This window comes from Pedobacter sp. KBW06 (assembly GCF_003852525.1).
Classification (GTDB): Bacteria; Bacteroidota; Bacteroidia; order Sphingobacteriales; family Sphingobacteriaceae; genus Pedobacter.
In genome coordinates this window covers 560,222-617,892 of sequence record NZ_QAJL01000005.1, presented here as the reverse complement: position 1 = coordinate 617,892, position 57,671 = coordinate 560,222, and the positions used below count along the sequence as shown (strand labels likewise).

The 57,671-nt window shown below is 44.2% G+C and carries 46 protein-coding genes (2 of these 46 running past the window's edge); 28 read left to right on the top strand and 18 right to left on the bottom strand.

Features of this window, described 5'->3' with window-relative positions:
- On the bottom strand, positions 1-1,306 hold the 5' portion of the coding sequence (locus DBR43_RS28720; RefSeq protein WP_124586764.1) for a 7TM diverse intracellular signaling domain-containing protein. Its footprint begins 53 nt before the window's first position; 1,306 of the gene's 1,359 nt are visible here — the first part of the coding sequence; the start codon lies at positions 1,304-1,306; its stop codon lies off the left edge, out of view.
- 386 nt (positions 1,307-1,692) lie between these two features.
- Between DBR43_RS28720 and DBR43_RS28715 the strand changes: the two genes are divergently transcribed.
- The gene (locus DBR43_RS28715; protein ID WP_062548794.1) at positions 1,693-2,001 is read left to right on the top strand and encodes an RNA recognition motif domain-containing protein; all 309 of its coding nucleotides are present in this window, start codon (positions 1,693-1,695) and stop codon (positions 1,999-2,001) included.
- A gap of 107 nt (positions 2,002-2,108) precedes the next feature.
- Here DBR43_RS28715 and DBR43_RS28710 read toward each other — a convergent pair whose 3' ends face one another.
- Positions 2,109-2,708 (bottom strand): hypothetical protein, encoded by a 600-nt coding sequence (locus DBR43_RS28710; protein WP_124586763.1) that lies wholly within the window; start codon positions 2,706-2,708, stop codon positions 2,109-2,111.
- 97 nt (positions 2,709-2,805) lie between these two features.
- Here DBR43_RS28710 and DBR43_RS28705 point away from each other — a divergent pair, with 97 nt between their 5' ends.
- Together DBR43_RS28705 and DBR43_RS28700 are read left to right on the top strand one after the other, a co-directional pair.
- A complete protein-coding gene (locus DBR43_RS28705) occupies positions 2,806-4,032 on the top strand; it encodes a sterol desaturase family protein (RefSeq protein WP_124586762.1) in 1,227 nt (408 codons plus the stop codon).
- A complete protein-coding gene (locus tag DBR43_RS28700; RefSeq protein ID WP_124586761.1) occupies positions 4,007-4,696 on the top strand; it encodes a lysoplasmalogenase in 690 nt (229 codons plus the stop codon). The genes DBR43_RS28705 and DBR43_RS28700 overlap by 26 nt, the downstream gene beginning before the upstream one ends.
- On the opposite strand, the gene pbpC is transcribed toward DBR43_RS28700, so the two are convergent.
- From pbpC to tatA, 6 genes are all read right to left on the bottom strand, one after another.
- A complete protein-coding gene (gene pbpC, locus DBR43_RS28695; RefSeq protein ID WP_124586760.1) occupies positions 4,693-7,089 on the bottom strand; it encodes a penicillin-binding protein 1C in 2,397 nt (798 codons plus the stop codon). The genes DBR43_RS28700 and pbpC overlap by 4 nt on opposite strands.
- 1 nt (position 7,090) lies before the next feature.
- Positions 7,091-12,685, bottom strand: coding sequence for an alpha-2-macroglobulin family protein (locus DBR43_RS28690; protein ID WP_124586759.1), 5,595 nt, complete (start codon positions 12,683-12,685; stop codon positions 7,091-7,093).
- Positions 12,686-12,758: 73 nt separating this feature from the next.
- Entirely contained in the window at positions 12,759-13,163 is a 405-nt protein-coding gene (locus tag DBR43_RS28685; RefSeq protein ID WP_124586758.1) for a hypothetical protein, read from the bottom strand.
- A gap of 22 nt (positions 13,164-13,185) precedes the next feature.
- Positions 13,186-15,750 carry a type I DNA topoisomerase gene (topA, locus tag DBR43_RS28680; RefSeq protein WP_124586757.1) on the bottom strand — a complete coding sequence of 855 codons (2,565 nt, stop codon included), beginning with the start codon at positions 15,748-15,750 and terminating at the stop codon, positions 13,186-13,188.
- 580 nt (positions 15,751-16,330) lie between these two features.
- On the bottom strand, positions 16,331-16,492 hold the full coding sequence (locus DBR43_RS28675; RefSeq protein ID WP_074612669.1) for a twin-arginine translocase TatA/TatE family subunit: 162 nt from the start codon (positions 16,490-16,492) through the stop codon (positions 16,331-16,333).
- Between the two features lie 7 nt (positions 16,493-16,499).
- Positions 16,500-16,745 (bottom strand): twin-arginine translocase TatA/TatE family subunit, encoded by a 246-nt coding sequence (gene tatA / locus DBR43_RS28670; protein ID WP_124586756.1) that lies wholly within the window; start codon positions 16,743-16,745, stop codon positions 16,500-16,502.
- A gap of 135 nt (positions 16,746-16,880) precedes the next feature.
- Here tatA and DBR43_RS28665 point away from each other — a divergent pair, with 135 nt between their 5' ends.
- From DBR43_RS28665 to DBR43_RS28620, 10 genes are all read left to right on the top strand, one after another.
- A complete protein-coding gene (locus DBR43_RS28665) occupies positions 16,881-18,668 on the top strand; it encodes a DUF885 domain-containing protein (RefSeq protein WP_124586755.1) in 1,788 nt (595 codons plus the stop codon).
- Positions 18,655-19,446, top strand: coding sequence for a hypothetical protein (locus DBR43_RS28660; RefSeq protein WP_124586754.1), 792 nt, complete (start codon positions 18,655-18,657; stop codon positions 19,444-19,446). Before DBR43_RS28665 ends, DBR43_RS28660 begins: the two co-directional genes overlap by 14 nt.
- A 329-nt stretch (positions 19,447-19,775) precedes the next feature.
- Entirely contained in the window at positions 19,776-20,183 is a 408-nt protein-coding gene (locus tag DBR43_RS28655) for a GNAT family N-acetyltransferase (protein WP_158622622.1), read from the top strand.
- 29 nt (positions 20,184-20,212) lie between these two features.
- On the top strand, positions 20,213-20,941 hold the full coding sequence (locus tag DBR43_RS28650) for a sterol desaturase family protein (RefSeq protein WP_124586752.1): 729 nt from the start codon (positions 20,213-20,215) through the stop codon (positions 20,939-20,941).
- Entirely contained in the window at positions 20,938-22,815 is a 1,878-nt protein-coding gene (locus DBR43_RS28645; RefSeq protein WP_124586751.1) for a beta-ketoacyl-ACP synthase III, read from the top strand. The genes DBR43_RS28650 and DBR43_RS28645 overlap by 4 nt, the downstream gene beginning before the upstream one ends.
- A 14-nt stretch (positions 22,816-22,829) precedes the next feature.
- Positions 22,830-23,711: a DUF6999 family protein gene (locus tag DBR43_RS28640; protein WP_124586750.1), complete on the top strand. Its 882-nt coding sequence runs from the start codon at positions 22,830-22,832 to the stop codon at positions 23,709-23,711.
- The gene (locus DBR43_RS28635; RefSeq protein WP_124586749.1) at positions 23,708-25,183 is read left to right on the top strand and encodes an FAD-binding oxidoreductase; all 1,476 of its coding nucleotides are present in this window, start codon (positions 23,708-23,710) and stop codon (positions 25,181-25,183) included. Before DBR43_RS28640 ends, DBR43_RS28635 begins: the two co-directional genes overlap by 4 nt.
- 101 nt (positions 25,184-25,284) lie before the next feature.
- Positions 25,285-26,337, top strand: coding sequence for a bifunctional transcriptional activator/DNA repair enzyme AdaA (locus DBR43_RS28630; RefSeq protein WP_199757154.1), 1,053 nt, complete (start codon positions 25,285-25,287; stop codon positions 26,335-26,337).
- A gap of 69 nt (positions 26,338-26,406) precedes the next feature.
- Positions 26,407-27,237, top strand: coding sequence for a helix-turn-helix transcriptional regulator (locus DBR43_RS28625; protein ID WP_124586748.1), 831 nt, complete (start codon positions 26,407-26,409; stop codon positions 27,235-27,237).
- An 85-nt stretch (positions 27,238-27,322) separates the two neighbouring features.
- Positions 27,323-27,874, top strand: a complete 552-nt coding sequence (locus DBR43_RS28620) for a YbhB/YbcL family Raf kinase inhibitor-like protein (protein ID WP_124586747.1) — start codon at positions 27,323-27,325, stop codon at positions 27,872-27,874.
- A 496-nt stretch (positions 27,875-28,370) separates the two neighbouring features.
- On the opposite strand, the gene DBR43_RS28615 is transcribed toward DBR43_RS28620, so the two are convergent.
- Entirely contained in the window at positions 28,371-29,555 is a 1,185-nt protein-coding gene (locus DBR43_RS28615; RefSeq protein WP_124586746.1) for an MFS transporter, read from the bottom strand.
- A gap of 84 nt (positions 29,556-29,639) precedes the next feature.
- Positions 29,640-30,545 (bottom strand): helix-turn-helix domain-containing protein, encoded by a 906-nt coding sequence (locus tag DBR43_RS28610; protein WP_158622621.1) that lies wholly within the window; start codon positions 30,543-30,545, stop codon positions 29,640-29,642.
- Between the two features lie 151 nt (positions 30,546-30,696).
- On the opposite strand from DBR43_RS28610, the gene DBR43_RS28605 reads away from it, so the two are divergent.
- The 3 genes from DBR43_RS28605 (at position 30,697) to DBR43_RS28595 (ending at position 36,492) form a co-directional block, all read left to right on the top strand.
- Complete coding sequence (locus DBR43_RS28605; protein WP_124586744.1) at positions 30,697-31,107, top strand: VOC family protein; 411 nt, start codon at positions 30,697-30,699, stop codon at positions 31,105-31,107.
- A 91-nt stretch (positions 31,108-31,198) separates the two neighbouring features.
- Entirely contained in the window at positions 31,199-33,940 is a 2,742-nt protein-coding gene (locus DBR43_RS28600) for a M14 metallopeptidase family protein (RefSeq protein WP_124586743.1), read from the top strand.
- A gap of 110 nt (positions 33,941-34,050) precedes the next feature.
- Positions 34,051-36,492: a S9 family peptidase gene (locus DBR43_RS28595; RefSeq protein ID WP_233603254.1), complete on the top strand. Its 2,442-nt coding sequence runs from the start codon at positions 34,051-34,053 to the stop codon at positions 36,490-36,492.
- 36 nt (positions 36,493-36,528) lie between these two features.
- Here DBR43_RS28595 and DBR43_RS28590 read toward each other — a convergent pair whose 3' ends face one another.
- The 5 genes from DBR43_RS28590 to DBR43_RS28570 all read right to left on the bottom strand — a co-directional run bounded on the left by DBR43_RS28590 (position 36,529) and on the right by DBR43_RS28570 (position 43,851).
- Positions 36,529-40,293 (bottom strand): gliding motility-associated C-terminal domain-containing protein, encoded by a 3,765-nt coding sequence (locus DBR43_RS28590; protein ID WP_124586742.1) that lies wholly within the window; start codon positions 40,291-40,293, stop codon positions 36,529-36,531.
- A 589-nt stretch (positions 40,294-40,882) separates the two neighbouring features.
- Complete coding sequence (locus tag DBR43_RS28585) at positions 40,883-41,134, bottom strand: hypothetical protein (protein ID WP_124586741.1); 252 nt, start codon at positions 41,132-41,134, stop codon at positions 40,883-40,885.
- A gap of 261 nt (positions 41,135-41,395) precedes the next feature.
- The gene (locus DBR43_RS28580; RefSeq protein WP_124586740.1) at positions 41,396-41,638 is read right to left on the bottom strand and encodes a hypothetical protein; all 243 of its coding nucleotides are present in this window, start codon (positions 41,636-41,638) and stop codon (positions 41,396-41,398) included.
- Positions 41,639-41,717: 79 nt separating this feature from the next.
- A complete protein-coding gene (locus DBR43_RS28575) occupies positions 41,718-42,500 on the bottom strand; it encodes a CPBP family intramembrane glutamic endopeptidase (protein ID WP_124586739.1) in 783 nt (260 codons plus the stop codon).
- 160 nt (positions 42,501-42,660) lie between these two features.
- Positions 42,661-43,851 (bottom strand): MFS transporter, encoded by a 1,191-nt coding sequence (locus DBR43_RS28570; RefSeq protein WP_124586738.1) that lies wholly within the window; start codon positions 43,849-43,851, stop codon positions 42,661-42,663.
- 113 nt (positions 43,852-43,964) lie between these two features.
- On the opposite strand from DBR43_RS28570, the gene DBR43_RS28565 reads away from it, so the two are divergent.
- Positions 43,965-44,810 (top strand): AraC family transcriptional regulator, encoded by an 846-nt coding sequence (locus DBR43_RS28565; protein WP_199757153.1) that lies wholly within the window; start codon positions 43,965-43,967, stop codon positions 44,808-44,810.
- A 107-nt stretch (positions 44,811-44,917) separates the two neighbouring features.
- On the opposite strand, the gene DBR43_RS28560 is transcribed toward DBR43_RS28565, so the two are convergent.
- Positions 44,918-46,507, bottom strand: coding sequence for a M20/M25/M40 family metallo-hydrolase (locus DBR43_RS28560; RefSeq protein WP_199757152.1), 1,590 nt, complete (start codon positions 46,505-46,507; stop codon positions 44,918-44,920).
- A gap of 139 nt (positions 46,508-46,646) precedes the next feature.
- Here DBR43_RS28560 and DBR43_RS28555 point away from each other — a divergent pair, with 139 nt between their 5' ends.
- The 5 genes from DBR43_RS28555 to DBR43_RS28535 all read left to right on the top strand — a co-directional run bounded on the left by DBR43_RS28555 (position 46,647) and on the right by DBR43_RS28535 (position 51,158).
- Positions 46,647-47,330, top strand: coding sequence for a pseudouridine synthase (locus tag DBR43_RS28555; protein ID WP_124586737.1), 684 nt, complete (start codon positions 46,647-46,649; stop codon positions 47,328-47,330).
- Positions 47,331-47,362: 32 nt separating this feature from the next.
- Positions 47,363-47,824, top strand: coding sequence for a DUF4268 domain-containing protein (locus DBR43_RS28550; protein WP_124586736.1), 462 nt, complete (start codon positions 47,363-47,365; stop codon positions 47,822-47,824).
- A gap of 91 nt (positions 47,825-47,915) precedes the next feature.
- Positions 47,916-49,904, top strand: coding sequence for a sensor histidine kinase (locus DBR43_RS28545; protein WP_124586735.1), 1,989 nt, complete (start codon positions 47,916-47,918; stop codon positions 49,902-49,904).
- A 95-nt stretch (positions 49,905-49,999) separates the two neighbouring features.
- Positions 50,000-50,797, top strand: coding sequence for a HipA family kinase (locus DBR43_RS28540; protein WP_124586734.1), 798 nt, complete (start codon positions 50,000-50,002; stop codon positions 50,795-50,797).
- On the top strand, positions 50,775-51,158 hold the full coding sequence (locus tag DBR43_RS28535; protein ID WP_124586733.1) for a DUF3037 domain-containing protein: 384 nt from the start codon (positions 50,775-50,777) through the stop codon (positions 51,156-51,158). The genes DBR43_RS28540 and DBR43_RS28535 overlap by 23 nt, the downstream gene beginning before the upstream one ends.
- 3 nt (positions 51,159-51,161) lie before the next feature.
- Here the strand turns inward: DBR43_RS28535 and DBR43_RS33085 are convergent, their stop codons facing one another.
- Positions 51,162-51,299, bottom strand: a complete 138-nt coding sequence (locus DBR43_RS33085) for a hypothetical protein (RefSeq protein WP_158622620.1) — start codon at positions 51,297-51,299, stop codon at positions 51,162-51,164.
- Positions 51,300-51,490: 191 nt separating this feature from the next.
- Between DBR43_RS33085 and DBR43_RS28530 the strand changes: the two genes are divergently transcribed.
- Both DBR43_RS28530 and DBR43_RS28525 read left to right on the top strand, forming a co-directional pair.
- On the top strand, positions 51,491-52,072 hold the full coding sequence (locus DBR43_RS28530) for a Crp/Fnr family transcriptional regulator (protein ID WP_124586732.1): 582 nt from the start codon (positions 51,491-51,493) through the stop codon (positions 52,070-52,072).
- Between the two features lie 58 nt (positions 52,073-52,130).
- Positions 52,131-52,589: a hypothetical protein gene (locus tag DBR43_RS28525; RefSeq protein WP_124586731.1), complete on the top strand. Its 459-nt coding sequence runs from the start codon at positions 52,131-52,133 to the stop codon at positions 52,587-52,589.
- Here DBR43_RS28525 and DBR43_RS28520 read toward each other — a convergent pair.
- Positions 52,586-53,215, bottom strand: a complete 630-nt coding sequence (locus DBR43_RS28520; RefSeq protein ID WP_124586730.1) for a DUF4159 domain-containing protein — start codon at positions 53,213-53,215, stop codon at positions 52,586-52,588. The genes DBR43_RS28525 and DBR43_RS28520 overlap by 4 nt on opposite strands.
- A gap of 151 nt (positions 53,216-53,366) precedes the next feature.
- Between DBR43_RS28520 and DBR43_RS28515 the strand changes: the two genes are divergently transcribed.
- The 4 genes in view from DBR43_RS28515 to DBR43_RS28500 are tightly spaced (at most 2 nt apart) and all read left to right on the top strand, a layout consistent with a single transcriptional unit that may run on beyond the window.
- Positions 53,367-54,365 carry an AAA family ATPase gene (locus DBR43_RS28515; protein WP_124586729.1) on the top strand — a complete coding sequence of 333 codons (999 nt, stop codon included), beginning with the start codon at positions 53,367-53,369 and terminating at the stop codon, positions 54,363-54,365.
- Entirely contained in the window at positions 54,365-55,252 is an 888-nt protein-coding gene (locus DBR43_RS28510) for a DUF58 domain-containing protein (protein WP_233603252.1), read from the top strand. The genes DBR43_RS28515 and DBR43_RS28510 overlap by 1 nt, the downstream gene beginning before the upstream one ends.
- A 2-nt stretch (positions 55,253-55,254) precedes the next feature.
- A complete protein-coding gene (locus tag DBR43_RS28505; protein ID WP_158622619.1) occupies positions 55,255-56,673 on the top strand; it encodes a BatA domain-containing protein in 1,419 nt (472 codons plus the stop codon).
- Positions 56,666-57,671, top strand: partial view of a hypothetical protein gene (locus DBR43_RS28500; protein ID WP_124586727.1) — the 5' end (the start) only. The gene runs 1,214 nt beyond the window's last position; 1,006 of the gene's 2,220 nt are visible here — the first part of the coding sequence; the start codon lies at positions 56,666-56,668; its stop codon lies beyond the right edge, outside the window. The genes DBR43_RS28505 and DBR43_RS28500 overlap by 8 nt, the downstream gene beginning before the upstream one ends.

Here is a 57,671-nt window from a genome sequence, read left to right as displayed (position 1 = left end):
CCGGTTTCTTCCGGATCTCCATGTTTCCTTTGAAATAGGCGATCCTGGAACGGATGCTTTCCAGTCCGATTCCCGCTGAGCCCGGGGAAGAGGGAAATTCAATCCCCTTGCCATTGTCTTCCACAATGATGTTGACATGGTCGCTGTGTTCGACCACTTCCAGGTAAGCATTGTTCGCAGAGGCATGCCTGACAATATTGGTGAGCAGCTCCTGAATGATCCGGTAAAGGTCGTTCAGAAAAGGAATGGGATAACGTCCACAGGATTCAAATCCAATGATGGCGTATTCTAATGCTGTTTTTTCTGAAATATTGATTTGATAGGCCAGGTCTGTCAATACTTTATTCATGCCGTATTTTTGAATGCCCCATGGACTCAGGGTATGCCCTAAGGTCCGGATGGACTGGGCAACATGCTTCAATACCTCTTCTGCTTCTTCCAGTTTTTCTTTCGCGCTTTCCTTTACATATCCTTCAGCAGTCAGCACCGAAGAGATTTGCCAGCTGGCGATGGAAAGCATGCTGCCGACATCATCGTGCAGCTGATCTGAAATCCTGCGCCGCTCCAGTTCCTGGGTATCGATAAAGCCCGACGTTATTTCCTGCTGTTTGATGTTGATGGCCTGCAGAAGTGCTTCCCGCTCCAGGCGGTAGCTGTTAAATTGCTGAGCAAGGTAAAAAGTTAAAATGATGACTTCCAGGATCAGTCCGGTTTGCATCCCAAAGGCAGAAAGGTAAGCATTGCCGGTTTCTGTTGAGCCGGCATGAATCCATACCTCTGCCAGTCCGAAGAAAACCAGGGGAAATGTGGCAGCGAGGTAAAACCAGGTTTGTCTGTTTTGGGCTTTGATTTTGAGGCTTACACTGGCGAGGATGAGGATGCAGGCAAAAACTGCGGGCACTGGCATTAGTTCCGGGGAGTTCAGGTTGTGGTCATCTTTATCCATGAGGATCCAGAAACAGATCAGCAATACATATAGAATATAGTAGAGGTATAAACGGTCCTTTATGCTGATGAAAAGAAACAGGCAGAAAAGCAGAAGCACGATCACTGCACCGGAAAGAATGCCATTGATCAGCTGGTGGTCTGGTTTTGTAAATGCGCTCTGGTATTCATCCGCTTTCTGCGCCCGGAAATCCTCAGCAGGGGATGGGGTATCAGCCCCCTTTGTCCCGGGATGAATGTTCCGGTCTCCTGACATAAAAATGCCTGTGGCCTTAGCCGGAATTACAGGATGTGCTACCGGATAAGCAGAATTTCCGCCTAAAAAAAGAAAAAGAAGGAGGGCGCCAGCGCAAAATTTCATATATTTTTCTTGAAATCAGCAACAATTCAAGGGTAAGATTAACCAAAGATTTTAACATTTAAAAGAAATATCCCTGATTTATATCCTTTAAACTGCAAAGGCTTCCGATAAATCCCCCTGGCATCAGTCCCTGGCTTGCAGTCAGATAATGAGCAGGTTGAGCGAAAGGAACAAGCCTTTAGAAGGAGGGAAGGAAAACAAAGGAATGAATTAAAACAGCGCGCTGATTTAAGCCTGATCTTTTTTTCAAAAAAAAATATCGTAACTAAAACAAAAAAGGCCTGGGGCTTGTTTAAAAGATTAAATTGAGAATTATACTTATAACTGACACTAGCATTGGAATTTAAGCTAAAAATGCTTAACTTTGTGCAAATTTTTAAACATTAATGAAGATATTTATTACAGGCCTTCCGTTAGAAGTAGGGGAAGATGAATTAACAGCCGTATTTGGTGATTTCGGTCAAGTAAAATCACTTAGGATTATCAAAGATCGCGAGACTGGTCAAAGTCGTGGTTTTGGTTTTGTGGAAATGCCGGTAGAAGAAGAGGCAAAAGAAGCAATCAAACGCATGAACGGTGGCGATTATAACGGTAATCGAATTAAAGTTGCTGAAGCTCAGGAAAAACCAGGTACTGGTGGCGCCGGAGGCGGTGGTGGCTTTAAACGCAACAACCGTACAGAGAAAAGCTATTAATAGCTTTTTTCTTATTACAGTTTAAGATTCTATTTTTATAGATCAATCCATATAGGGCAGCAAATATGACTTATATCGTATTTGCTGCTTTTTTATCTGGATAAAAATCAATTCTGGTTTACCAATGCTGTAACCAGGCTTTTCCATTGCGGATAAGAGAATCCAATCTTAGCACTCCATCCAACCAATACATTTCTGACGTTATTGATCAATACAGCACTGTCTGAATTGGGAACTTCATTGCGTCCATGAACTTCTGCATGCACTTCCAGTCCTTTTCTGTAAACTTTAAAGGTGGAGGTGGCTTTGTCTTTAAGAAAATGTGCCGTTTCAGAATCGGGGTGTAAAGGATTGGCGGTGGGTCTTGCCCGCATCACCAGCGACTGTCCCTCTGCGGTTTGCTCTTCCCTGATCAGTTCCACCAGCACCCAGTCGAAACCATCGCCAACCGTAGTCCCCGGACCTGGTATATTGATTCTAAAATGATCGCCTTCCATGGCCTCACGCCTGACTTCCTTACCGGCAGCATCCATCAGTGTAAACGTTGCCGAGGCAAAGCCGCAAAGCTCATCCCAATTGAAAACTTCCAGTAAGCGCTTTTTCGCCAATACATAAAATGCCTTTGCTGCCGCTTCGTCTTTAAATGTTGTTTTTTCAAAAACATCCATTTCTGATCCTTCTTCCTGTTTTGGGATATCGTTGTTCATTTGCGCTTTTTTCCTAACAACAGCATTGTCCTGATTTTGTTTCCTTTGGCCCGTTTTATCCAGGCATATTTACCATCATTTTTATTAAATTAGTAAAATGAAAGTAGATTACATTGCTTTATCCGTCCCTGTATTTTTCATCCTCATAGGGATAGAACTGGCCTGGAACTTCTACAAGAAGCTAAACTATTACCGCTTCAACGATTCTATCGCGAACCTGAGCCAGGGAATCGGGCAGCAGCTCACGGGCATTTTCATGAAAACGGCTTTATTCTTTGGCTATAAATACATCTTTGAAAACTGGCGGTTATTCGACCTGCCACAATCCATCTGGATCTGGATCATCCTGTTTATCGGGGTTGATTTTTTCTATTACTGGTTCCACCGGATGAGCCATCAGGTAAATGCTTTATGGGCAGCACACATTGTACACCATCAATCCGAAGAATATAACCTGACGGTGGCTTTGAGGCAATCCTGGTTTCAGGGCTGGTTTTCCTGGGTATTTTACCTGCCGCTGGCATTGGTGGGCTTCGACCCGATCATGTTTCTCACCCTGAGCTCTTTTAATACCTTATATCAGTTCTGGATTCATACCCGCGCCATTAAAAGTATGGGGCCACTGGAATGGATTTTAAATACGCCTTCCCATCACCGGGTCCATCATGGCTCCAATCCAAAATATATTGACCGGAACCATGCCGGAACGCTGATCATCTGGGACCGCATTTTCGGGACTTTCCAGAAGGAAGAAGAAGAGGTGTATTATGGAATTACCACACCACTGGCGAGCTGGAACCCAATCTGGGCCAATGTCCATTACTGGGACGAACTTTTAAAAACGGCCAGACAAAGTCCCCGCTGGATGGACAAGATCAATGTCTTCCTTAAACCACCGGGATGGTTTCCCGCGCATTTGGGCGGATTTAAATCTGCTCCGGAAATCGATCCCCTGGTGTACAAAAAATATGATCCGCAATACCACCAGCAGCTGACGGGTTATGTCCTTGTTCAGTTTGTAATAGGGCTCATTGCCGGTTCAGCCATCCTTTTTTTACACAGCAGCCTTCCCTCTGCGGCTTTAATCAGCGGGGCAACTTTCGTGATCTTAACCTTGCTGACCTGCGGCGCCCTGCTGGAGGAAAAGAAATGGAAGGTTAAATTCGAATATGCACGTTTGGTATTGGGGATTTTAATAGTTTTGCTGCTGGATTTCCCGATCGGTTATCAGGTCATATTTTCTGGCCTGAACATCTGCTCGGCAGTCTGGTTTTATAACCTTCAAAAAAAGAATGTAGATGCTGAAGAAATACCTGAAGTTTAACCTGTTATTTGCGCTGATTTTTATCCTGCAGGTCTATGCAGAATTTAACGAATTGAGTACCCTGAGGTATGTGATCAAACCTTGTATTGTGCTTTCGCTGTTGCTGATGCTCTATACCCGGACCGGGCTGAAGGGCAGGTTTCATAAACGCCTGTTTACCGGACTGATCTTTGCCCTTGCTGGCGATGTGCTGCTGATGCTGGCCTGGCAGGACCCTTCGTATTTCATGTATGGCCTGGTTGCTTTTTTAACCTGTCATATTTTTTACATCAGCGCTTTTTACCTGGACTTCCGCTCTGCTCAGGAACTGGATAAGAAAGGAGCGAGGATTGCGATCATCTTATGCGCGCTCTTCAGCATTACTTTTTACTTCTATTTAAGGCCACACCTGGGTGGAATGAAGCTGCCTGTAATGGTCTATACCTTCGTGATCAGCATGATGATGATGATGGCGGCATTCAGAAACCAGCGTGTGAATTCCCTTAGTTTTAACCTGATTCTTTTTGGTGCCCTGTGTTTCCTCTTATCGGATTCTATCCTTGCCTACAACAAATTTGTGAAGGGTTTCGACTTCGCAGGGGTGCTGATCATGGCGAGTTATATGGCCGCACAATACCTGATTACGATGGGTGGAGTGGAAAGAAAGCTGCTGAAAAATGATTAATGCTTTCCTTTCTCTTTATCCAGCACCGTAAAAGTCTGCATTAGCCGTTCCCCGTTTTCGTCGACGAGTGTCAGGGTATGTTTCCCTGCCGGAGGGCTCACTGCCAGCTGGTGATAGGTTTTGGTCGTGGCCACATACTCATTGTCAATATGCCAGTAGATCTTTGCATTGCTGTTGCGGTGTGTCGCATTTAAGACCACCTTTCCTCTGCTTCCGTCAAATTCTACCGGAATGTAAACGCTGGCATTGTTCTTTGGATAGATCATTTCCATCACATAATTGCTACCGGCATCCGTACAACCCGCTTTAAAAGGAGGCAGCATTTTATAATCGCTGTTTTTGATCTTATAGTAGTATTCCATTGCGGGCGGAAGCACAAACCAGGGCTGATGTACCATCATTGCCGTGGGTTCACATTGATCAGTGACCCTGTAACTGGCAGTACGGTCCAGGTGGATGAGCTTATGATATGGACAAAGGCCTGTTTTTTCTCCCGAAGGGGATACCAGTTCTTCCAGGGTTTCCCGGCAATATTCCCCGGCCTTATAACCACTCTGTTTGCAAACTTTCATTTTGCGGAGCTGGTGTTTAGGCGTCTGAAACCATTTGCCGTTTGGCAGCTGACGGAAGATGTCGAAGAGCACCGGAGCGGCAACATCAACACCTGTTAAACCGGGACGTCCTTCACCATCGGCATTGCCCACCCATACACAGACGACATATTGTGCCGTCAGTCCAACCGCCCAGGCATCGCGGAAACCAAAGCTTGTTCCGGTTTTCCAGGCCACCCTTTGCGAAGAGGAAAACTGTTCCCAAAGGCCTTCTTCGCCCGGCCTCATGAGTTCTTCCATGGCATTAAATGTATTCCAGATCGAACCATAGTCAATCGTAGAGGTCAGCTGTGTTTCATACCTGTCAAAACGCTCATCACGTTTTGCTTTCACATAAACAGGGGCATCGTAATCATGTGGGTTATATTTTCCTTCATAGCCGTTAAAATGATTCAGTGTCCTTGCCATGCCCATATAGGTTTTGGCGAGGTCCCACATCGTTACCTCACTGCCGCCCAGGATCAGCGAGAGGCCATAATGATCCGCCGGCTGGTTCAGGGTACTGATGCCCATTTTTTTGAGCTTATCATAAAAGCGCTGGTATTTGTAGCTCTGCAGCATCTTCACTGCCGGAATGTTCAGGGAACGGCTTAATGCACGGTCTGCAGGAATCGCGCCATCATAACCCAGATCGTAATTCTGAGGGGAATACCCATTGATCTGCGTAGGCACATCGGGAATCAGGGTTTTCGGCAGGATAAAGCCATCGTTCAGCATACTTGCATAGAGCAGGGGTTTTAAGGTGCTGCCCGGACTTCTGGGGGCCCTGATCATGTCTACATGACTTTCCAGTTCTTTGTTTTCAGGTTGATAAATGTTGCCCACATAGCTCAGCACGGTTCCGTTTCTGACATCCAGTACCAATGCGGCGATGTTATTGATGTCGTTGGCCCGGTACCGGTTGTTATAGCGTTTCAGTAAAGCATTCAGCTTCAGCTGAAGGTCGAAATTCAGGGTAGACCTCAGACTTGTGCTGTTGCTTTTTAAAGCCTTTTGCTCTGTTTTAAAGCGGTTGAGCAGGTGAGGGGCATTTTGGGGCAGCTGCTGAGGCTTGCCGGGAATGGGTTCCAGCTTGGAAAGGTTGGCGGTTTCCTGGTCTATCATTTTTAATCCGGCAATTTTATCCAGCAGGTCGTTCCTCTTTTTGATCAGCTTTGCCGAATTTTTTCCCGGATGAACCAGGGAGGGGCTGTTCGGAAGTACCGCCAGGGTGGCCATTTCCCCCCAGGATAAGCTTCCGGCGCTGCGCCCGAAGTACCGCCAGGAAGCGGCTTCCAGGCCAACCACATTGCTGCCAAATGGTGCGTTCGCGGCATATAACTTCAGGATCTCTGTTTTGGAATGTGTGAGTTCCAGCCGAAAGGCAAGGATCACTTCAATCAGCTTCTGCCAAATGGTACGGCTTTCCCTTCGCGACAGGCGGATGACCTGCATCGTTAAGGTACTGCCACCACTCACCACGCTTTTGGCCTTCAGATTTTGGCGCATTGCCCTTGCCATCGCCAGGAAATCTATCCCCGGATGGCTCAAGAAACGTTTGTCCTCAAAGGCAACAATACACTGCTGAAACTTCTGAGGAATGGTATCGGCCACAGGGAAGCGCCATTGCCCGTCTCTTGCGATGGCAGCGCTCAGCAACTCCCCATTGGATGCTTCTACCACATAAGAGGTAGGACTTAAAAATAACTTTGATGGCAAAAGGAACCAAAACCAGCACAACAATAAGACGCAAATCACATCGCTGAACACCAGTTTTGGTTCGTAACTGAACTTTTTAAACATGCTACTTAATTACCTGCACCCATTTCCCTGCCGTAGTTGCACTAATATTGTTGTTATACATCGCTTCACACTGTACTGCTGAAAGGTAATAGCGGCCGATATAAGAGGCGTTTAACAGCACTTTATAAATTACAGTCTCATTCTCCCTCAGGTTGAAATAAGTGAACACACGGTCGTCCCTGATGTCTCTGTACGTATATGGCGAAGAAGCAACAGCACTCTCGCTGTCGTTGATCCTGTTATTGATGATCTCCCAGCCGGAAGGGAAGATCTGTGTCAATGCCATTTGCTCGTAATAGCCCATTCTTCCAGGGTTTTTGATCGTCACCTCTGCATAGAAATCTGTTCCTTGTTTTAAGGTAGACGGATCCAGCGATTTTCCGTTTAACAATTTATAATCGATGTTCATTTCCAAAGCTTCTGCATTGTTCGGCAGGAAGGTGTTTTGTCCGGCCGAAGGTTGTCCCTGAAGGATCAGACGTCCAAACAGTACGCGGTCGCCGGTATTGCTGATGGATACACTGTTTCCTCCTTTAAAAGTCAGATCTGTGACATTCATGAACTGAGTGGAATTTGTTGTTCCGCTTTTTCCATCGATCTTATAATTGTATTTCAGCGTGTTTGATGCCGTATTTGCGCCACAGAATTTCGCAATTGCGAGTAGGCTGTAAGCAGTGGTTTGCGTACTGTACCAATCGTCCCTGCCCAGTTTTGCGGCCAGCGGCTGGATCAGTTGTGCTGCTGCTGCTTTGCGGCCAAGAAGGGTTAAGGTTTCCAGGATCATCGCCTGATCACGCACATCAGAACCATAGGTTCCACCCATTTGGTTGTATGGCTTCACTTCTGTAGCCAGTCCTTTGATCAGCCCATTCGCCGCATCGGCCTGTCCGGCTAGTTTATAAGCCGCTGCCAGTCGCCATTTAGCGGTTTCCGACAAGTACTGGAAGGCTTTCAGCCTGTTCATAGCCGCCATTTCCGGTCTTTTAGCGAGTGCAAGCACATACAAACGGTAAGACTGAGACAGATCACCACCATAGAAATTGGTGCTGTTTGGCGCCCAGTTTGCGGCTTTACCTTTCAGGTAGCGCAACAATTCGTCCAGCATGCCAACCGGAAGGGTATAACCTGCGTTTTGTGCTTCTACCAGGAAGTGCCCTGCATAGTTACTTCCCCATTCGTCGGAAGTTCCTGCGCCCGGCCAGTAGCCTAAACCACCGTCTCCGGTCTGGAAGCCGCGTAATTTATTGATTCCCGCTTTCAGGTTTCTTTCTGTCGTTACTTTCTGCTGTTCTGTAAGCGGCGTTAGCTTACTCAGGAACAACTGAGGGAATACCCCTGAGGTGGTCTGTTCTACGCAGCCATGCGGATATTGCATCAGGTAGGTCAGTCGTTTTTTAAGGTTGATCGGAGGGATGGCAGAGAGTTCCAGACTTCCGGTATTGGTTCCAGCCATTCCTACAGGCTGGTAAGCAGTGCCCCAGTTTTTACCCGGTTCAATCACGATAGGAACCACATTGGTCACATAAGGATTGGGGTTTCTGATGTCCAGTTCCACATCGTAGGCCGTTTTCTCGGAGCCACTTTGTGCAACAAGTTTTACTTTGGCAATCCCCGTCATTTCCGGAACTTTGATCTCAAAGTAAGCCATTTGCTCTCCCGGTTGTTTGAAAGTCAGCTGTTGTGTTCTGCTGCCGGTCACTTCCAGATTCGCAGATTGCAATTGTAAGGTTACATTTTTAAGGTTCTTTTCTGTCGCAAATACAGTTGCAGGCAGGGTGAAGCTTTCTCCCGGGCCGATTACCCTTGGCAAAGTAGCCAGTAACATCAGCGGTTTTTTCACCTGTACACTTTTCTCTGCGAAACCATAAGCGCCGTCCTGACCGGCCACAACCATCGCCCTTACCGCACCAATATATTGGGGCAGTTTAAATTTATGCGTATTGCTTGCGCCTTTGGAAAGGGCAAAAGGGCCCAGGTATTTAACTACAGGCACAAACCTGTTTGCTTTTGCAGGACTGAGGTTCTTGTTGATGCTTCCATCACCACCGATGCTCAGGATCCTTTCCAGGTTTCCGCCCCAGGCACCAAGTACATAATCAAATAAATCCCATGTTTTTACGCCCAGACCTTCACGGGCATAAAAAATACCATGAGGATCAGGGGTTTTAAACCTGGTCAGGTCGAGCAAACCTTCATCTACAATGGCAATGGTATAGGTCATCGCTTTTCCGTTTTGCTCGGTTACGGTGATGTTGCTTTCCGTTTCCGGTTTCAGCTTATCTGCCATTTTGATCACTGGCTTTAAGATCGTTTCCGGATCTTCAATGAGCAAAGGAATGGCACCATACATACGGATAGGGAGGTCATTCAGCGTTTGCGCATGTGGTTGTAATAAGGTCACATTGGCGAAGACATTCGGCGCCATGTTCTTTTCTGCTTTAAACTTAAATTGTGTTTGTCCGGCTTTGGTATCGGTCCAGAAAGTCTTTAACACCTTACTGCCGTTTTCAATGGAAATCAATGCCCTTCCATCTTTTCCCGAAGGGATGGTCAGCACAATTTCTTCACCTACTTTAAATTTGGTTTTATTGGCGGTGAAAGAAAGCATGGATGCTTCTGTAGGATTGCTGTTTTGCTCACGTTGTGCCCATCCCGGCCAGTCGATATAGACCGATTTACCGGAAACATGGCCTCCGTTATGGTCCCTTACCAGGATCATATAACGGCCCCATTCCGGTTCTTCGACCCTCAGGTTCCAGCTGGCTTTACCACCGCTGATCTGAACGGTTTCTTTTTTGATCAGTTTATTATAGGAGTTCTGCGTGAAATTGGCAAAGGAGTTCTCATTGTCCTGTTCCCACCACCAGCGCCATTGTACTTTATACAGTTCTACCTCTACAGATTTGGATCCGCCCAGCAGCTTTCCATCTCTGTTGACATTGACAATGTCTATTTTATGGTCCTGACCAGTAAGCAGCATGCCGCTTAAGCGGTCGCCTTCCGGGGCTTTAATTCCGTAATAGTCTGAATATACATGGTAGGGGATGCTGAAATTGTCGATACTGAAATTACCGCCGGCTTCGAATACTTTAATCGCAAAATTCGCTTTCAGCATTCCCGGGGCAGTATTGTTCTCGCTTAAATTCGTGCTCACTGCAGCGGTTCCGTTTTCATTTAAGGTGCCTTCGAAAATCGTTTTTACCTGCGACTGGAACGAAACAGTCGGGTTGTCAAAACTGTAATTTTCAAAACCCTTAAAGGTCGTCTGCATGGTATTCAGGCTCACATCGACCTTTGCTTTCAGGTTCTTGCCCGGTGCGCCAAATAACCATGTGGCAGTAAGGGAAGCTGCAGCTCCGTTTCCAACACCGAGATAAGGACGGTTGCCATAGTCGAAATTGATCTTCAAACGGTTTGGCATCACCGTTTCAATCTTAATGGTTTTAGAGAAGGTCGCCCCACCGGCTTTCACTTTTGCCAGCCAGTTTCCTGTCGGCGCTGTGCTTTCTGTAGCCGTTCTGAAGGCGTAGAAACCATTTAAAGGTTTTCCATTGATTGCCCTCTTAACAAGCTGCCCCTGTGGGTTATAAAACTCGAAAGTGACAGGGTAACCGCCAGGTAATTTTTTTAGTTTATCTTCCAGAATGAAAGAAAGGAACACCGAATCTCCGGGACGCCAAACGCCACGTTCTCCATAGATGAACCCTTTTAAACCGTTCTGCACCACATCTCCGCCCACGTCAAACCTGCTCAATGGAAGAGAACTTCCATCGTCCAGTTTCAGGTATCCCCGTTCATCGCCATTTTTGGCAATCAATAGGAAAGGTTTCTTTTTGAGGTCAAATGAGGCCATTCCATCACCATCCGTTTTTACGGTATGGATCACCTGTTTCTGGTAATCCAGCAATTCTAAGGTAACGCCACTCAATGTTTTTGCCGTTAACAGGTCTGTCGCAATGATCATCATGCTGTTGTCATTGCCACGTTTGGCAATCAGGCCAATATTGGAAGCGATCAGGTTCCTGCTTGCCCAGCGTTCACTGGTATAATAGGAGGGCGTACAAGGATTATCCCGGTCTTCCCAACGGTAATTGCTGGGGTAATTGTTGTTGTACCGGCTCCAGAAATCATCATCTTCATCGATCTTCTCTCCGTAACCATTATATTCACTATCACCTTCTTCAGAAACATCGCCGTTTTCTGCGTTGGCTTCCACGCATTTAAAGACGTTATATTCTCTTCTGAAACCAACGGTAACACGATACATCGCACCTGGTTCTGTCCTTATGATCTTATCCAGATCAAGGGTGAAACGGTTTTTCTTATGCAGGTCCAGTGCTTTATCTTCATCCAGGCGGATGGTTTTCTGCACGATAGGTTTTCCTACACGGCGAAGTTCCTGTCCGTCTTTGTAATTGTTGGTCTGGAAAAACTGCGGAATATTGTTCTCATAGATCTTGATCACCGTTACATCCACCGCTTTTAAGTTGACTGCTTCAAAGGGCAGGACCAGTTTCCCGGAGGTAGGCAGGATGCTTCCGCTTCCGGCAATGGTTACCGAAGGCAGCTTGTTCTCAAAAACAATGTTTGCCGTTTTAGCGGCTGATAATTTAACGCTGTTGATGTTTTCGACGCCTTCATTTACCGTTAAGGCATAATTCCCTTCCAGGGTCTCTGCAGAATAAACCTTCACCTGACTGGCATCTATGGTAAACCTCAGATCGGTCAGTTGGGCAAGGGAGATCAATCCGTTCAGGTCCTGTGCTACGTTGACCGGTTCAGAGAACTGAACAAGTGCGAAATCTTCCAGGTCCTGGATGGCTTTCATATTCAGGATTTTGAAAACACCCTGCGCAGGAACTTCCAGTACTTCTTCTCCTTTTCCCGGTGCATCGATGGGATCACCAGACCAGATGAGTTTTAGCGGGTTTTCAGATTTTGTTTTCTTAATGCTGTCTACGGTAAAAGTAGAAGTGTTTTTTGCAGGGTTATGCTGCCATTTCACCTTTAATGACTGCGGGAAATCTATTTTTAATGCTTTTTCAATTTGTTTCGGATCTTCCTGATCAGAGGTCAGCACTTCTCCGCTTAATTTCATATAATCAAGGGAAGTATTGTTCTGAGAAACGAGTCCATTCTGACTGAGGCTTAGCCCCGGACTGATGACCCTGAAGTTGAATTCAAATTCTTCCAGGCCCTTTTCCGTTTCCGTAACTTTGTTCAGGTTAAAGGTCGCTTCGTAATCTTCTCCGGGTTTCAAAGGTTCATCGGGTCTGAATTCCAGTGTTTGGGAATCGATCCAATAGGTTTTTCCTTTTACAGAAGGGGAGAAGCTGAACAGGTCCCGGGAATCGGCCACGCCAATGTCACTCATGGTTTTCACCTGACTGGCCAAATGAAGCCTGACATAACTTTTTTTGGAAACGGTTCCCGAGGTATAGGCTTCTATGTATTTGGAATAAGCCTGATTGTAGTCTTTTGGTCTTTCTTTTTTGAAAAAGAAGAGCGAGGCAAGGCCGATGATAATGACCGCTACCGAGCCGATAATAATTCCTTTTTTATTCTTTTGAATAAATGGAGATGACGTAAATTTCATACACTTTTATGGTAAAGTTGGAGATGTGCATGAAAATTAGCAAAAAGGATTGGTATCGGAAACTAAACCGAAATTATTTTATCATCACACCCGGCATATTTACCAAAGGAATCCGAATTAAATTATCATCAACGATACTTTCAGGAAGGAAAATGAATTTTTTATCATAGATCACATCGTCCAGGTAATAGCTTAACCAATATTCATTGGTTAAGCCAAAAACTTCAGGATCTATCGCTTCAACGCCTGCAAAAGAGTGGGCCTGAAGGTCTCCCAATGAATGTCTGAGTACAGAGGTCTGCACCATTCTGCCATCTTTTTCTCCGTAACCTTTAGAGCTGATCAACACATTTTTCAATGGTTTATCTTTCAGGTTAACCAGATAAACAGTCCAGTTTTTTACTTCCGGACTTTCGCTCTTCAGCACTACTGCAACCGCAATGTCTTGTACTATATTTTCAGGGAGATCTTTCTTCATATCTGCATTAAGCAGGCCAGGCCTACTTTTTCTTTGCTACCGGTTTCTTTTTTGCTGGAGACTTGGCGGCTGCCTTTTTCTTGGCAACTTTAGGTTCAAAAGCATTAGGCACCTGTTCTACAATTAGTTTTTTTACTTCTTCAAGGGATACGCCCGCAAGGTCTTCAGGAGTATATTTCTCTCCTGTAGCCGGGTTTTTACCCAGTTTCAACATGTCTTTACCGAAACGGATGAAGGGGCCCCATCTGCCGTTTTCGATCGCAATTTTCTCTGCAGTCCACTGCTGGATAAACCTGTTCGCTTCTTTCTCTACCTTTTTACCGATCAGCTCTTCGATGTCTTTCTGCGTCAGGAAGTCGAAGTTATAAGCTTTAGGCACATTGATAAATAAGTCGTTCCATTTGATGAAAGGACCGAAGCGGCCTTTGCCTTTCGTTACCGGTAAACTTTCGTAATGTGCCACCGGTGCATCAGCCGTAATTTTCTCTCCGATAATTTCAATGGCGCGGTCTCTGTCTACAGACAGCGGATCTTCGTTTTTAGGAATGGAAATGTAGGCATCTCCCCATTTCACGTATGGGCCAAAACGGCCTACACCTACGGAAACTTCTTTACCTTCGTAATCTTCCAGCTGGAAAGGCAGTTTGAATTGCTCCAGGGCATCCTCAAGCGTTACTGTTCCCACCGACTGAGATTTGGACAAGCTCGCATAACGTGGTTTTTCCTCGTCGTCATTTTGTCCGATCTGCACCAATGGCCCAAATTTACCCACTTTAGCATATACATTTTTTCCGGAAGCTGGATCGATTCCCAATAAACGCTCTCCGTTGGCACGGTCGGCATTTTCAAGGGTCGTTTCTACTTCAAGGTGGAATGGCGTGTAGAAGGAGTGGAGCATTTTTGTCCATTCCTGCAATCCCTGAGCAATCTCATCGAATTCCTTTTCTACGTTGGCGGTAAAGTTAAAGTCGACAATCCCTTTGAAATGTTCTACCAGGAAGTCGTTTACCACTTCACCTATATCTGTCGGGAAGAGCTTTGATTTCTCTGCCCCTGTGATTTCTGTTTTAATTTGTTTGCTTACTACTCCGTTAGCCAATACAATCGAACTAAAGGAACGCTGACGACCATCACGGTCTTCTTTAACCACATATCCACGGTTCTGAATCGTAGAGATGGTTGGCGCATAAGTGGAAGGTCGGCCGATGCCCAGTTCTTCCAGTTTCTTGATCATGCTGGCCTCTGTATACCTTGCAGGCGGACGTGAAAAACGTTCCGTAGCATTCATTTCCCTTAAGATCAGTTCCTGACCTTTGGCCAATGGAGGAAGCATATTGCTGTCTTCCGAATCTTCCAGGTCTTCTTCATCACTTGATTCCAGGTAAACCTTCAGGAAACCATCAAATTTGAGGACTTCACCTTCGGCAACGAGGTGTTCTTTACGGGTACTGATGGCGATCTGAGCAGTTGTTTTTTCAAACAAAGCTTCACTCATCTGAGAAGCAATGGCACGCTTCCAGATCAATTCATATAAACGTTGTTCTGAGCTGTCGCCGGGTACGGTATGGTGGTTGAAATAAGTAGGGCGGATGGCTTCGTGAGCTTCCTGTGCACCTGCTGTTTTCGTTTTATACGTTCTGATCTGATGGTATTTATCGCCCCATGCGGATTTGATCTCTGCTGATGCTGCCTGTAATGCAGTTTCAGAAAGGTTTACCGAATCGGTACGCATATAGGTGATCCTTCCACTTTCATACAGGCGTTGTGCAACCTGCATCGTCCTTGACACAGAATATCCCAGTTTACGGGAAGCTTCCTGCTGTAAGGTAGAAGTGGTAAATGGAGGCGCAGGGTTTCTTTTCGCAGGTCTGGTTTCCAGACTGTCTACGCTAAATCCTGCTTTAATACAGTCGTTTAAGAATTTTTCTGCATCCGCTTCCAGCTCAAAGCGCTGAGGCAATTCTGCTTTAACCACTTCTTTGCCTTTTCCGGTGCTGAACTGTGCAGAAACCTTAAATGCTGCTGTGGCATTAAATTTATTGACTTCCCTTTCTCTGTCTACAATCAGACGAACAGCCACAGACTGTACGCGTCCTGCAGATAAGGAAGGTTTTATTTTTTTCCATAAAACAGGGGAGAGCTCAAAACCTACCAGCCTGTCCAGTACACGTCTGGCCTGTTGTGCATTCACGAGGTTATAGTCGATCGTACGTGGAGTTTCTATCGCCTTTAATATCGCAGGCTTAGTGATCTCATGAAAGACAATCCTTTTTGTTTTATTTTCTTTTAATCCTAATGTTTCATATAAATGCCATGAAATCGCTTCTCCCTCACGGTCCTCATCGGAGGCCAGCCATACCATTTCGGCTTCCTTTGCTAATTTCTTAAGCTCTGCAACGACCTGCTTTTTATCAGCAGGCACCTCATAGGTTTGGGCAAAATTATTGGCTACATCAATACCCATATCCCCTTTAACCAAATCCCGGATATGTCCGTAACTTGATTTAACAAGGAAATCTTTTCCTAAATACCCTTCGATGGTTTTAGCTTTTGCAGGTGACTCAACTATTAATAAATTCTTCGCCATTCAGAACGTTTTTCTGCAAATAAAGCTATAAATAAGCCTAATTTCAAAATTCGATATGATTTTTATAGTAAATATATTTGTAAATGTGTCATTTTGCCCATGATAAAGTGGTGACTTATAGTCGATTTAAGGAAAAATGAGCGGTTTTACGGTTTTTTTTGATCTTTTATCAGAGATTGTTTCAAATCTGTTGGAAGGAGGAAGTCTAGTACGCAGTACTTATATAATATATAGAAAGGCTGGATAGGCGCCTGTTTGTCTCCTATTACGCTCCTATTACGCTCTTAGGTTGGAAGGATATTGGAAAGCTATTCAAAGGTTGTTCGAAGTAGTTCAAAGGTTGTTTTATCCTTTCAATAACCTTCCAATATCCTTCCAATAACCTCTCAGGTGAGGAGGCTTCCAGGAGCGTTCCACGAGCGAAACACTACCGTATACATTTTGTCTCCCCAGGTTTATTCCTGAAATAGCTTTACATAGAAATCTGGTGTGTGACCTGCTTTTTGAAAAGCTTAAAACACACTTCAATAACTTTTATGATGATTATCGATAAAGAAATCATGGGCCCTGAAGGCTGTAATTACTCAGCCCCGTCTTTCCCGTCTTTAAACTCTTTGATTCCTTTTCCAAGGCCACCAAGAAGTTCAGGAATTTTCTTTCCGCCAAAAAGCAGGAGCACAACGAGTAGGATAACGACAATTTCTTGTGTGCCGAGTGCGGCAAGCAGTGGGGTATGTAGCATAGTTGATTTAGTTTTTAGGGGCAACAGGTTCTTTTTTCTCGGCAGTAAGGGGTTCATCATCCGCATTTACCACATTGATGTTGCGGTGAATTTCTCTTTTTACACCTTCCGAAGCATCTTTAAAATCTCTGATTCCTTTGCCAAGCCCCCTGGCAAGTTCAGGAAGTTTTTTACCTCCAAACAACAGCAGGACAACAGCCAGGATCAGCAGAATTTCCCCACCGCCCATATTTAAGAATTCCAGTAACACCATATTCATTTCTTTAATGTGTGAACAAAGCTAATTACAGGAGATTAAAGCAGGATTAAAACGGGATTAAAATTCAATGGGAACACGTAGAATTTACCTTGAGGTTTAAAGATTAAAATAAAATTGTTAATTTTCAGGATGAATAAATTAGGTCTCCTTTGTGCTGCCTTTGTCTTTAGTATAGCCAGCTGTAAAAATAAATCTTCAGAAACATTGAAAGATTCAAAAGAAATTGCCGTCCTGTTCGATTCCTATTGGGAAAAGAATTCCAGATTGTTCCCATTGGATGCGACCTCACAAGGGGATAACCGGTACAATGACCAATTGCCCAACGATGGGACACAGGCGTTCAGGGATACCTTGAAGAACTTCTATCAGGATTACCTGAATCAGGTGGAAAAGTTTGACCGGGAAGCATTGAACGACAATGATAAATTGAGTTACGATATTTTCAAGTACGACCTGCAGATGAAACTAAAAGGCCTGGAATTGAATACCTGGATGATCCCTGCACAGCAGTTCTTTTCACTACCGCTAACGATGGGACAGCTGGGCTCCGGGGCAGGAAATCAACCCTTCAAAAACTTAAAGGATTATGAGAACTGGTTGGGTCGTGTAAAGGGTTTTAGTGTCTGGACAGATACGGCAATTGCCAATTTCAAACATGGAATTGCTGCAGGCATGGTCTTGCCGAAACCATTGGTAGAAAAGATGATTCCGCAAATGGATGCGATGATCGTTACCGATCCGCAGAAAAGCTTGTTTTACGATCCGATTAAAAATATGCCAAAAGAGATTTCGGCAGCGGATAAGGCCAAAATTACGGCCTTGTATCAGCAGGCGATATTAAAAGAACTCGTTCCGGCTTACCAGAAACTGAGCACTTTCCTTAAAAACGAATACCTGCCGAAAGCCAGATCTACCTCAGGGATTTCATCCGTTCCGGGAGGAAAGGAAATTTATGATTACAGTGTGAAGAACTGGACCACCACCAGTAAAACTCCTGAAGAGATTTATCAGACCGGATTATCGGAAGTAAAAAGAATCCGTACCGAAATGGACAGCGTTAAAAATAAGGTTGGTTTTAAGGGCGATTTAAATGCATTTTTCACCTACCTGAAAACGGATCCAAAGTTTACCCCCTATAAAACACCAAAAGAGGTCATCGCGGCTTTTAATGCCATTCATGATAAAATGAAACCTCAGCTTCAGAAGTTATTCCATAAAGTACCTAAAACTCCTTTTGAAGTCAGACAAACGGAAGCTTTCCGTGCGGCTTCTGCCAGTGCAGAATACAATCCGGGATCTCCTGATGGATCAAGACCTGGAATCTTTTACATTCCCATTCTGGATGCTAAGAAATTTAACATCACCTCAGGAATGGAATCTTTATTCCTTCATGAAGCCATCCCGGGTCACCATTATCAGATTTCTTTACAGCAGGAAAGTAAAGACCTGCCGAAATTCAGACGTTTTGCCTGGTATGGAGCAATGGGCGAAGGCTATGCCTTATATTCAGAGTCTTTAGGTAAGGAACTGGGCCTATATACCGATCCTTATCAATACATGGGCGCATTGGGTGATGAAATGCACCGCGCAATCCGTTTGGTGGTCGATGTGGCCATTCATACGAAAAACATGAGCCGTGAAGAAGCGATCAAATACATGATGGACAATGAAGCGATCAGCGAAGAAGGGGCTACTGCAGAAGTAGAACGCTATATGGCTTTACCAGGACAGGCTTTATCTTATAAAATCGGTGCTTTGAAGATTCGCGAGCTCCGTGCGAAGTATGAAAAACAATTGGGCGCTAAGTTTAAGATTGTTGAATTCCATGATGAGATTTTAAAAGATGGTGTAATGCCTCTTGATGTTTTGGAACAAAAAATGGATGCATGGGCTAAGCGCGTAAATGAAGGAAGATAGTTTATCACGCAGCTATACCATTGCATTTGTTGCTGCTTTCCTGATCTACCTGTTGAGGAGATACTGCTTTGAGATGATTACTGCAAATCATGGACCGCTGTATTATGGACTGGTCTATGCAGTTAGCTTAGCTATGGTGATTTATCTCCACATCCGGTACAAACAACCCAACCGTTTTAAAGTACATTTACTAGCCCTGTTATATGCAGGGCTATTGTCTTTTTTCGTGTTTTATACCAGTATAAATATACAAATGCTGTGTTATGCTGCCGTTGGAGAGTCCAAAACAACCGTACTTAAAATTGACAGCGTCCAGTCGTACAGGGTAAAGAAGACCATAGAAGGAAGTTTGATCTTTGTAACCTATGAAAATCAGCCCATAAAATTTGAATCTTCAGGGGCCAATTATTTTGCATTGAGAGATAAAAAGCAGATCAAAGCAGTTATTGGCAGGGCAGGAGCAAATAATTTTTATGTCAGCAAGATCTATTGGAAAGATGGAGAAAAATGGAAGGCAAGGGCCACTTATTGGAAATACAGACTTGACTTCCTGAAGTATGTACTGGCGATCCTCTTGGTCATGGGCTTAGGTGGTATCCTGATACACCGCATCAATAAAGGGAGGGAAAAGCAGCAGAAACCTAAACTCGACTTTAAAGCCTCTCCGCTAAAAGTAATTCTCATTTTATTTGGGGTCCTGATGGCCATAGGACTCTTGCTGTATCTAGGCCTGTTTCTATACATGCATTTTAAATACGGTTTCCCAAAAAACACCTGATTTTCATGGCCTTATCGTGAAATGTAAAATAATACTTCTTTTTTTTAGAGATAATTCTTATCATTGAAAAAAAAATATCTTTTGATGTATCTGATTTTAGACGGGCAAAGCACACAGCCCAAAATTGCATAACCAAGCCTGATCATTTTACAGGCAATGACTTAATCTCCGATTAAGCAGTTATTCTATTGTTTTAAAATCAAGAATTTCCAATGTTTTTTATAGAATCTAAACGGTTAAAATTAATTCCGTTAACTCACCAGTTACTACGTTTATGTCAGGTCAGCAGGCCTGCAATGGAACAATCGCTGGGAATAAATATATCTGCGATGCAAGTTGAACCTTCTTATAAGGTTCAACTTGAGGACGCCCTTGTCAACTTCTGGCTTCCAAAAACGAAAATACATTCCAAGCGGTATCAATGGTATACGAACTGGGAGATTATAGACAAAGCCGCCAATGTGGCTATCGGCGGAATCGGGTTTGTGGGCCATGCCAATGAAAACGGAATCGTAGAAATGGGCTATATGATAGACCAGCAGCAGCAAAGAAAGGGTTATGCTACAGAGGCCATCCGCTCGATGGTTGACTGGGCTTTTCAGGATCAAATCGTGGAAGCGGTGATTGCAAAGACTGCTCCCGGAAACTTTCCATCACAAAAAGTGTTACTTAAAAATGGCTTTGTACAGATTGCCGGAACAGCAGAGTTACTTGCTTTCAAAAAGAAACGGAGATAATGAAACCATATTTTTACTACTTTTAAGGAATGCTTGAAGCGATATTCAGTTGGGTGTTTGAAACCTGGTATAATGCTTTTCTGGCATTATTAGTCTTTTTTAATGTGTTGTACTGGTCTGTAACGGGGATCGGAATTTTGGTATTCCGGTACCTTGTCCGTAAAAGAGACTTAAAAAAAGTAGCCAACCATCACCTTTACACCGGACAAGTGAAAAAGGAAATAGCGCAAAGCATGCTTTCTATTTTCGTTTTCAGTCTGCAGGGCATACTCATCCAGCAGGGAATCAGCCAGGGTTGGTTTCAGATCAGCTACGAACTTAACTGGTGGCTGCTGCCTCAAATCATTGTTTTATTCTTTTGGAATGAAATCCATTTCTACTTTTGCCATGCCTTATTGCATACCCGCCTGATGATGCGGTATGTACATAAAGTACACCATCAATCTAAAGAGCCGACTGTTTTTTCTACTTTCAGTTTTCATTGGATAGAAGCCTTTTTACTGGGCTCCGTGATTGCTTTTCCGCTGCTCATTTTTCCTTTTCAGATATTGGCGATCCTATCTTTGCCAGTGATGAGCCTGATCATTAACCTGCTGGGGCATTGCAACTATGATTTTTTTAGTCAGCATGCTCCTGAACACCTATTGAAATTTTCCTATCGCCATAGCATGCACCATCAGAAAGGAAAAGGCAACCTGGGTTTCTTATTGCCCTGGCTGGATAAAATTTTTAACACTGCTGTAAAAAACATTTCATGAATAAAGTATACATCACCTCCACGGGGAGCTTCCTCCCGAACGAACCGGTAGGCAACGAAGAGATGGAAGATTTTCTGGGTAAAATCAATAAGGTACATTCCCGTACGAAAGACATATTTTTAAGGAAAAACGGAATTAAAAACCGTCATTATGCCCTGGATACCGATCAGAATACCACACATAAAGCCTATGAAATGGCGGCTTTGGCAGTCAAAGATTGTATAGAGCGAAGCCAGCTCGATGCTGCAAAAGTAGAAATGTTGAGTGCGGCAACCACGCAGAGTGATCTGCCTGTACCTGGTTTCGCAAGTATGGTTCATGCGGAAAGCGGGATTGGCAGATGTGGCCTTGCTTCACACCAGAGCGTCTGTGCAGCAGGAATGATGGCCATCCAGAATGCTTACCTTCAGGTGAAATCAGAGACTGTCCGCAATGCCCTTTGTTGTGCCGCCGAACTGCCCAGCAGAATGTTCAAATCCAAACGGTTTGAAGGTCAGCAGGCTTTTGCTGTTGAAGGCGCAACGTTGCCTCTGGAAACAGATTTTCTTCGCTGGATGCTGAGCGACGGAGCAGGAGCAATGCTGCTGCAGGACGAGCCTGGTGATGCACTGGCATTGGAAATAGAATGGATAGACCTGAAATCTTATGCGCATGCCTATGAGGTCTGCATGTATACCGGAACGAATAAAGAAAGTGATGGCAGCGTATCAAAAACCTGGCTCGATTACGACACCATCAGTGAAGCTAACTTTGCCGGTGCACTGAACCTGAAACAGGACATGCAGCAGGTCGACAATATTGTTAAACTCGGGATACAGCGTTTCTTTGAACTCATCGATGAGGGAAGGTTCAGTCCGGAGGATATCGATCGCCTGGTATGTCATTATTCTTCCCATCATTTTAAACCTCAAATTGTAGAACTTCTGAAAAACGGAGGCGTAGAGATTCCGGCAGAAAAGTGGTTTAGCAATTTATATACCGTAGGAAATATAGGTTCCGCTTCCATCTTTGTCATGCTGGATGAGCTTATGAAAAGTGGCACACTTAAAGCCGGACAAAAAATCTTGTGTATGGTACCTGAAAGCGGAAGGTTTATTACCGGATACATGATGCTGACGGTCCGGGAAGGCACCTCAGGCAGTGCATCCGGCTATACCGAAGAAATAGCAGCGATCAAAGCACCCGAGATCAGGGTGCAGGAGAAACCGGTACAGGAATGGCTCGTGCGGCAACTTACGGGTGTCTGGTTTGATTTTGAAAGGGGGTTACAACAGGTTCCGGTTGTTAAAAAGATCTTTAAAGGAAGCTTAACCCTGGAAGAATACAAACGGTTGCTGGTGAACCTGCGTCAGCAGGTGATCGATGGCTCGCAATGGATTGCCCGCGCGGCCTCCAATGTCAGTATGGACTATTTTCCGGTGCGCTCTGCCTTTATCAGACATTCTTCCGATGAACACCGGGACTACCAGATACTCGAGAAAAACTACATCAATTGCGGAGGAAGAGAAGAAGAAATCCTGACAGGCATTAAAAATATCGGAAGTGAGGCCCTCAGTGCCTTTATGTTCCACAGGGCGAGTCAACCCAATCCCTTTGACCTTTTGGGCGGTATGTTTATCATTGAAGGGCTGGGGAACAGGGTTTCCGGAAAATGGGGCAGGGCCATTCAGCAACAGCTGAACCTGGACAAGGACCAGGTCTCCTTTTTCATTTACCATGAATCAAGCGACAGTAATGACAACCATTTCGAACGGTTCGAGCAAGCCATACAGTCTGAACTCCTGACCCAACAAATGGCAGAAAAAATCGTTAAAACAGCAAAAGTAGTGGCCAGGTTATATACCATGCAACTGGAAGAACTCGATAATTTTTAAAGCAACGCAACCCTATGTTACACAAAAGAGAACATTACGAAAAGATGGTGAATGAGCCCAGGAATCCGAGCCATTGGCATGCTTTATATCTGGATAAAAGTGTCCCTTTTAATCCTGATGCCAAAGCCGCCTTTCTCTATGATTCCTCCTCTAAGAGCCGCCAGTTTTTATATCCGGTTGCAAAGGTTTTCGCAAGGCTTTCCATTGTATTGATGCAGCTTTTCAAAATTATCGTACCCAACCTGATCAATGCCCCAAAATTGCTCCATAGATGTCTTTATCTGGGCATGAAGTATTTCATTACTCCGGAAGCGAACTTTGTCATCCTTCGTCATTTTTATCTGGGCTCAGAAATCCTGCGCTTCATTAAAGACAATGTAGATGGCGCTCAGGAAATTCCCATGAACCCTTTAAAACCCTTGTCAGTCAATGAGGTGAAAGACAACTTATTTCTGGAGCATGACCTTAATCTTTATAATTTTATCATTAACCTGAACACGGCAATAGCTGAGAAAGGCCTGAAGATTGTAAAAAAGGAACACCCGGACTTTAGCGCCATTTCTACAGGGGAAATCCCATTTGAGGACTTTAGAGATGGATGGACGAATTTCATAGACCTTGGTACCGCGATAGAGCTTTTCACTCCGGTTTATCAGTTCTACCTTACAGACAACGACTTCTGGAGGGCAACAAATTCCCTGCAGCTGGATGAAGTGATCGGCATTTATGCCAGCACGATTATGGATTGTCCGGAAAAACTAACGGCACTGAATAATAAACACCCCATGATTCCACTTCCTACCGCCGGTGCAGCCTTCAGGTTATTGCTGCATGGTTTCTCTACCGAGGTATTACATGCGATGCTGGTTCAGGGAAAGCTGGAGCTGGAGCGATGAAAATAACGTTTTCTAAAGTCTTGTCAGGCCTGGCTATTTTGCTGATCCTCGTTCTAATCAGACCGGTAGGTTTTATCCTGTATACCTATTTAAACGATAAAGAAGGCCAAAGTAAGGTTCAGGCAGGGGCTAGTCAGGATGCCAGTCGTCTGAATAAAACCAGGATCGACACCATCGTTAAAGTGATGCCGGGAATTGCCCGCGCAACCCAACAAATTTCTGCGTTAATCAGACAGGCGAAGGAAGAGGGAAAGAAGATCTCTATTGCCGGCGCACAACACTCCATGGGTGGGCACAGCATTTACCCCGATGGGATCGTTCTGGATATGAAAACCTTTCATGAAATGGAGCTGGATAGCAGTAAGCAAATTTTAAGGGTAGGTGCAGGGGCATTGTGGTCTGAGGTGATCCCATATCTTGACCGTTATGGAAAATCAGTTTCGGTGATGCAGTCGAATAATTCCTTTTCAGTAGGTGGATCAATCGGGGTAAATTGCCATGGCTGGCAATGCAATGCCCCTCCGATTTCGTCTACTGTTGTTTCTTTTCATTTGATGAACGCGGAAGGAGCGGTCCTGAATTGCAGCAGAACGGAAAATGCAGCCTTATTTTCCCTGGTTTTGGGGGGCTATGGTCTGTTTGGCGTAATACTGGATGTGAATTTGAAGGTCGTAGACAACAAAAACTATACGGTTCATCATTACCAGATTCGCAGTGAGGATTATCTGAAGGAGTTTCAGCAGCTGGTAAAAGGTGACGGAAAGGTTGAAATGGCTTATGGAAGGATCAATGTCAATCCCGATCATTTTATGGAGGAAGCGATTCTTTCTACTTACACCATTGATCCGGAGCAACCAGAGCAGCTGGTCAGCGGCAACAATTATTCCTCTTTGAGAAGGGCCGTATTTCGTGGCTCGGCGAATAGCAGCTATGGGAAAAACCTGCGTTGGAAAATGGAAAAGATGAGCGGATCAGTGATCAGCGGTAGAAAGTTTTCACGTAACCGTTTGCTAAATGAGGGGGTAGAGGTATTCCAGAATACTGATCCAGACCATACCGATATCCTACATGAATACTTTATTCCGGGAGCGGCTGTGGCTTCGTTTATCAAAGCACTCAAAAATGTCATCCCCAGCCATCAGGTTGACCTGTTAAATATTACCGTCCGGAATGTGATGAAAGATGAGGATACTTATCTGGCTTATGCCAATGAAGAAGTCTTCGGTTTTGTCATGCTTTTCAATCAAAAGAAAGGTGCTCAGCAGGAAAAGGAAATGAAGGAACTTACCCAAAAACTGATAGATATCGCCATTTCACTGAAAGGGACTTATTATTTGCCCTATCGCCTGCATGCCACAAAAGAACAGTTGAACCAGGCTTATCCCGCCGCGGAATCTTTCTTTTTATTAAAGAAAAAGTACGATCCGGGTTTGCTGTTCAGGAACCAGTTTTACGAGGTTTATGGAAGATAATGAATCCTTTTGCTTAACAAAAAATACTTGTTCAGTTTTCGGTTGTATAGCCGGATGGCTTGCTGTTACTTTGTGTTAAAGAAATTTTAAATATCATGAAGATGGAACTGAATCTTGAGGAGACTTATTACCAGGCGATTCTGGCCAAAGACAGTGCTTACGAAGGGACCTTTATTACCGCCGTAAAAACGACCGGTATCTTTTGTCGTCCTACCTGCAGGGCGCGAAAACCAAAAAGAGAAAATGTCACCTTCTTCAAAAACACAAAGGACGCCATTTTGAGCGGATACAGGCCCTGTAAAGTTTGCAATCCTCTGGAAAGACTTGATGAAACCCCGGAGTTCATCAAAACCCTTTTAAATGAACTTGCTGCAGATCCATCGATAAAGTTTAAGGATTGGGACCTCCGCCAAAGAGGGATTCAGCCCAGCCAGATCCGCCGCTGGTTTCTCAAAAATCACGGAATGACATTCCAGGCCTACCAAAGAGCATTCCGGATCAATTCGGCCTTCAAAAAAATACAACAGGGAGAACCGGTAACCAGTGTTGCTTTCGATTCCGGATTTGAATCGCTCAGCGGTTTTGGGGACTCCTTTAAAGCCATTTTTGGCAGTTCTCCCAGGAACAGTAAACATAGTGCGATCATCGACCTCACACGCCTGGAAACTCCACTGGGGACCATGTTTGCCTGTGCTACAGCAGAAGGCATCTGCCTGTTGGAGTTTTCCGACCGCAAAATGCTGGAGACGGAGCTAAAGGCCATTGCCAAATACCTGAACGCGACGATACTGCAGGGAGAGAACAGGCATTTCGATAGTTTGAGGACACAGTTGACAGAATATTTTGAAGGCAAGAGAACCGATTTCTCCTTACAGATACATCCTCTGGGAACAGACTTTCAGCAGGCGGTATGGACTGCCTTACAGGAAATCCCCTATGGAACAACCTCGACCTATCGCCGCCAGGCCGCCAGGTTAAACCGTACAGAAGCGGTAAGAGCAGTTGGAAATGCAAATGGAATGAATAGAATCTCAATTTTAATCCCCTGTCATAGGGTAGTCGGTACAGATGGCAGTTTAACGGGATATGGAGGTGGTTTATGGAGAAAAAAATGGCTGCTGGAACACGAACAAAAGCATCTTACCACAAAATAATGATAACTTGCATTGTCAAACGGACCTCTTGTATATTATTGAAAATTCAGGAACAACATCAGTTATCACATGTACCGATTACCTTCAGATCTTTTGAAAAATGAACTCCCTGAGCAGGGCGTAGTTGTTATCGATTACCATACCGAACAATCTTCCGTTAAAAATAAGATCATTTTAAATAAAAATGCCTTTAGTTTCCTGATCGAGGGAAATAAAGAAATCTATTATGGAAAACAACATGATCAGCTGACTGACAACCAGTTCCTGATACTTTCTGAAGGAAACTGTTTAATGACAGAGACCATGACGGTACAAAACAGCTATCGCAGTTTATTGTTATTCTTCGATGTTCATGTGCTGGAAAAGTTCATCAGGCTCAACCGGCTGGTGATTTCAAAGTCAGGCCCGGCGCCATACCTTGTTCTGGAATATGATGAATACCTTCGCTCATTTGTAAAATCACTGCTCAGCAACAGGACCATATCCTCTGCGTTTTTACCGAATTTCCTGGAAACAAAGCTGTTTGAGCTGCTTTATTACCTGATCAGTAAACTGGGAACGTCCTTCCTCTATTCCTTTATGCTCCCTCATTCAGGGAATCAACACCAGTTTAGAGAAATCATAGAAAACAACAGCCTGAAAAAGCTCTCCGTTGAAGAGCTTGCTTTTTTAAGCAACATGAGCCTGTCGACTTTTAAACGACAGTTCAAAGAGGCTTACCATACTTCTCCAGCCAAATGGTTCCTGAAACAGCGTTTACAGTTTGCGGCCGTTTTACTCTCACAAAAAAACAAGCGCCCCATAGAAATTTATGAAGAGTTGGGTTTTGAAAGCCTATCCAGCTTTATTCATTCTTTCAAAACCGAGTATGGAACCACGCCCCGTCAATTTCAACCTTGATTTGAGCTTTTAGCGATACTTTTTGAACTTCAGTCAATTCCATTCTGGCATTGCCGGCTACTATTTTTGTATAAATTTTAATTGTATGAAAAGAATATCACTAATGATTGCAGTTCTGTTCCTGTTGTCCTGGACTGCAGGGGCCCAAACTTTTACCTTAAGCAGTAAGGACCTTGGAGGTCAGGGTACTAAAAAGCAGGAGTTCAACGGATTCGGATGTGATGGCGAAAATGTCTCGCCGGAATTGTCCTGGACGAATGCACCATCCGGAACAAAAAGCTTTGCGGTAACCGTTTATGATCCTGATGCGCCTACCGGTAGCGGATTTTGGCACTGGCTTGTGTTTAACATTCCGGTGAGTGAACAGAAACTGGTTACGGGAGCGGGTAGCCTCGATGGTAAGTTATTGCCGGCTGGTGCAATTCAGAGCATCACAGATTATGGTATTAAAGGATTTGGCGGACCTTGTCCGCCGCTAAATCATGGCCCACATCGGTACCTGTTTACGGTTTACGCCTTAAAAACAGATAAACTCGCAGTCAATGCAGATACCAATGCAGCAGTAGTAGGCTTTAATTTATGGGCCAATACGATTGAAAAGGCTTCGGTGATGATGTATTACGAACGAAAAAAGTAAGCAGACATCCCATCACCGGCGGAGAAAATCTGTTATCGGTTCTCCGCCGGTGTATTAAAATGTTTTATTGATTTCAAAAAAAAAATTGCGCCGGCTTGAAAGTTGGTAAAACGGTTTAAGAACTTCATGAACTGTGCTTCTGCAGATATGGCTTTTCTACAATCAGCTTAAAGTAAGTAGGTTAACTTAATTTGTTGGTTATTTTTGATAATATTCTTTATTTTTGGGTATTAATTAAATTTTTAGATAAAACTTTTGTTAATTTTCGCGCTCTTATGAATACTATTTTGGAACAGCATACCATGTTTAAGATCTTAGAAATGGCAGAGCTATCTGTCGGGGATAGACTTATCAATTTAGGAGAAATACTTGAAATAGACGAGTCAGACTACAACTATTCTCTCGTAATCGCAAGGATGGGGCAACGACAGGTCTGGACCTTTCATAAAGAATCCGCACTTTTCGTAGAATAGTTAAACACTTCGTTATTCCTGATCTAATGCACTTGCTTTCTGCTCAGGAAGAAGGCCAGAAGTGTTAATGAAATGAGTACCAGGTAGCTCATTCCAAGACTGCCTTGTCCTTCAGCCGGAATCGTGTATACGATTCCATAACTCAGAATTGAAGTGATCACATAGATCGAGCCTCCTGTTACCCCGCTGGCGATACCGGCATTTTTCGGAAACAGACTTAAGCAATAGGAAAAGTAATTGTTAAAGATAAAACCTGCAATGAAATGGATGATAAAAGCAAATGTCATCATCGTAGTCAGGTTCGAATAGAAAGCAGGGCTGATGATCATCAGGACTACAATTGCCAGTTGAGCGATGATGGCAATCATCATCTTTTTGAAAAATGGCCGGTTAAGCGTTGCCTTTCCCAGAAATCCCCCCAGCAACAAAGCGACACCCAGAACCAGTGCGCAGTATCCCGTGGTGATGGCCGGCAGCTTAAAGGTATGTTCAATGATGAACGGCCCGCTCATTCCATAAACCATAAATACGGAATTCGCTAAACCCAGCACCAGGAGGCCCAGGCTAAAGCTCGTTGTTTTCAGCATCGATCCGTATACTTTGACAATCGACCTGAAATGAAAAGTCTGAAAGCTGCTCAGGGACTCGCCGCCAAAACAAAGTTCCAGCAGTACCATGATCAGGGCAAAGGCCCCTAAAAGGTAAAAATTAGATTCCCATCCGAATGCAGTTTGCAGATATCCCCCAAAGAAAGGGGCAATAATCGGAGCGGCAGACCATACAATGGAAAACAAACTGGTATAGTGCTTCAGGCGTTCGCCGGAGAAGATGTCGACAAAATAAGCTCTTTTTCCTACGACTATAGTGGCTACCGTAAGGCCATGAACCATCCTCATCAGGTAGATCAGGTATATGCTTTCTGAGCGGGCAATGGTAAAGCTGGCAATACTGAACAACAGCAAGGCGGCGATTGTGAGCTTATACCGGCCAAAGCTGTCTAACAAACTGCCAACGAAGAGCTGTGAAAGACCGTAACTGACCAGAAAGAAAACGATGGTCAGCTGCACTTCTGCATTGGTTGCCTGCAGGTGACTGGCCATTGCCGGTAAGGATGGCAGATAAATGTCCGTTGCCAGTCCTGAAAGTGGGATCAGTATAAAGGCCAGTAAAGTACCTATACCGCTCTGATTTTGCTCTATGATTCTCATTGCAGTGCAAAGGTAGATCCTATCCTTGTCTACTGCTAGCAGAATACAAAGGAATAATTACAAAAATCAAAGATTCGGTTCTAACTAATTGTGGTTCTTAAAAACAGTAGGACTAAGACCTGTATTCTTTTTAAAGTAATTGTTAAAATGCGCAGGGTAATCGAATCCCAGGCAATAGCCGATCTCTGCCACATCCCAGTCGGTATGCTTCAACAGACTTTTTGCTTCAGCGATAATCCTGTTGCTGATCATTTGTGTGGTCGTTTTTCCGGTATGGGACTTGATCACATAATTGAGGTGGTTGACATGGATGTTCAAATGACTGGCAAACTCCGATGCACTTTTCAGCTTCAGTGGATTTTCCGGTGAATCCACGGGAAACTGACGCTCCAGGAGCTCCAGAAACATAGGTGTGATCCTGTCCGAAGCGCCTTGTGGAACAACCGGGGCCTGAATGGCATTCAGCTTGATCCCTTCATGGATGATGAGTTTTAAAATGCTCCTGATGACCTCAAATTTGTATTCATAGTCGCTTTTCAGCTCATTTACCAGTTGGGTAAAGTAAGCATTGACACGTTCATATTCCGCAGTATTCAGGAAATAAAAGGGTTCCATTAAAGGGTTGAAAAGGGGGCAGCTTCTTTCCAGGCCCTTCTTCATTTCCGGAGAAACAAAAGAATCGTTAAACAGGCAGTAATACCCCGTTTGCTTCCTGGATACCGACTCCCAGGAATAGGGGACCGTTGGATTGGAGAAGACCAGGGCCGGGCGGTCTATCTCGATGATCCTGTTGGCCACATGAAGTTTTCCCTTCCCTTTAGTCAGGCAGATTTTATAGTGATCCCTCCGGTTATAGGGGGTGATTTTACCGGAATAACTTCTCTCTTTAACATTGAAATGACTGGGCTGACCTGCAGGATTTAGCAATTCGGAGGGCACGGCCTGGTTTGTTCTCTTGTAAAACTGGTCAATTGTTTCAATGGAATTCATGTTCGATGGATTGAATATTTCAAAGAATAAAGATAAATTATTCTTCGGGATATCGCAATGTCGCGTATGGCCCCTCATATTGTCGTGTTTACACAGCTATAGTTTTCCTGTCTGCGTTTAGCTTTGTAAGCCAACCCCGAAATACGAAGTTATGAGTACAAACATGTTTGTTAATCTGCCAGTCAGAAATCTGGAAAAGGCCATTGACTTTTTTACCAAACTGGGTTTCAAATTTAACGATGAGTTTACCGACGAGAAAGCAACCTGTATGGTTGTTGCAGATAATATTTTTGTCATGCTGCTGGTAAAAGAGTTCTTTCAGACTTTCATCAGCAAAGAAATTGTAGATGCAAATTACAGTACGGAGGTCATCATCACCTTATCTGCGGCAAGCAGGGAAAGTGTCGATGAAATGGTCAGGAGAGCAGTACAAGCGGGCGCAACGACGCCGAATGGCAAACAGGATGATGGCTGGATGTATGGCCATGGCTTTCAGGACCTGGATGGACACCTCTGGGCATTCATGTGTATCGATGAACGTATCTTAAGGCAAACGGACTAAATTGTTACAATTTTCCAAATTGATTCCTCTTGTTTTATATTAACTTAACCGCACTATTTTCTAATCTATTGGTTAACGTAATTAAAGAACAATGAATCTCAAACGTATCTGGTCCGCTGTAGTTTTGCTAATGCTGGCTTATTTATCCCCGGCCAGCGCACAGGATATCCCCAGTCCGAAATCACATTTTGGTTTTAATATCGGCGACAACTATAAACTGGCCAATTATTCTCAGGCAGAAGCCTATATCCTAAAACTGGCACAGCTCTCTAATCGGGTAATTATCAGTCAAATCGGGTTTACCGAAGAAAAGAGGAAACAATACATCATGGTGATTACTTCTCCGGAAAATAGGAGAAGAATTAACCGGTATAAAGAGATTTCCCAGAAACTGGCCAGGGCAGAAGGGCTTACTGACGAAGAGGCTAAAAAGCTTTCTCTGGAAGGAAAACCCGTCGTTTGGATTGACGGGGGATTACATGCTACCGAAATGGTGGCCACCCAGCAACTGATAGAGCTCTATTACAAGCTGTTGAGTGCCAATGATGCGGAAACCATGCGGATCCTGGATAATGTGATCATCATTTTATCACTGGTTAACCCCGACGGACAGGAGCTGGTCGCGAACTGGTACATGCAGGAACCGGATACGGCTAAAAGAAACATGAATATTCCCCGTTTGTATCAGAAATATATCGGACATGATAACAACAGGGATTTCTACATGATGAACATGAAGGAAAGCACCAGTATTGCTATGGCACAATACATTGAATTTATGCCTCAGATCATTTATAATCACCACCAGAGCGCACCTGCGGGAGCAGTGGTGGCTGGCCCTCCATACCGTGATCCTTTCAATTATGTATATGACCCTTTACTCATTACCGGAATTGATGGGGTAGCCGCTTCGATGATCAACCGGCTGAACGCAGAGAACAAACCCGGATATACCCGTTTGAGCGGATCTGTTTATTCTACCTGGTGGAACGGAGGATTAAGAACGACACCATATTTTCACAATATGATTGGAATTCTGACCGAAATCACCGGAAGTCCAAGTCCTTCAGAAATTCCTCTGGTACCGGAAAGGTTAATTCCCAACAACGCCACACCAAATCCGGTGAAGCCTCAGAAATGGAATTTCAGACAGTCTATAGACTATTCTCTTTCGCTGAGTTACGGAGTTCTGGACTATGCCAGCCGGCAAGGCGATCAGCTCTTGTACAATATCTATCTGATGGGTAGAAATGCCATTCAAAAAGGCAATCAGGACAACTGGACCTTAACCCCGAAACACATCACAGCGATCAGTGCTGCTTTTGAAAAAGATAAAAAAGAAGGGTTATTGAAAAAAGACAGCGCAGGAAAGGTGTCTAATGAGATCCCTATGAAATACTATGATGCGGTGTATAAAAATCCTGCATTGAGAGATGCAAGGGGGTACATCGTTCCCTCAAATCAGGCGGACTTTAATACAGCGGTAAAATTCATCAATGCCCTGATCAAATCCGGAATTCAGGTGCAGCGGGCCCGTGCTGATTTTAAAGTAGCAGACAAATCATATCCGGCCGGCTCTTATATCGTAAAAACGAATCAGGCCTTCCGTCCGCATCTGATAGATATGTTTGAGCCACAGGATCATCCCAATGATTTCCAGTATCCTGGTGGCCCGCCGGTACGTCCCTATGATGCTGCAGGCTGGACATTGGCTTTCCAGATGGGCGTTAAATTTGACCGCATTCTGGATGGTTTTGATGGCCCTTTTGACAAGATCAGATACGGAGAGCTCCAGGCAGTGCCGGGACACAGGATACTTGGAGGAAAGGAATTTTTGCTAAGTTCTGCAAAAAACATTTCCTTCCTTGTCGTCAATGATTTACTAAAGGAGGGGATTGAAGTCTCCAGGCTGACAAAAGCAGAAGGCGATATGCCGGAAGGCTCTTTCTACGTTCCTGAAAAGGGAATAAATGTCCTGATCAGATCAGCTGCTTACCTCGGATCAGATGCGATAGCAATAGACCATAAACCTACAGAAATGGTTAAAATTGCTCCCGTACGCATCGCATTATTTGACCAGTATGGCGGCTCTATGCCTTCTGGTTGGGTAAGGTGGATTTTAGAGCAATTCCATTTTCCGTTCCAGGTGATTTATCCTCAGGACATCGATAATGGAATGCTCAATGCCAAATACGATAAGATCCTGTTTATCAGCGGAGGAATACCGGCAGTTGGCCAGAAAACCGTTGCAGGAAGAGGAAACAAAGGTCCAAAACCGGAAGATATCCCTGAAGCTTTCCGTCCATGGCTGGGGAGCATCACGCCTGAAAAATCCATCCCTCAGCTAAGAGAATTCCTGGATAAAGGAGGAGATATCGTAACAATAGGAAGCAGCACAAATTTGGCTTACCACCTTGGTTTACCGGTACAAAATGCGCTTACAGAAACCAAAGCAGATGGAAAGGAAATCCCATTGTCGGCAGATAAGTTCTATATCCCGGGAAGTCTGCTGAAAGCAACAGTTGCCAGAGGCCAGCGTGCCAACTGGGGAATGCCGGAAGAAGTAGATATGGTATTTAACAACAGTCCTGTATTTAAACTTGGAAAAGAAGCGGAGGCAGAAGGCATAAAACCTTTAGCCTGGTTCGGTAAAGAGGATGCGTTGAGAAGTGGCTGGGCCTGGGGACAGTCATACCTTAAAGATGGGGTAGTGGCCTTTGTCGCACCTGTAGGTAAGGGAAAACTCTATGCCTTTGGTACAGAGATTACTTTCCGTGCTCAGGCCCATAGTACGTTCAAAATGCTCTTTAATGAGTTGTACGGGCATAAGTAACGATTCCGCTATACATCACCGGCCATCCTTTTAGATTCCCCATTTTTGTGGGATCAGATGCTTCCAGGTTCCTGAAAACGGGGCCGGAAGCAGAAATCAAAATTTAACGAATGAAACTGACCAACAATTACTACCCAATGAAAAGAACCCTGTTGAGTTTTCTCCTGATGGGAGGACTGAGCACTTATGTTTACGCCCAGGAAAACCTGACCTATCAGTTACCACCTCAAAGCATTGTAGATCTGGTAGATGCCCCTGGCAGTCCAACTGTACAGTTTAATAAAAACGGCAGCCTGATGTTGCTGTTACAGGCACCTGGCTATGCCTCTATAGAACAGGTAGCACAACCCGTGATCGGACTCGCAGGCATCAGAATCAATCCTGCCAATAACTCCACCGAAGGAGAACTTTCGGGCGTATATAATGGATTGACCATAAAAGACCTGAAAACAGGCAAAGAAAATAAATTGACTGGCCTTCCTGACAAAATGAAAATGACAAACATCAGCTGGAATGCAGATGGAAGTCTTTTTGCTTTTACCAACAACAGTCCCAATGGTGTAGAATTGTGGCTTGCAGACTTAAAGGAGTTTAAGGCAACAAGGCTTTCCAATGGCTATCTTAATGATGCTTATGGTACAACTTTACAATGGCATCCTGACGGAAAACATATCCTTGCACAGTTTATCCTTCCGGAACGCGGAATTAAACCCGCAGAAAACATCGTTCCTACAGGTCCGGTGGTACAGGAAAATCTGGGGGTAGTGACACCTTCCAGAACTTATCAGAACCTGCTGAAGAACACTTACGATCAAAGTTTAATGGAGTATTACCTGACTTCACAACTGCAATCTGTGGACCTGAGCGGGAATGTGGTTAAAATCGGGACTCCTGCCATTTACCGCAAAGCAGCTTATTCGCCCGACGGGCAGTACCTGTTGGTGCAGACGATAGAGAAACCTTATTCTTACCTGGTTCCCATTTATTATTTCCCTTTTCAAACCACAGTACTGGACGCGTCAGGAAAACTGGTTAAACAATTGTACAATGCCCCTCTGGCAGAAAAGCTGCCTACAGGCTTTGATGCAGTGGCAATGGGACCACGCAGCTATGAATGGAGAAGCGATGCTGCAGCAACTTTGGTATGGACAGAAGCGCAGGACAAAGGAGATCCCAACCTTAAGTCTGAACTACGTGACGTACTTTATGCCCTGAAAGCACCATTCAATGCAGCACCGGTAAAGCTGTTTTCTATGGCTTTAAGGTATAGTGATGTGGTTTGGGGCAACCAAAACTATGCACTGGTAAAGGAGCAATGGAGAAAAGATCGCAAAGAAAAAATGACTTTAATCAACCCGGAAACCGGTAAAGTGATTAAGGAAATTGCCAACCGGTCTTCTGAAGATACCTATAGCGATCCCGGAGATTTTATCTATGGTAAAGGACCGTATGCTGCGAAAGTATTGTTGTTCGACAAAGGAACACCAGGAGTGGTATTTACCAAAGGAGCAGGAGCATCGTCCTTAGGCGACCGCCCTTTTATCCTGAAATGGAACCTGCTTTCCAATAAACAGGATACTTTGTTTAAATCAAAATCCCCTTATTATGAGGAGCCGGTTTTCTTTAACAATACCGGAAAAGTTTACATTTCCAGAGAATCTACAGAAGAGACACCAAACATCTTTGCAATTGACCTGAAAAGTAAATCTGAGCAGGCACTGACCAGCTTTGTAGATCCTTATCCAAGCCTGAAAGGCGTACAGAAAACCTTACTTTCTTATCCGCGTAAGGACGGCATCAAATTGTCGGCTACTTTATACCTGCCAAAAGATTATAAAAAAGAAAACGGACCATTGCCGGTATTGATCTGGGCTTACCCAAGAGAATTTAAAAGTCTGGCAGCAGCTGGCCAGGTAAAAGGATCACCTTACCGCTTTACAAGACTGGCATTCCGTTCCCCGGTGTTCTGGGTAACCAGAGGCTATGCGGTATTAGATCAGGCAGATATGCCGATTGTAGGTGAAGGCAAAGAAGAACCTAATGATACTTTCCTGAAACAAATCGAAGACAATGCAACAGCACTGATTAACTACGTGGTAGATATGGGTGTGGCCGACAGGGGTCGAATTGCAGTAGGAGGGCACTCCTATGGCGCATTTATGACCGCCAACTTACTGGCGCATACCAAACTTTTTGCTGCAGGTATTGCCAGAAGCGGTGCTTACAACCGGACCTTAACGCCATTTGGTTTCCAGGGTGAAGCACGAACGTACTGGCAGGCAATGGATGTATACAATAAAATGTCGCCGTTCAACTATGCAGATAAGATCAAAACACCATTATTAATGACCCATGGTATTGACGATGAGAATTCAGGTACATTTCCGATCCAGAGTGAGCGCTTGTATAGTGCGATCAAAGGGCATGGTGGCACCGTGAGACTGGTATTGTTACCCAAAGAATTCCATGGTTACAGGAGCAGGGAGTCTATTCTTCATACTTTCTGGGAACAGGATCAATGGTTAGAGAAATACGTAAAGAATAAAAAATAAGCGGAGAAAGGGTGTCAAATTTGACACCCTTTCTTTTTATCTCAAAATGGTGAGCGGCCCTGTAATTGGCTTTCTTCCGTTGTTAGGATCTATAACGTAATAATAAGTTCCCACCGGCACATCTACGCCATGGTATTTTCCATCCCAGCTCTTCATTTGAGCGGCCCGGGAACTAAACACCTTTTCTCCGTAACGATTATAGACATTCACTGTAGCTCCAGGGTAGCTGCTGATGTATTTGATATTCCAAAGGTCATTGATATTGTCACCGTTAGGAGTGAAGGCATTAGGGATTTCCGGATTTCTAAGGACTTGTATCAAGACCTGATCAGAAGCACTGCAACCCTGATCGGTAGTAACAGTTAATGTATAAGTGATGTTGCTGCCTGGACTAGCAATCGGATTTGAAATATCATCTCTGTCTAACGAGGTCGGGGGCGTCCATTTATAATGCAGATTTGAGCCCGTTGCATTGGCCTTGAGTTGTATTTGTCCATCCTGAAGTATGGTTTCATCATTTCCCGCATCTACTGTCGGCTTAGGATAAACTGTAATTGTTTGTGTTTTGACGGAAGAGGAGCAACCATTATCTGCCGTAAAAAGATAGCTGACGACATGGGTCCCCGGACCGGCAACAGCAGGATTAAAAAGGCCTTGCCTGCTGACTCCCGGACCGGAGTATTTTTCTGTACCTGCCAGGAGTCCCCATATTTCCTTTCCCTGGGTTAGCCGAAAGGCCGGACTTTCTTCGCAGACAGGGGAGAGCGGGCCGAAATCAACTTCCGGTACTGCCAGTATATTAAGGTTCATTTGTTGTTCATCTACACAGGAAATTCCGGAATAGACCAGCATTCTGACAATTACAGGCTTAATGGCCGGACTATGAAACATAGGGTATCGGTGTTTGTACTGACGTGCTACCGCAGTCCTGCTTTCCGGATGTTCGTCAACCTCTGCAACAGCAGGTTCGTTGCCATAGTCGTAGTACCATTCAATCCTGGTGATCTCTCCGAAATTTACAGTTGCCTTGTCTTCAAAAATGATTTCATCTCCGCTGCAAACCTTGTTGTTCTGAACTGTAAATACTGCTTTTGGAACGCTTCCGTTGACCCTGAAGTTTTTTTGAATGCTAAGCGGACATTCTCCGTTTTTTCTCACCGTTAGAGAAACCATATAATTTCCTGTTTGCGAATAGGCATGACTGCCATCTTTCATCGTAGAAATGTTTGGGTTTAAAGGGCTGGAATTGGCGGCATCGCCAAAATCCCATAAATAGGTCAGTTGATTTGAGCTGGTATCGCTTATGGTAGTTTGATCTTTGAAAATAGCGATACCATCGTTTAAACAAAAGTCTGGGGTAATGAAATCAGGAGCAGGTAGAGGATTTTGAACGTTGAGGAATACCGTATTGCTGATAAAGGCCTGGCTACAACCTAAATGAAAAGTTACGCGGCGGTAATAAACAGAACTGTTGAGCAGACCAGGATCGTAATCTTTTGAAATTGCTCCGGGAATATCTAAAAAGATGACATTATCCCGGGATTGCTGCCATTGATAGGAAAAAGTCTGAGTTCCTCCAGAGGGCAGCTCTCCTGTCAGTTTATCCGGATTGCCACTGGCACAAAATATATGTTGTTCAGGAGCATGGATCTGGTTGTTTTGGAGAACAACTGCTGTCACTTTAAGATCTTCGGCTGCAGCGGCCGGATCATTTCCATTGTAGTTTGATCCAGGAACAACTCCTCCAGCTTCATAATCCGTAAGATACCCATCAAAGGAGTTGAGCAAGGGGCTGATTCTCCTGTCGGGGTTATCCATTGTTCTGGTAGGATCAAGATAACTGATGATTGCACTGGAATGATAGGTTCCGGGAAGGATAGCACAGTCTATTTTTCCGGTAACCGTAATGCTGACCGTATCACCGGGAGGGATATTAAAATCTCCGAAGCGCAACTGATTTTGAGTAGTGCCGGTATTCTTTAAAATTGCTGGTCCTCTGGCATCACCTGAATACGTTACTTCTGCCGAAACAAAAGAAAGGCCAATAGGAATTATATGATGCAGCTGAACACCACCCGCATTTCCTGCAACAGCATTATTGGTCGTCTTAATTTGATAAGTCACCAGACTTCCAGGATACTGTGGTGTTACTGGATTGAGCAGGGAGATGGTGGTTGATAGTTCCGGAAAACAGCTGGGAAGATTATCCAGGGGATAACGGACCGCATTTCCATCCTGCCCGTCCCGTGCAAGCAGGTCCGGGTTGTTGGGATCAAGTGTATTTCCAGCTTTACCTTTACTCACATCAATATCCAGAGGTGCATCGGGCATGAAACAGAAAACCTGCCCGCCACCACCACCACCGCCAGCCCCCACTATTAAATTATTATAAACTTCATAACCCATTGTTGTGCCGCCTTTTCCTCCTTTTGCATTTATCGTTAAAGGCATGGAAAGATCGGGATGCTTTACCCTAAGCAGAATCGTTCCTCCGGCACCAGCACCTCCGTTACCGGCGATCGAGTCCCTTAAATTTGTATGATCAATTGGGGTGCCACGACCGTTTGAAAGTATTGTGCCTTTACCTTTAATGTAATTGACATTCATCAGAATTATTCCGCCACCAGACTTTCCCAGATCTTTTCCACTACCTAAACCAACGCGATTGATACCACCAAAAATACTCGCAAAACTACTGCCACCACCACCACCGCCCATGATTAAACGGCTGGGGTCTGGTGTTGCGCGCTGATATACAGCAGAGCCAGGCCGGCCTCCATTGGGATACGGTCTGGGGGCATAAGAAATAAAGTAAGTAATGCCATGTGCTCCGGCTCCTCCAGCACCTCCATTCCCACCACCGCCACCACCAGCAATAAAATCGTTTCCACCACCGCCGGCATTTCCGGGTGCGCCTTTTGCAGTTGAACCTAAAGGAAGTCCATAATAACCATCAGGAGGGAAAATGCTGTTTACCCTGAAAAAATTATCCCAAACATATTTTGGAGTTCCCGCAATGCCTTCTCCTTTGCCTGCCTGGAACTCTGGGACGGGTGGTGCTAAATAGAGTTGTCGATTGACATATCTGGAAGTGGGTAAAATATCTCCGGACCTAAACCCCGCTGATGAGGCATCAATAGTGTAACCGCTAAAACCTAATGTACCACTTACATCAAAGGCAAGGACACCACCGGCATCGCCATTAAAAGGAGCAGCTTTAATGTGGTTTTCCAAAACAAGATTTGAATATTGTGGTACCCTGATCACCTGAAATGTTCTTTTTCCACGAGTTGCCGTCGGAGCGGCATTAATATAGGTATTTACAGTACCAAAACCTGTTCCGGCGGCCTTGAATGTCAGATACCCTCCGGTTAAAGGTACATAACTTGTTGAAGTGACATATTCAAATTTACCCGTATTTTCAAGAGAGGTAAAACCCGTTCCACCCAGGAAATCCGGTCCGGAGGTAGAACTGTTTGCCCCATAAAACACATCATTGGTGTAATTTATGGTGGCATCCTGCATTTGAATCAGTAACAGCAGATCTCCCGGCGAAATAGGAATTGTTCCATAGTGATTGCCCAGGCTGTCTATTCCTGGTACTTGGGCAAGCTGTAATGTTTTTGTTCCGGGCAGCAAAACCACACTTCCCTGAGGAGGGTAGTAGGTATTCACTATCCCGGAACGATTAGTAGTTCCATCTATTCCCGGAGTACCACATATTTGTGCATTTACGGAATGAAACCAGCAAAATATGACCAGAAGGCAACTTATTTTTCCTGTTTTGTATGATAAAATCATTTCACTAGCGGCGGATTATTTAAATACGGCTAACGAATCTAAATAGTTGACATCTATTACACAACTAATTGATTAACAAATATTTGACATAATATTTAACATATTTAATAAACGAATAATAAATTCTCAATGTGGTCACTTTTATGCCAATTGATAAATAACTAAGGTCGCATAGTTACATGATCAGGTAGGCCAGGAGTCCCCTGATTTGAGGCGCTGCCGACTGCATCTGTTATGTTTTGTATTAAGGTGCTGGAAAATGGAGTCAAAGGGATCTCTGTTGTATCATTCAGATAAACCGCGCAGACAACACCACCATTACTGCAAGCCAAAGGAATACCGGGGGTCATGCTCCTGTAATTTGTAGGAACCAGATAATCTCCACTTCCCATATATGCATAATAACCTGCCATATTATTCAATGCTTTTGTAAATCAAAAAGCAATAAAAACTTTAATTTTCCGCCTACTCTGTTTAGGGTTTTCTGCTTCGCCCGAATTCATTTTGATTAACTTGTTCCGTAGCTGCCGTTTTTTTAGCAGGGAAACACCTCTTTTTAAGTTTTTTCGATTAATGAAACAATCAGGATTTAGCACCCGCATCTTAAATACACGAATTTCTTTGCTCCGAGGGGTTGATTCACCCTTTGTATTAATGCCCTGGTGATGTAACCCGAAACGTTAGCACTTATGGAACCGGGAGTTGCCCCTGTTTCTCCAAGAAGATAGATTGCACAAATGGTGGAGCCATTTAAACAAAGCGGTTTAACTGTGATCCGGGAATAACTGCTGGGAGAAATGGGATTTCCTGTACCGATATAGGTATACCAACTATTTGCCATAAGAAACATGCTTTTATACATCAAAAAACAAGAAAAACTTTGATTTTCCGCTTACTCTGTTCCGGGTTTTCAGCTTGTCCCTGGAAGGCTTTATCTTCCAGCATCAATTTAGGGATTTTCTTTTGGAGCTGGCAGGGCCAGGTGTCTCAAAAAATATAGTTATGACAGCTATGGCTGAAAATATAGGTTAAAAAATACCAGATACAATAGTTGTATTTTTTAATATAAGACCTCAGCACGTTTTTACTGGATTGCGGAAAGCTAATTTTGATCAGCAGATGGGCGCACAAATATCACATTCTCCGGATTTCTGTGAATTTCCTTCATTCCAAACTTTTCGCAATACAGGCCAAACCGCCTCGACAGTGCGGCATTGTCGTTGTGCTCTATACAGAGGCAGTCACAACCTACCTCATTTAAATCAATTTCGAGTACGGTTCCTTTTCTACCGTTAAAGTATTTTAAGACTGCTTCCGTTTCATTATTCTGGGATTTATACTTCATGACGCAATCGTATTTGGTATTTTATGCCGACTAATTTACGGAAGCAGGTATAGGAATAACAGGGTCAAAAGTCCCTAAATCAAGAAGTGGATAGCTGCTTTTTCTTTGTCTTAAAATCATGTCGCCCTGAAATCGCTAAAAATAAGACCGCAATAATTGCAGTCCCAAACCTCAGCAAATTGCCAATCCATCCCATTGCCGCAGCATCAGAAACGGTGAATACCAGCCAGGCCGCATTCAATGAAGCATGAAGTACAAATCCGCTCCATATGGTATAACGGTCCAGCATATTTACAATCGCAAAGGCGATACTGCCAAAAAATGTAATGAAGAAAATCTGAAGGGCGATGCCGGTACCTCCGCCATTACCCCACCAATGAACCGCAGCAAATGCAATTGCCTGCAATACCATCGCGGGAGCTAAAGACCAGCCCAAAGCTTTTCGTGTAAAGATGAAGCCAAAACTGCGAAAGACAAACTCCTCTGCCAGCGGGAACAATAACGTCAGTAAAACAATGCTTTTGACATCCAGGTCCTTTGCCGGAGTTCCCAGCAGGAATAACCCAATCCAACAGGGGATGGTAGCCATCAGCACAAGAAGAGGCCCTTTAAACCCATTCCATTGAAGTCCCAATACTTCTGCAATTTTCAGCTCAGACCTGCGGAGAAGCAATACAGCAACCATCAGTACGACTAAAACTGACAATAAATTATCTAAAATACTTCCGCCAAATGGAAAAGGGAAGCCCGGAATCTTTAGCCCGGCCCATTTTGAAATATCACGGATCTCCAGCGCGCAAAAAAGCGTAATTACGACAAGTATAAAGGAAAGATAAAGGTGTTTGTTTTCGGCTCTTTTCATCTTTGATATTTTTAACCCCTAATTCAACAGCTGAATTACTGGTTTTTAATAGGATGATAGAATCCTGCAAATGGTTGCATTGAAAAACGAATTTCATTTTGTCAATTTTCCATGCAATAGAAAAAGGGGAGCGCCAGGCTCCCCATGAAGGCAATTTAAGTTAAACCTGTTCGCAGACTGCTGCAGGCAGTTTCAGGTCTTTCATTTTTTCTTTCCTTGCCCTGGATTTTTCGGGCAAGGTGATAAAGCTCAGGCCAAGCGTTACCGCGAGCAGCAGAATACTCATCCAAACAATCTGATGAATTCCATAGTGTGCGATCACAAAGCCACCCAGGAAGGCGCCCAGTGAGATCCCGATATTGTAACAGGAAGTCAACAGGCTGTTCACAAATTCCAATGCACTGTGTGGCACAGCCTGAGTGGTACGTATGTTAGGCACCAAAAAACCACCGGTATGGATCAGTCCCCAAAAGGATATAATGATCACCATCGGGGTGAAAATCCCTCCGAAATAGTAGGCCAAAGCCTGGGTAGAGATCAAAAGAATAAAAAAGAACCTGGTGGCCAGTTTTACATTTTTACTTAAGGCGATGCCTGCCAGCCAGTTGCCTATGATGCCCATGCCACCGAACAACAAGAGCATCATACTGATCTGAACGCCATTCATATGGGAGATTTTCTCAAGATAACCGGCAAGGTAACTATAGCTCGAAAACATCGCAGCGAGGGTAAGAACGGTAGACAAAAGGTGAAGCCATAGCTGCGGATTTTTTAACACATACAACTGACTTCCTTCTCCTTTCTCCTGATTGGCCGGCATAGAAGGCACTAAAAATGATAAGCCCAAAAAGGCAATCAGACTGATAAAACTGGCCAGGAAAAAGGAGGCCTGCCAGCTGCTGAAAAATTCAACCGCATAAGTAGTTAAGGGCACACCCAGCACTGTAGCCAGACTGAGGCCGGTCATGACGATGGAAACGGCTTTTGCACCACCCTGTTTAAATGCGACCGCCAGAGAGATGTTCCAGAATAAGGGGTGTAAAAAGGCCGGTAAAATCCGGGCAATCATCAATACCGTAAAATTGGGCGCAAAGGCAGAAAGCAGGTTTGACAATATAAACACGGCCAATACCATACACAACAAAAACTTACGGTTAATTTTGGCGGTAAGGGCAGTGATAAAAGGAGAGGAGATGGCAACCGTAAGTGCAAAAGCGCTGAGCAGCCAGCCGGCGGTATCAATAGATACCTGAAATTCTCTACTGATCGTAGGTAGAATCCCGATGACGCCAAATTCGGTAGTGATGATACCAAAAGCACCAAGTGCCAAAATGTAAATTGATTTTTTCATCAGTATGTGTCTGTTTTTTTTGTGGTTTGTTCTTAAAATTCTATTTCACAAAAATGAACAGAATAATTCTATTATGTCAGTACATTTCAATGATAAAACAGTAGATTTGCCATATGATAAAAGAAAATATACACCGGCTTGTAGATGTATCCTATCGTAAAACGGAAGACTGTCCGGTAAAGGATTTACAGTTTTCATTTTTTCAAATGGTGTATGTGATCTCCGGATCAGGTTTCTTAAATATCAACAACAATAGAATTGTCTACTTCCCTGGCAGTCTGTTGCTGCTGACACCTAATGACCTCCATGACTTTGAGATTTCAAGCACCACGGAATTTTTGTTCGTAAAATTTACGGAACGCTATGTGAAAGAATACAATTGGAAAAGCATCAACTGTATAGAGTGTTTATTATACCATTCCTCGCATTTGTCGGGATGCATTTTGAGAAACAAGCCTGATGAGTTTCTGGTAAAGTCAATTGTGGATTCCCTTTTGCATACCATGAATCATAACGATGCCTACAACGAAGATTTAACCCTGCATTATGTAAACGCTTTAATCGTTATTGCGGCAAGAAACCTATCCAAGATGAGACCTGAACAAGCCAATGTAAATACGGATAAACGGGTATTGGCCATTATAGATTACATCCAGTCGAACATCTACGATCCGCAGCAGCTCAAAGCATCGGTGATCAGTGCGGAATTTGGCTTGTCTGAAACCTATCTGGGCAGCTATTTTAAAAAGCAATGCGGGGAATCCATTCAGTATTTCATTTCAAACTATAAAATGAGGCTAATAGAGCACCGTTTAAAGTTTAGCGACAGCCGGATCAATGAGATCGTGGAGGAGTTTGGTTTTGCGGACGAAAGCCATTTGAACAAATTTTTCAAAAAGCGCCACAACATCAGTTTAACGGAGTTCAGAAAATCAGGCCCCCTTTGTGCCATTAAATAACGTCTGAGTATTTCTGACGATAAAAAAAAAGGACTGCCCCCTAAAGTGTATGACCTATCAGGAGCAGTCCATGCAGCATAGCACCGCTTTTTTCAAAGTTTGAATGCTTAATTCACTCCGCCTTTGCGGGTTGCTTTCACTGGTTGCGGCCAGCTTCCAGGCTCGCCGGTTCTTGCATTTATAGGTAATACGCTTTTTTCTTTAGAAGTAGTTTCCGGATCTTCGCTGGCCATATAAGCTAAAATCGCCGTTAAAATGGCATTGCTTCTGACATCATCAAATACAATCTTATCATAAGTGTCCCTGTTGGTGTGCCAGGTATATGTTCCGTACGACCAGCTGTTTGAACTCAAAGAGAAGGCAGGGGCACCTGCTGCTACAAATGAAGCGTAATCAGAGCCACCAGCACCCGGAGTACCAGGGAAGGTAGTTGCGATTTGTTTTTTAATGTCTTCTGGTACCATAGATAACCAGCGTCCCAGGTAAGCATAAGCGTTTAAAAATCCTTGTCCGCCGAGGTTAACTACGCGCCCTGTTCCATTGTCCTGATTAAATACCACCTGGATATTTTTAACAATTTCAGGATGATCTTCGACAAAGGCCCTTGATCCGTTCAATCCTTGCTCTTCGCTGCCCCAATGGCCCACCAGAATTGTTCTTTTGGGATTAGGATAGATCTTTTTCAGGATACGGATGGCTTCCATCATGGTAATTGTTCCTGTACCATTATCTGTAGCTCCTGTACCACCGTCCCAGGAATCAAAATGTGCAGAAAGGATCACATACTCATTTGGTTTCTCTGAACCTTTGATCTCGGCAATGGTGTTAAAAGCAGGCACCATTCCAAGTTCTTTAGAACCCACATTCACACTGATCTTAGGTTTATTTCCTGATTCGGTTAGCCTGTACAACAATCCATAATCTTCCAGTGAAATGTCTATAGAAGGGATTTTTGTGGTATTGGCACCAAAAATCTTATTGACGCCGAATCCTGAAGACCAGTTGCTTGTCACTACCCCTAAAGCACCTGCGCTTTCAAAGGCCAGGGCCAATGCTTTTAAGTTTAGTCCTGTTTTACTAATTCTGGAACGCCATGCATCGGTCTGTTTCGTTCTGCTGCTTTTCATCTTTTCAAAAGATTCAGGGGTAGCGAATTCCTGCCAGTTATAATCCGGCCGGCCGGTAGGCTGGTTCATGGAAAACATCACGAACTTTCCTTTAACACTAGGTAGCCAGCTTCTAAAAGAGACAGAATCGGGGAGGTCCGGATAAATCACCATTTCTCCAACCACTTCTTTTCCTTTTGTAGAAGGGCTCCAGGCCAGTTGTGTGCCTTCGAGCGATTTTATTCTCGGGTAAACCATATCAATATGAGAAATTCCTCTTTCCCATCCCCGCCATTCGCCCCATTGTTCCTTCTTTGCAGTAATTCCCCAGGTCGCATATTTGGCTACTGCCCAGTCGCTCGCTTGTTTCATCTGCGGAGTGCCTACCAATCGCGGACCTACTACATCAAGCAGCTCATGGGCAAGGTTTTCCAATTGTGAATTTTCTGTTGCTTCTTTGATGATCTTGTCAACTGTTTCCTTTTTTGATTGGGCATAGCTAACATTTGCGCTGACCAGCATGGCCATAAAAAAGATCCTTGTGCCGCGTTTCAATAAGGCAAAGGAAGTGGTGGTTTGTTTGGTATTCATTAATTAATGCGTTTAGATGATGAAAAAATAGATACCGAAAGATAGCGATAAATGCTTCTACTCCGTCAAAAAGGAACAAAGTTGATACAATGGAGTAATTCTAAAACTACAAAAGGCTATCTTCGCCAAAAAAAGATAAATGCTGGAAATTGTATATCAGGACGACCATCTCATTGCCATCAATAAGCCTCACGGATTATTGGTTCACCGATCTTCTATTGCCAACGATGCAAAAGAGTTTGCATTACAGCTGCTTAGGGATCAGGTAAACAGACATGTGAGTCCGGTACACCGCCTGGACCGGAAAACCGGAGGCCTGCTGCTCTTTGCTTTTGAGAAAGATGTAGAGATCGCCATGCACCAGCAATTTCAAAACGGGGAAGTGCAGAAGAAATACCTGGCCGTACTCAGGGGATATGCGCCCGACAATGGAGAGATTGATTATCCACTGGCCAAGGAAAACGGAACCATGCAGGAAGCTTTTACGGCCTATGTTACTTTAAAACGTGCAGAACTGGACGTTGCTTTCGGCAAACACCCCACTTCCCGGTATTCGCTTGTGGAAGCAACGCCGACCACGGGAAGAATGCACCAGCTACGCCGGCATTTTGCACATATCTTTTATCCGATCATCGGCGACCGTAAACATGGATGTAACAAACAGAATAAGTTTTTCAAAGAAGAATGGGAAATGACAACGATGTTGCTGCATGCTTCTGAACTGATCTTTACTCATCCGGTAACGAAAGAACAGATCCAGCTTAAAGCCGGGGTTCAGGATGAGTTTCAAAGAACGATGGACCTGATGGGCTGGTCGCTTTAACCTCTAATTATTGACCATTAAAATTTAAGAAATTGTATTCTAAGGAACAGGCTTCGCAACTAAAACAGGCTTTTTGGACAGCCTTCGGACAATATATCGCTCCACATCTTTCTGCGGAAGGGCTAAGAACCAACTGGGTAAACTATAAAACCGGGATCAAAAACCTGCACTTTAAAATGAAGGCAGATAAGAAATCGGCCTCTGTTGCGATAGAAATGTCTCATCCGGACCCGGGAATTCAGGAGCTCATGTTTGAACAATTTCTGGAGTTTAAAAATATCCTGAATGCCAGTCTGAATGAAGAATGGGAATGGCAGCTGCACGAGCTGGATGAAAACCACAGGACCGTCAGCAGAATTGTGAAGACTTTACCCGGAGTCAGCATTTTTAAGCAGGAAGACTGGCCGGAGCTGATCTCCTTCTTTAAGCCCAGAATAATAGCATTGGACGACTTCTGGTCGGATGCCAAAGATAGCTTTGATACTTTTAAATAAGAGCTGAGGCCCTCTTTTCCGGAGCTACCTGTTTCCAGGTATTTTGCAGCGGACCTGATCATTCTGTTTTAATTATTTTTTATCTTGTTCCATGACAAGATTCTTTTATCTGCTAATTGTCCTTGGAATCCTTGCCACAGGCATCAAGGCGCAGCAACCTGCCAAAAAAATTTCTCTCGTTGATAGCCTGAAACGCATGCTGGAACAGAAAATTCCGGACAGCCTCCGGGCAAAGGTATACTTTCTTTTATCAGAACAGTTGGTATATGCCGATACCTTAAAAAGCAGTACCTATCTGGAACAGGGACGGAAGCTCATTAAAAATGATGCCTTTTTGCAAGCGATTTATTATTACTATGCCGCAACAGTGGAATCGCGAACGGATATCAATAAAAGTGAAGCCAATTATAAAAGGGCACATGCGCTGATTGCTCCGTTTAAAACAAAACAAGCGTATCTGCTCCTTGCAAAATCATGGCATAATTACGGTGTAATCCAGCAGATGAAAGACAATTACAGGGGGATGGCTGATGCTTTATTAAATAAGGCGATTCCATACGCCCGAAAATCTGGTGATACGGCTTATCTGGGTATCAATTATATGGATCTTGCTCTGGTCTTTAAGAACAACAAACAGTTCGATAAAGCACAGGTATATATCGATTCGACATTGCGGATTATGGAAAAAGTAAAACGATGGAAAAATTATAGAATTGTGGTTTACAATACTGCTGCCGAAAACTATACTTATCTAAAACAATACACTTTTGCAAAACGGATGTTAGATAGCGCAGTTTTTTTGCTGTCCCCAACTCCGGAAGCACCTTTTTATCTGGATTATTATTATGCAGAGGGTTTGTACCTCGATCATACCAAACAATATGATAAAGCGGTGGTAAGTCTTGATAAAGGGCTTACTCTGGCCTCAAAACTTAAAGACAGAATGAATGAGCAACGGCTGCTGATGGAAAAACTCCATGCCTTGCAAAGCCAGAGGAAATTTGACAAGGCACTTTCTGTGGCTAACTATGTGTTAAAACAGAAAGACATGCTGTCTCTTAGTGAGGACCGGGTACTCTTTTATACAGACCTTGCAGAAACCTACGCTGGATTGGGAAATATGGCATCGGCTTATCAATGGATGAAAAAAGTATATCAGCTGGGGGATAGCATTAATGGCAGTAAAATCCAAAAAGATGTCCATGAGCTGGAGATCAAATATAAAAAAGCAGAGAACCAGCGGGAAATTGGCGCCCTTAAAGCCACGAATGAAAAAGCCGCCTTGTCTGTTAAAAACAACAGGCTCATCGCCTGGCTGCTGGGATCTGTTGCGATATTCCTATTGGCAATTACGTTTTTCGGACTCCTGTATTTCAGGAACAATAAAAAGCTGACCAAACAGAAAGAGATCAATTACCGGCAACAGCTCAAAGAACTGGAGCAGGAGCAGCAGTTAACGATTACCAATGCCATGCTGGAAGGCGAGGAACGTGAGCGTCAAAGGGTAGGGCGCGACCTTCATGATGGCCTTGGAGGAACACTGGCGGGGATAAAGATCAACCTGTCGGATGTGGTTGCCAATACTTCTGCGCTGGGAAAAGATACAGAGCTGGGTAAGATCATTGCCCAGCTGGACAGTTCCGTAAACGACCTGCGGAGCATCGCCAGAAATCTGATGCCCGAGACCTTATTGAAATTCGGACTGCAAACAGCGCTGAAAGACCTTTGCGAAACCTTCAACAACAGCAGTCTTAAGATCACACTTCAGTTATTTGACATACAGGAAAGTATGGAGGTCTCGGTGAAGATCAATATCTACCGGATCATTCAGGAGATCCTGAGCAATACCGTCCGCCATTCCGGGGCATCCCAGCTGCTGCTGCAATGCAGTCAGAATGAAAGCGTTTTTCTGATTACAGCGGAAGACAATGGAAGGGGATTTGACGCAAGCGCTGCCGGCAATACGAAAGGCATAGGGCTGAGCAACATCAGAAACCGGGTTGCCCTGCTCCATGGAAAGCTAGACCTGAATACTGCAGTCAACGAAGGTACTTCTATAAATATCGAACTTAAAGTCTAGGAGTTACCGCTGAAAAACCTTCGCTGTTGAACCGATATTGGGAATTGTAGTATATTTGGCAAAAACCGGAGCAGAGGTTCCTAAAATAATCAGGTGTGAAGAATAACCATCCCCAGCTTAGAACTGTCAACGTCATCAGATATGTCACCCCCTTACGTGAAGGAGGATCAATGCCTGCCATTGCAGAAGCTGATGACGAATTTTTATATGTACTTAAGTTTCGTGGCGCAGGTCAGGGACTCCGTGCACTTATTGCCGAGTTAATTGGTGGTGAAGTTGCCCGCTTACTGGGATTACGCATTCCGGAGCTGGTATTTGCAAATCTGGAAAAAGACTTTGGAAGGATAGAACCTGATGAAGAAATTCAAGACTTACTAAGGTCCAGTGTAGGCCTGAACCTAGCTTTACACTACCTTTCAGGAGCAATTACCTTTGATCCGCTGGTAAACAGTGTAGATGAAAGAACAGCTTCTCAGATTGTATGGCTGGATGCGTTTTTAACCAATATGGACCGTACAGCCCGCAATACGAATATGTTGATCTGGCATAAGGAATTATGGCTGATTGATCATGGTGCGGCCTTATATTTCCACCACTCAATGGACAACTGGGAGGAACAGGCAGTAAGACCTTTTTCACTGATTAAAGACCATGTATTGTTGAGCAAGGCAACGCAACTGGAACAGGTAGATGCAGAGTTCAGGGCAATTCTTACCAGTGAACGCATTCGCGCCATTGTTTCGCTGATTCCCGACGACTGGCTTTCGGGTGACAACATCTTCGAAAGCATTGAAGCACATCGTGAGGTATACTCCCGGTTTTTAGAGTTACGAATCGCAAAATCAGAAATATTTGTAAAAGAAGCGCAGAATGCAAGAGAAACACTTATTTGAGTACGCTGTAATCCGCGTCGTACCAAGGGTAGAACGGGAAGAATTTCTGAATGTGGGCATCATACTGTATTGTGCCAAACAAAAGTTTTTAAAGGTCTTATTTGAAACAAACGAAGCAAAGCTAAATGCCTTTTGTGCTAAACTCGACTGTCAGGAGCTTCAGGATCACCTGCGTTCCTTCGAGCTGATCAGTAAAGGAGGGAAAGCAGGAGGTACAATCGGGGCATTGGACATGGCTTCCAGGTTCCGCTGGCTGACTGCCACACGCAGTACAATAGTCCAAACCTCTAAAACGCATCCTGGGTTTTGCATTGATGCACAGGAGACACTGGAAAAACTGTACACTCAACTGGTGCTTTAAGCGCTAAGAACCAAAGATACACCGCAGGATGATTCCCAGCAGGCTGAATATGCCGAAAGAAATCAGCAAAAGGTGATAAGGTTTGATCTGGTTCATCTTTCTGATAAGTGCTCTTTTCTTTTGAAATTGACTGATACTCATATCTTTGTTTTTTGTAGTTTTAGATCACCCTGCCAAAAACAAGCCAGAGCACTGCATTTTAGTTATAACAGTTAGATTGTCAGTGTATTAGCGCTTTGTTTCTGATCAGAATCAAAAAAAAATACCCTTTCATTGTGGAATGGTATTTTCTGATTTGAATGGGGTAAACAGATTTCAGCGCTGAAGAATATATGAACGGTTTAAGTCAAATGCGGGAACTGATCTCCTCTTTTACCCGGTTAAAAGAAGAGGAATGGCAGCAGTTTTCTAAAGTGCTGCTGCAAAAATCTTTTCCAAAAGGAAGTTATCTCTGTAAGGAAGGACAGGTAGAACACTATATTTTTTTCCTCGTTAGCGGGGCCACACGCAATTACTTCTTAAAAGACGGAAAGGAGTTTACCGTCGACTTTCAATTTGAAGGAGATCTGGTGACTGCTTATTATTCTTTCATTACCCGGCGGCCCTCCATGATCGCCATTCAGGCCGTTGCAGACATTGAAGCAATATTGATCCCTTACCAGTTGCTTCAGGATTTCTATCAGCAATCCCATTCCGGAGAGCGGATCGGGCGACTGATTGCCGAATTTCAATATAAAAAGAGATTGGAAAGAGAAATGGACCTGCTCTCCATCACTGCAGAAGACCGTTATCGGCAGCTTATGGACCGAAACCCGGAGCTGGTCAGAAATACTTCTGTCAAGCACCTGTCTACCTATCTCGGCATCCAGCCGGAGAGCCTCAGCAGGATTCGGAAATTGTATTCCGGAAACTAACATAAGTCATTTTTTGCCGTTTAAACTTGTGCGAATTTTGTGAGGTAAATCAAACACTATGAAAGTATTACTCGTATTATTTGTCAGTTTTCTGCTCAGCTTATTGGGCTATAAATCGGTAACCGGTTCCTGGAATCTTATGATGTCCGGAAGCATCTCCCTTTGTATCATGATGTGTTTTGCTGCCAGCGGGCATTTTGCCTTTACCAAAGGCATGGAAATGATGATTCCGAAGTTTATCCCTTTTAAAAAAGCGATCGTCATTGGAACAGGAGTTATGGAGGTTATTGCCGGACTTGGATTGTGGTTTGATCAGAGCAGGTCTGCCGCTGCCATATTTCTCATGGCCTTTTTTATATTGATTTTACCCGCCAATATTTATGCGGCCATCCATCATATCGATCTTCAGAAAGGCGATTTCAATGGCCCGGGAATGAGGTACCTCTGGTTTAGGATTCCAATGCAATTGCTATTGATCGGCTGGGCATGGTATTTCGGCGTTTGGCTGATGGCTTAGCTATGAATGCCCATTGCATATAAAATGATGTTTACACCAAATTTGGTATTGTCTTCTGCCAGGAAACGTTTATTCCTGAAATCATAGTCCCATTCGCAGCCATAATCTTTATTGCTGTACAATACCCCAATCCGGCCCTGGACGGTGATGGCTTTCAGGTAATCGTGCACCAGATCGTCGCCCCAGCCATTGAGTTCGAAAGAGGTAGTGGGAGGGCCCTTCTCAAATTTGAAAAAGGAATTGTAGATCTTATGGTCATTGGGAATCTTTTTCAGTGCCTGAGCACCAAACAGATTGCTCATTTGTGTTTCAAAAGAGCGGGCAAATAAGCCATCAATATCATGGTTACAGTCGTCCACAAATACAAAACCGCCATTGTTTACATACTTTTTAAAATTAGCGCCTTCCTGCTGACTAAACTGTACCAGCTTATGGCCGCTCAGATAACAGAAAGGGTACTTAAACAGATCATTGCTACTCAATTCCACAATCTTCTCTTCCTGATCCAAAGGAATGGTGGTATACTCTAACAGGGAGTTTAGCAAATTGGAGGGCATCCGCTGATCGGTATCCCAATCTCCGGACCTGTATTTTATTCTGGCAAAAGTAAACCTCGATTGTTGCATCGTTCTAAAATAGCGTCAATTTTGATTACAATCTAGTTTTTTAAGATAGATATCTGTAATTTTTTTGATATTCTGTTTAGGAGGCAATGAAATATAAGCACAGATGCCCTATATTGAATTACAATAGCTTACCCTCTAAAAAATTATAGTTTTGGAAATTTCAGAAAGCAACCTTAAACTACTCATACATAAGATTTCGCAATTAAAGGAAGAAATTCAAAAGGTCATCGTCGGACAGGACATCATCATTGAAGAAATGCTGGTTGCCTTGCTTGCCGGTGGACATTGTTTGCTCGAAGGGGTTCCCGGACTGGCAAAAACACTGATGGTAAGGACCATGTCGCAGGCCCTGGACCTTTCTTTCAGACGAATTCAGTTTACTCCCGATCTTATGCCTACAGACATTATTGGTACCGAGATCCTGGAGGAAGACCACCAGACAGGAAAACGATTTTTTAAGTTTAACAAAGGCCCCATCTTTGCCAATATCATCCTTGCGGATGAGATCAACCGCACGCCTCCCAAGACCCAGTCGGCATTACTGGAAGCAATGCAGGAATTTGAAGTCACCTATGGCGGACAAACCTATCCCTTAGACCGTCCGTTTTTTATACTCGCTACACAGAATCCAATTGAACAGGCTGGTACCTATCCGCTTCCTGAAGCGCAGCTGGACCGTTTTTTACTCTATATTAAAATAGGCTATCCCACCGCAGCAGAAGAAACCAGGATCCTGAGCAGCACCACCGGAACGATAAAAAATAAAGTCGAACCGGTGATCGGTGCAGAAGAGATCAAACAACTTCAGGCACTTACCAGAGAAGTGAGCATCAGTGATGACCTGATTACCTATGTGTCAGATCTGATCCGGGCCACAAGGCCGGAAAGTTCTGCTGTTGCCTATGTAAAAGAATGGGTAAGGTGGGGAGCCGGGCCAAGGGCAGGGCAGGCCTTGATTCTTACCGCAAAAGCAAGGGCACTGATTCATGGCCGTTATGCCGTGGTAATGGAAGACCTGCAGACGATGGCTTACCCGGTGTTGAGGCATCGCGTACTCATGAATTTTAAAGCAGACGCAGAAAATGTAACCGCCGATATGGTGGCTGCCGAATTAATCAAAACCATTTCCAGGACTAAAGTTAACATTTAATGAGCAGGCTGCTGGACCCTAAAGTAATGATGGCCATCAAAGCCCTTTCCTTGTCGGCAAAAACGACAATTGATGGCTTTATGAGTGGCATCAACAAAAGTACTCTGAAGGGCCCGGGGCTTGAATTTAGTCAATATAGAAGTTACCAGCCCGGAGACGACCTGCGTTCCCTGGACTGGAAAATGTTTGCCCGTTCGGACCGTTATTACATCAGGGAATCGGAAATAGAAACCAATATCTCTGTGCGCCTGCTGATGGATGCCAGCGCTTCGATGAACCATCAGGACGGAGATTTTACCAAAATGGATTATGCGCGTTACCTTGCGGCTTCGCTGGCTTACCTCGGGAATTTACAGGGTGATGCGATCGGCTTATATGTATTCCAATCCGGCGGTATATTCTCTATGCTCGCGAAACAGGATTTTCAGCACCTGGCAAGATTGTTTTATCAGCTCGAACAAATTAAACCCGAAGGGGTTTTTACCCGGCCAATCCATTATAAAGAACTATACTCGGGCGTACAAAAGCGGGAACTGCTGATCTTTATCACCGATCTTTATGAAACCAATAACGAGATTTTCACCCTCCTGGATACCCTGAACACCCTCCGGCATGAAGTCGTGGTTTTTCATTTGATGTCCGGCAATGAAATAGACCTTGATTTTAAGGGGTATACTTCTTTTGAAGACCTGGAGAGCAAAAGAACCATTCAGATAGATCAGGAGAAAACAAGGAAAACCTATCAGCAAAAGCTGGAACAATACCTGGAAAGTACCCGGATGAAATTACTCGACCGGAGGATCTCTTACCGGATGATCAGAACCGACGAGCCTCTTGATCAGGCTTTGAGGGATTTTTTAAATCAAAGAAACAAATTAAAGGTCTAGTTGTGTCATTACTTTATCCCATCGGTTTATTTGCGCTTGCAGGATTGGTAATCCCCCTGATCATTCATTTATGGAATGTGAAGCAGGGGAAAACACTTAAAATCGGCAGCATTAGCCTGTTGGGAGAAGCGGCACCGCTAAGCTCCAGGAGTTACCGCATCACAGACTGGCTGTTGCTGCTGTTGAGGTTGCTGCTGATCATTTTACTCGCCTTTTTGCTGGCAGAACCTTATATGAGGGAAAATGCAGCAAAAGGAGATCAGAAAGGCTGGCTGATGATGGAGAAGCAAACCTTTTCTTTGGTATACCGGACACAGAAAAAAAGCATAGACTCCCTTCTTAAAGCAGGCTATGAATTGCGCAGGTTTGAACCCGGTTTCTCAACAATAAACCTAAACGACACTTTAACAAAGGACAGCTTAAGCCATACTGAGACAATAAGTTACTTTTCCTTACTGAGGCAATTGAACGAACGCCTGCCTGCCGGATTTCCGGTAATCCTGTACGCTGATCAGCAATTGAGTAAACTAAGCGGAGCATTGCCGGAGGTTGATTTTAATTTGCAATGGAAAGGCATTGAAAAGACAGATACGGTTCGCAACTGGACTGCTGTTTCTGCCCTTAAAATTTATGAAGCTACTTCCAGCCCATCTCTGACCAGTTATCGCAGCCTTGATACGAGCAAAGTACCGCCATTGATTTCGGTCTTGCTATTTAAAGGAGCAAATGCAGAAGACGGAAATTATGTGATGGCGGCATTAACTGCTATCGCCGATTTTACGAAACGAAGAATAGAGGTAAAGCAATGGAATGAACAATACAACAGCGACTTAAAATACGATATAGGTTTCTGGCTTTCCGATCAGCCTGTGTCAGACCGCTTCTCTAAAAATATAAACCAGGCCGGACGGCTATTCAGCTATGAAAGCGGAAAAACAGTGGCAGTTCATTCCATGATCGACCTGCAGCCCGGAAAAACGGGCAATGATGCGATCGTTGAATTGAATAAAAGGATTGCAGCCGGGACTGAACTGGGAGAAAGCATTTGGAAGGACGGTTTTGGACAGCCGGTACTTTCATTGGAAAAAGAAAAATCTCCGGAACATTATCATTTTTACAGCAGACTGAAACCTCAATGGACAACGTTGGTTTGGAGCGGGCAATTTGTAAAGGCCCTGATGCCCATTGTTCTTGGAAACGAAGAAACGGGGCAGGGTTTTGGTTTTGAAAGAAATCCTGAGGATCAGCGAAAAAGTACCCCCTTCCTGTCCCAAAAGCAAAATTCCATTCCCGCGGCAACAATTGGGAAGGAAAGCGTAACAGTGCCATTGAATCCTTTCTTCTGGCTGCTGGCAATGGCGGTTTTCCTGCTGGAAAGAGTCCTATCCTTTAACCACAAAAACAGGCTGGGCCATGGTTGAGCAGGAAGCAGGAAAAAGGATCTATCGCTGGAAAAGGCAATGGAGGATCCTCAGGGTGCTACAGCTGATAGCCCTTAGCCTTGGTTTTGCCCTGTTGATTTGTGCAGTGCTGGTCCACATGTTTCCCTTCGCAGAATGGGAAACAGTGATTTTTGTATCCCTTTTCGGGATTGCATTTGTAATCTTTAATCTGATCCATCCTTTTTGGAAGATAGATGCGCCTGGCATCGCCAGATACCTGGACAGACAATTCCCCGAACTGGAAGAGAGTACCGGGATTTTGTTAAGGCCTTCCAATGAATTATCGCTGCTGGAGCGTTTACAGCAACAGAAGATCAAAACCCTCCTTACCCGGATTCAAACACCTGCGACACCGCTAAAGAAATTAGGGCTATCGATATTGGTGATGATCACCGGCTTTGGGTTCAGCTTTATGATTTCGCATTTTAAGCTCGTAAACTACAGTCCTGAAACTTATTCCCAGGAAGCCAGGCCTGGTGTCATCAAAGAACGTGTCCCTGCTCAAATCGCTTCTTTTTCCCTGAAAATCAGTGCCCCGGCTTATACCGGTTTGCCGGAACGGAAACAGCAGCAGTTTTCAGTTAAGGCGGCAACAGGCTCCCTGCTCAAATGGGAGATCCGCACAAATGAACCTGTCAAAAAGCTAAAGCTTATTTTTAATGACCGGGAAGTGGCCAGTCTGCGTTCAGCAGACGGACTGGGGATAGCATGGAGCTTTTTAAAAGCGATTCATCAACCCGGATTTTATCAGCTGGAGCTGGATGGAAAGAAATCAGATCTTTATCAGCTGGAGCTCATTCCGGACCTGCCGGTTTCGATCAGAATTACCCAGCCTAAAGCCCATACCACGATAGACTTCGGGCAACCTCAGCGCCTCAGTCTGACGCTTCACTTAAACGATGACTATGGGATCAAAGATGCCGCCATCTCCGCCACTATGGCTAGCGGAAAAGGGGAAGGGGTTAGTTTTACCGAGA

Excerpts from the sequence above, each read along its gene's own strand:
- DBR43_RS28715 (WP_062548794.1), top strand. The coding sequence starts at position 1,693 with ATGAAGATATTTATTACAGGCCTTCCGTTAGAAGTAGGGGAAGATGAA.
- DBR43_RS28710 (WP_124586763.1), bottom strand. The coding sequence starts at position 2,708 with ATGAACAACGATATCCCAAAACAGGAAGAAGGATCAGAAATGGATGTT.
- DBR43_RS28705 (WP_124586762.1), top strand. The coding sequence starts at position 2,806 with ATGAAAGTAGATTACATTGCTTTATCCGTCCCTGTATTTTTCATCCTC.
- DBR43_RS28700 (WP_124586761.1), top strand. The coding sequence starts at position 4,007 with ATGCTGAAGAAATACCTGAAGTTTAACCTGTTATTTGCGCTGATTTTT.
- pbpC (WP_124586760.1), bottom strand. The coding sequence starts at position 7,089 with ATGTTTAAAAAGTTCAGTTACGAACCAAAACTGGTGTTCAGCGATGTG.
- DBR43_RS28690 (WP_124586759.1), bottom strand. The coding sequence starts at position 12,685 with ATGAAATTTACGTCATCTCCATTTATTCAAAAGAATAAAAAAGGAATT.
- DBR43_RS28685 (WP_124586758.1), bottom strand. The coding sequence starts at position 13,163 with ATGAAGAAAGATCTCCCTGAAAATATAGTACAAGACATTGCGGTTGCA.
- topA (WP_124586757.1), bottom strand. The coding sequence starts at position 15,750 with ATGGCGAAGAATTTATTAATAGTTGAGTCACCTGCAAAAGCTAAAACC.
- DBR43_RS28675 (WP_074612669.1), bottom strand. The coding sequence starts at position 16,492 with ATGCTACATACCCCACTGCTTGCCGCACTCGGCACACAAGAAATTGTC.
- tatA (WP_124586756.1), bottom strand. The coding sequence starts at position 16,745 with ATGGTGTTACTGGAATTCTTAAATATGGGCGGTGGGGAAATTCTGCTG.
- DBR43_RS28665 (WP_124586755.1), top strand. The coding sequence starts at position 16,881 with ATGAATAAATTAGGTCTCCTTTGTGCTGCCTTTGTCTTTAGTATAGCC.
- DBR43_RS28660 (WP_124586754.1), top strand. The coding sequence starts at position 18,655 with ATGAAGGAAGATAGTTTATCACGCAGCTATACCATTGCATTTGTTGCT.
- DBR43_RS28655 (WP_158622622.1), top strand. The coding sequence starts at position 19,776 with ATGCAAGTTGAACCTTCTTATAAGGTTCAACTTGAGGACGCCCTTGTC.
- DBR43_RS28650 (WP_124586752.1), top strand. The coding sequence starts at position 20,213 with ATGCTTGAAGCGATATTCAGTTGGGTGTTTGAAACCTGGTATAATGCT.
- DBR43_RS28645 (WP_124586751.1), top strand. The coding sequence starts at position 20,938 with ATGAATAAAGTATACATCACCTCCACGGGGAGCTTCCTCCCGAACGAA.
- DBR43_RS28640 (WP_124586750.1), top strand. The coding sequence starts at position 22,830 with ATGTTACACAAAAGAGAACATTACGAAAAGATGGTGAATGAGCCCAGG.
- DBR43_RS28635 (WP_124586749.1), top strand. The coding sequence starts at position 23,708 with ATGAAAATAACGTTTTCTAAAGTCTTGTCAGGCCTGGCTATTTTGCTG.
- DBR43_RS28630 (WP_199757154.1), top strand. The coding sequence starts at position 25,285 with ATGGAACTGAATCTTGAGGAGACTTATTACCAGGCGATTCTGGCCAAA.
- DBR43_RS28625 (WP_124586748.1), top strand. The coding sequence starts at position 26,407 with ATGTACCGATTACCTTCAGATCTTTTGAAAAATGAACTCCCTGAGCAG.
- DBR43_RS28620 (WP_124586747.1), top strand. The coding sequence starts at position 27,323 with ATGAAAAGAATATCACTAATGATTGCAGTTCTGTTCCTGTTGTCCTGG.
- DBR43_RS28615 (WP_124586746.1), bottom strand. The coding sequence starts at position 29,555 with ATGAGAATCATAGAGCAAAATCAGAGCGGTATAGGTACTTTACTGGCC.
- DBR43_RS28610 (WP_158622621.1), bottom strand. The coding sequence starts at position 30,545 with ATGAATTCCATTGAAACAATTGACCAGTTTTACAAGAGAACAAACCAG.
- DBR43_RS28605 (WP_124586744.1), top strand. The coding sequence starts at position 30,697 with ATGAGTACAAACATGTTTGTTAATCTGCCAGTCAGAAATCTGGAAAAG.
- DBR43_RS28600 (WP_124586743.1), top strand. The coding sequence starts at position 31,199 with ATGAATCTCAAACGTATCTGGTCCGCTGTAGTTTTGCTAATGCTGGCT.
- DBR43_RS28595 (WP_233603254.1), top strand. The coding sequence starts at position 34,051 with ATGAAACTGACCAACAATTACTACCCAATGAAAAGAACCCTGTTGAGT.
- DBR43_RS28590 (WP_124586742.1), bottom strand. The coding sequence starts at position 40,293 with ATGATTTTATCATACAAAACAGGAAAAATAAGTTGCCTTCTGGTCATA.
- DBR43_RS28585 (WP_124586741.1), bottom strand. The coding sequence starts at position 41,134 with ATGGCAAATAGTTGGTATACCTATATCGGTACAGGAAATCCCATTTCT.
- DBR43_RS28580 (WP_124586740.1), bottom strand. The coding sequence starts at position 41,638 with ATGAAGTATAAATCCCAGAATAATGAAACGGAAGCAGTCTTAAAATAC.
- DBR43_RS28575 (WP_124586739.1), bottom strand. The coding sequence starts at position 42,500 with ATGAAAAGAGCCGAAAACAAACACCTTTATCTTTCCTTTATACTTGTC.
- DBR43_RS28570 (WP_124586738.1), bottom strand. The coding sequence starts at position 43,851 with ATGAAAAAATCAATTTACATTTTGGCACTTGGTGCTTTTGGTATCATC.
- DBR43_RS28565 (WP_199757153.1), top strand. The coding sequence starts at position 43,965 with ATGATAAAAGAAAATATACACCGGCTTGTAGATGTATCCTATCGTAAA.
- DBR43_RS28560 (WP_199757152.1), bottom strand. The coding sequence starts at position 46,507 with ATGAATACCAAACAAACCACCACTTCCTTTGCCTTATTGAAACGCGGC.
- DBR43_RS28555 (WP_124586737.1), top strand. The coding sequence starts at position 46,647 with ATGCTGGAAATTGTATATCAGGACGACCATCTCATTGCCATCAATAAG.
- DBR43_RS28545 (WP_124586735.1), top strand. The coding sequence starts at position 47,916 with ATGACAAGATTCTTTTATCTGCTAATTGTCCTTGGAATCCTTGCCACA.
- DBR43_RS28535 (WP_124586733.1), top strand. The coding sequence starts at position 50,775 with ATGCAAGAGAAACACTTATTTGAGTACGCTGTAATCCGCGTCGTACCA.
- DBR43_RS33085 (WP_158622620.1), bottom strand. The coding sequence starts at position 51,299 with ATGAGTATCAGTCAATTTCAAAAGAAAAGAGCACTTATCAGAAAGATG.
- DBR43_RS28530 (WP_124586732.1), top strand. The coding sequence starts at position 51,491 with ATGAACGGTTTAAGTCAAATGCGGGAACTGATCTCCTCTTTTACCCGG.
- DBR43_RS28525 (WP_124586731.1), top strand. The coding sequence starts at position 52,131 with ATGAAAGTATTACTCGTATTATTTGTCAGTTTTCTGCTCAGCTTATTG.
- DBR43_RS28520 (WP_124586730.1), bottom strand. The coding sequence starts at position 53,215 with ATGCAACAATCGAGGTTTACTTTTGCCAGAATAAAATACAGGTCCGGA.
- DBR43_RS28510 (WP_233603252.1), top strand. The coding sequence starts at position 54,365 with ATGAGCAGGCTGCTGGACCCTAAAGTAATGATGGCCATCAAAGCCCTT.